At 39.8% G+C, this 57671-nt stretch carries 56 protein-coding genes (2 of these 56 cut by a window edge); 44 read left to right on the top strand and 12 right to left on the bottom strand.

Translation table 11 applies throughout. From position 1 onward, the window contains the following. The 6 genes from atpF to ACVC7S_RS04325 all read left to right on the top strand — a co-directional run. On the top strand, positions 1–77 hold the final stretch of the coding sequence (gene atpF, locus ACVC7S_RS04350; RefSeq protein ID WP_447266320.1) for a F0F1 ATP synthase subunit B. The gene continues 418 nt to the left of window position 1, outside the view; 77 of the gene's 495 nt are visible here — the last part of the coding sequence; the start codon falls outside the window, past its left edge; the stop codon is at positions 75–77. After that, positions 77–613 (top strand): F0F1 ATP synthase subunit delta, encoded by a 537-nt coding sequence (locus tag ACVC7S_RS04345; protein ID WP_447266319.1) that lies wholly within the window; start codon positions 77–79, stop codon positions 611–613. Before atpF ends, ACVC7S_RS04345 begins: the two co-directional genes overlap by 1 nt. Before the next feature lie 14 nt (positions 614–627). Next, a complete protein-coding gene (gene atpA, locus ACVC7S_RS04340; RefSeq protein WP_251464200.1) occupies positions 628–2133 on the top strand; it encodes a F0F1 ATP synthase subunit alpha in 1506 nt (501 codons plus the stop codon). A gap of 15 nt (positions 2134–2148) precedes the next feature. Then, complete coding sequence (locus ACVC7S_RS04335; protein WP_084849602.1) at positions 2149–3027, top strand: F0F1 ATP synthase subunit gamma; 879 nt, start codon at positions 2149–2151, stop codon at positions 3025–3027. 85 nt (positions 3028–3112) lie between these two features. Next, positions 3113–4519, top strand: coding sequence for a F0F1 ATP synthase subunit beta (gene atpD / locus ACVC7S_RS04330; RefSeq protein ID WP_000094372.1), 1407 nt, complete (start codon positions 3113–3115; stop codon positions 4517–4519). Between the two features lie 10 nt (positions 4520–4529). Next, positions 4530–4949, top strand: coding sequence for a F0F1 ATP synthase subunit epsilon (locus ACVC7S_RS04325; RefSeq protein ID WP_000068035.1), 420 nt, complete (start codon positions 4530–4532; stop codon positions 4947–4949). A gap of 35 nt (positions 4950–4984) precedes the next feature. Here ACVC7S_RS04325 and ACVC7S_RS04320 read toward each other — a convergent pair whose 3' ends face one another. Next, entirely contained in the window at positions 4985–5998 is a 1014-nt protein-coding gene (locus ACVC7S_RS04320) for a lactonase family protein (RefSeq protein ID WP_447266318.1), read from the bottom strand. A 144-nt stretch (positions 5999–6142) separates the two neighbouring features. On the opposite strand from ACVC7S_RS04320, the gene ACVC7S_RS04315 reads away from it, so the two are divergent. The 5 genes from ACVC7S_RS04315 to ACVC7S_RS04295 all read left to right on the top strand — a co-directional run bounded on the left by ACVC7S_RS04315 (position 6143) and on the right by ACVC7S_RS04295 (position 10815). Then, positions 6143–7309: an AI-2E family transporter gene (locus ACVC7S_RS04315; protein WP_447266317.1), complete on the top strand. Its 1167-nt coding sequence runs from the start codon at positions 6143–6145 to the stop codon at positions 7307–7309. Beyond that, positions 7299–8528 (top strand): tetratricopeptide repeat protein, encoded by a 1230-nt coding sequence (locus ACVC7S_RS04310; RefSeq protein ID WP_447266316.1) that lies wholly within the window; start codon positions 7299–7301, stop codon positions 8526–8528. Before ACVC7S_RS04315 ends, ACVC7S_RS04310 begins: the two co-directional genes overlap by 11 nt. 150 nt (positions 8529–8678) lie before the next feature. Further along, a complete protein-coding gene (locus ACVC7S_RS04305) occupies positions 8679–9320 on the top strand; it encodes an amino acid ABC transporter permease (protein ID WP_447266315.1) in 642 nt (213 codons plus the stop codon). Positions 9321–9330: 10 nt separating this feature from the next. Next, positions 9331–9960, top strand: a complete 630-nt coding sequence (locus tag ACVC7S_RS04300; RefSeq protein WP_447266314.1) for an amino acid ABC transporter ATP-binding protein — start codon at positions 9331–9333, stop codon at positions 9958–9960. A gap of 15 nt (positions 9961–9975) precedes the next feature. Beyond that, a complete protein-coding gene (locus ACVC7S_RS04295) occupies positions 9976–10815 on the top strand; it encodes an amino acid ABC transporter substrate-binding protein (protein ID WP_447266313.1) in 840 nt (279 codons plus the stop codon). Between the two features lie 73 nt (positions 10816–10888). Here the strand turns inward: ACVC7S_RS04295 and lysS are convergent, their stop codons facing one another. The 5 genes from lysS to ACVC7S_RS04270 all read right to left on the bottom strand — a co-directional run bounded on the left by lysS (position 10889) and on the right by ACVC7S_RS04270 (position 15372). Next, entirely contained in the window at positions 10889–12379 is a 1491-nt protein-coding gene (lysS, locus tag ACVC7S_RS04290; RefSeq protein ID WP_000102442.1) for a lysine--tRNA ligase, read from the bottom strand. A gap of 138 nt (positions 12380–12517) precedes the next feature. Next, positions 12518–13141, bottom strand: a complete 624-nt coding sequence (locus ACVC7S_RS04285) for a histidine phosphatase family protein (protein WP_447266312.1) — start codon at positions 13139–13141, stop codon at positions 12518–12520. Further along, a complete protein-coding gene (locus ACVC7S_RS04280; protein WP_447266311.1) occupies positions 13138–13623 on the bottom strand; it encodes an aminoacyl-tRNA deacylase in 486 nt (161 codons plus the stop codon). The genes ACVC7S_RS04285 and ACVC7S_RS04280 overlap by 4 nt, the downstream gene beginning before the upstream one ends. Continuing rightward, positions 13623–14465, bottom strand: coding sequence for a DUF368 domain-containing protein (locus ACVC7S_RS04275; protein WP_447266337.1), 843 nt, complete (start codon positions 14463–14465; stop codon positions 13623–13625). Before ACVC7S_RS04275 ends, ACVC7S_RS04280 begins: the two co-directional genes overlap by 1 nt. Before the next feature lie 106 nt (positions 14466–14571). After that, complete coding sequence (locus ACVC7S_RS04270; RefSeq protein ID WP_447266310.1) at positions 14572–15372, bottom strand: glycoside hydrolase family 25 protein; 801 nt, start codon at positions 15370–15372, stop codon at positions 14572–14574. A 155-nt stretch (positions 15373–15527) separates the two neighbouring features. Between ACVC7S_RS04270 and glmU the strand changes: the two genes are divergently transcribed. The 7 genes from glmU to ACVC7S_RS04235 all read left to right on the top strand — a co-directional run bounded on the left by glmU (position 15528) and on the right by ACVC7S_RS04235 (position 21507). Beyond that, on the top strand, positions 15528–16907 hold the full coding sequence (glmU, locus tag ACVC7S_RS04265; RefSeq protein WP_447266309.1) for a bifunctional UDP-N-acetylglucosamine diphosphorylase/glucosamine-1-phosphate N-acetyltransferase GlmU: 1380 nt from the start codon (positions 15528–15530) through the stop codon (positions 16905–16907). A 9-nt stretch (positions 16908–16916) separates the two neighbouring features. Beyond that, on the top strand, positions 16917–17462 hold the full coding sequence (locus ACVC7S_RS04260; RefSeq protein WP_061427246.1) for an NUDIX hydrolase: 546 nt from the start codon (positions 16917–16919) through the stop codon (positions 17460–17462). Between the two features lie 11 nt (positions 17463–17473). Beyond that, positions 17474–17785: a cell wall synthase accessory phosphoprotein MacP gene (macP, locus tag ACVC7S_RS04255; RefSeq protein ID WP_000517868.1), complete on the top strand. Its 312-nt coding sequence runs from the start codon at positions 17474–17476 to the stop codon at positions 17783–17785. 15 nt (positions 17786–17800) lie between these two features. After that, positions 17801–18493 (top strand): 5'-methylthioadenosine/adenosylhomocysteine nucleosidase, encoded by a 693-nt coding sequence (locus tag ACVC7S_RS04250; protein WP_447266308.1) that lies wholly within the window; start codon positions 17801–17803, stop codon positions 18491–18493. 76 nt (positions 18494–18569) lie between these two features. Then, positions 18570–19064, top strand: coding sequence for a chromosome segregation protein RocS (gene rocS, locus ACVC7S_RS04245; RefSeq protein WP_000021248.1), 495 nt, complete (start codon positions 18570–18572; stop codon positions 19062–19064). Positions 19065–19144: 80 nt separating this feature from the next. Next, the gene (locus tag ACVC7S_RS04240; RefSeq protein ID WP_447266307.1) at positions 19145–19735 is read left to right on the top strand and encodes a 3'-5' exonuclease; all 591 of its coding nucleotides are present in this window, start codon (positions 19145–19147) and stop codon (positions 19733–19735) included. An 8-nt stretch (positions 19736–19743) separates the two neighbouring features. Then, a complete protein-coding gene (locus tag ACVC7S_RS04235) occupies positions 19744–21507 on the top strand; it encodes a glycerophosphoryl diester phosphodiesterase membrane domain-containing protein (protein WP_447266306.1) in 1764 nt (587 codons plus the stop codon). A gap of 37 nt (positions 21508–21544) precedes the next feature. Here the strand turns inward: ACVC7S_RS04235 and ACVC7S_RS04230 are convergent, their stop codons facing one another. After that, positions 21545–21844: a YbaB/EbfC family nucleoid-associated protein gene (locus tag ACVC7S_RS04230; RefSeq protein WP_447266305.1), complete on the bottom strand. Its 300-nt coding sequence runs from the start codon at positions 21842–21844 to the stop codon at positions 21545–21547. A 185-nt stretch (positions 21845–22029) separates the two neighbouring features. Here ACVC7S_RS04230 and efeO point away from each other — a divergent pair, with 185 nt between their 5' ends. The 18 genes from efeO to lacD all read left to right on the top strand — a co-directional run bounded on the left by efeO (position 22030) and on the right by lacD (position 37952). After that, positions 22030–22902, top strand: coding sequence for an iron uptake system protein EfeO (gene efeO / locus ACVC7S_RS04225; RefSeq protein WP_447266304.1), 873 nt, complete (start codon positions 22030–22032; stop codon positions 22900–22902). 5 nt (positions 22903–22907) lie between these two features. After that, a complete protein-coding gene (gene efeB, locus ACVC7S_RS04220; protein ID WP_447266303.1) occupies positions 22908–24122 on the top strand; it encodes an iron uptake transporter deferrochelatase/peroxidase subunit in 1215 nt (404 codons plus the stop codon). Continuing rightward, the gene (locus tag ACVC7S_RS04215; protein ID WP_447266302.1) at positions 24097–25785 is read left to right on the top strand and encodes an FTR1 family protein; all 1689 of its coding nucleotides are present in this window, start codon (positions 24097–24099) and stop codon (positions 25783–25785) included. Before efeB ends, ACVC7S_RS04215 begins: the two co-directional genes overlap by 26 nt. Beyond that, positions 25786–26517 carry a twin-arginine translocase subunit TatC gene (gene tatC, locus ACVC7S_RS04210; RefSeq protein WP_447266301.1) on the top strand — a complete coding sequence of 244 codons (732 nt, stop codon included), beginning with the start codon at positions 25786–25788 and terminating at the stop codon, positions 26515–26517. Further along, positions 26501–26671, top strand: a complete 171-nt coding sequence (locus ACVC7S_RS04205; protein WP_000512108.1) for a twin-arginine translocase TatA/TatE family subunit — start codon at positions 26501–26503, stop codon at positions 26669–26671. The genes tatC and ACVC7S_RS04205 overlap by 17 nt, the downstream gene beginning before the upstream one ends. Before the next feature lie 364 nt (positions 26672–27035). Next, positions 27036–27743 (top strand): IspD/TarI family cytidylyltransferase, encoded by a 708-nt coding sequence (locus ACVC7S_RS04200; protein ID WP_447266300.1) that lies wholly within the window; start codon positions 27036–27038, stop codon positions 27741–27743. A gap of 4 nt (positions 27744–27747) precedes the next feature. Further along, the gene (locus ACVC7S_RS04195; protein WP_447266299.1) at positions 27748–28770 is read left to right on the top strand and encodes a ribitol-5-phosphate dehydrogenase; all 1023 of its coding nucleotides are present in this window, start codon (positions 27748–27750) and stop codon (positions 28768–28770) included. A 16-nt stretch (positions 28771–28786) separates the two neighbouring features. Continuing rightward, positions 28787–29644: a phosphotransferase gene (locus ACVC7S_RS04190; protein WP_447266298.1), complete on the top strand. Its 858-nt coding sequence runs from the start codon at positions 28787–28789 to the stop codon at positions 29642–29644. Between the two features lies 1 nt (position 29645). Continuing rightward, positions 29646–30524, top strand: a complete 879-nt coding sequence (locus tag ACVC7S_RS04185) for a DMT family transporter (protein WP_447266297.1) — start codon at positions 29646–29648, stop codon at positions 30522–30524. 11 nt (positions 30525–30535) lie between these two features. Next, positions 30536–31225: a sugar phosphate nucleotidyltransferase gene (locus ACVC7S_RS04180; RefSeq protein WP_061588148.1), complete on the top strand. Its 690-nt coding sequence runs from the start codon at positions 30536–30538 to the stop codon at positions 31223–31225. A gap of 192 nt (positions 31226–31417) precedes the next feature. After that, a complete protein-coding gene (locus ACVC7S_RS04175) occupies positions 31418–31894 on the top strand; it encodes a PTS sugar transporter subunit IIA (RefSeq protein WP_447266296.1) in 477 nt (158 codons plus the stop codon). Positions 31895–31931: 37 nt separating this feature from the next. Continuing rightward, a complete protein-coding gene (locus ACVC7S_RS04170) occupies positions 31932–32237 on the top strand; it encodes a PTS sugar transporter subunit IIB (RefSeq protein ID WP_000590577.1) in 306 nt (101 codons plus the stop codon). Between the two features lie 55 nt (positions 32238–32292). Next, positions 32293–33768: a PTS galactitol transporter subunit IIC gene (locus ACVC7S_RS04165; protein WP_000382522.1), complete on the top strand. Its 1476-nt coding sequence runs from the start codon at positions 32293–32295 to the stop codon at positions 33766–33768. Between the two features lie 107 nt (positions 33769–33875). After that, positions 33876–34772 (top strand): aldose 1-epimerase family protein, encoded by an 897-nt coding sequence (locus ACVC7S_RS04160; protein ID WP_447266295.1) that lies wholly within the window; start codon positions 33876–33878, stop codon positions 34770–34772. Positions 34773–35058: 286 nt separating this feature from the next. Further along, positions 35059–35484: a galactose-6-phosphate isomerase subunit LacA gene (gene lacA / locus ACVC7S_RS04155; RefSeq protein WP_000029277.1), complete on the top strand. Its 426-nt coding sequence runs from the start codon at positions 35059–35061 to the stop codon at positions 35482–35484. Positions 35485–35514: 30 nt separating this feature from the next. Beyond that, the gene (lacB, locus tag ACVC7S_RS04150) at positions 35515–36030 is read left to right on the top strand and encodes a galactose-6-phosphate isomerase subunit LacB (protein WP_045591451.1); all 516 of its coding nucleotides are present in this window, start codon (positions 35515–35517) and stop codon (positions 36028–36030) included. A 10-nt stretch (positions 36031–36040) separates the two neighbouring features. Beyond that, the gene (locus ACVC7S_RS04145) at positions 36041–36970 is read left to right on the top strand and encodes a tagatose-6-phosphate kinase (RefSeq protein WP_447266294.1); all 930 of its coding nucleotides are present in this window, start codon (positions 36041–36043) and stop codon (positions 36968–36970) included. 1 nt (position 36971) lies between these two features. Continuing rightward, positions 36972–37952, top strand: coding sequence for a tagatose-bisphosphate aldolase (gene lacD, locus ACVC7S_RS04140; protein WP_447266293.1), 981 nt, complete (start codon positions 36972–36974; stop codon positions 37950–37952). Positions 37953–38016: 64 nt separating this feature from the next. On the opposite strand, the gene ACVC7S_RS04135 is transcribed toward lacD, so the two are convergent. The 4 genes from ACVC7S_RS04135 to nrdH form a co-directional block, all read right to left on the bottom strand. Further along, a complete protein-coding gene (locus tag ACVC7S_RS04135) occupies positions 38017–38784 on the bottom strand; it encodes a DeoR/GlpR family DNA-binding transcription regulator (RefSeq protein WP_000917577.1) in 768 nt (255 codons plus the stop codon). A gap of 142 nt (positions 38785–38926) precedes the next feature. Continuing rightward, the gene (gene nrdF / locus ACVC7S_RS04130) at positions 38927–39889 is read right to left on the bottom strand and encodes a class 1b ribonucleoside-diphosphate reductase subunit beta (protein ID WP_447266292.1); all 963 of its coding nucleotides are present in this window, start codon (positions 39887–39889) and stop codon (positions 38927–38929) included. A 194-nt stretch (positions 39890–40083) separates the two neighbouring features. Further along, positions 40084–42243 (bottom strand): class 1b ribonucleoside-diphosphate reductase subunit alpha, encoded by a 2160-nt coding sequence (gene nrdE, locus ACVC7S_RS04125; protein ID WP_000523266.1) that lies wholly within the window; start codon positions 42241–42243, stop codon positions 40084–40086. Between the two features lie 80 nt (positions 42244–42323). After that, positions 42324–42542, bottom strand: a complete 219-nt coding sequence (gene nrdH, locus ACVC7S_RS04120) for a glutaredoxin-like protein NrdH (protein ID WP_000259239.1) — start codon at positions 42540–42542, stop codon at positions 42324–42326. Between the two features lie 362 nt (positions 42543–42904). On the opposite strand from nrdH, the gene ACVC7S_RS04115 reads away from it, so the two are divergent. The 5 genes from ACVC7S_RS04115 (at position 42905) to ACVC7S_RS04095 (ending at position 51861) form a co-directional block, all read left to right on the top strand. Beyond that, positions 42905–43168 (top strand): phosphocarrier protein HPr, encoded by a 264-nt coding sequence (locus ACVC7S_RS04115; RefSeq protein ID WP_000146948.1) that lies wholly within the window; start codon positions 42905–42907, stop codon positions 43166–43168. Between the two features lie 5 nt (positions 43169–43173). Then, positions 43174–44907 (top strand): phosphoenolpyruvate--protein phosphotransferase, encoded by a 1734-nt coding sequence (gene ptsP / locus ACVC7S_RS04110; protein ID WP_447266291.1) that lies wholly within the window; start codon positions 43174–43176, stop codon positions 44905–44907. A gap of 256 nt (positions 44908–45163) precedes the next feature. After that, entirely contained in the window at positions 45164–47686 is a 2523-nt protein-coding gene (locus tag ACVC7S_RS04105; RefSeq protein ID WP_447266290.1) for a pneumococcal-type histidine triad protein, read from the top strand. A gap of 196 nt (positions 47687–47882) precedes the next feature. Then, positions 47883–48800, top strand: coding sequence for a metal ABC transporter solute-binding protein, Zn/Mn family (locus tag ACVC7S_RS04100; protein ID WP_447266289.1), 918 nt, complete (start codon positions 47883–47885; stop codon positions 48798–48800). Between the two features lie 7 nt (positions 48801–48807). Next, the gene (locus ACVC7S_RS04095) at positions 48808–51861 is read left to right on the top strand and encodes a pneumococcal-type histidine triad protein (RefSeq protein ID WP_447266288.1); all 3054 of its coding nucleotides are present in this window, start codon (positions 48808–48810) and stop codon (positions 51859–51861) included. A gap of 36 nt (positions 51862–51897) precedes the next feature. On the opposite strand, the gene pepT is transcribed toward ACVC7S_RS04095, so the two are convergent. Then, positions 51898–53121: a peptidase T gene (gene pepT / locus ACVC7S_RS04090; RefSeq protein WP_447266287.1), complete on the bottom strand. Its 1224-nt coding sequence runs from the start codon at positions 53119–53121 to the stop codon at positions 51898–51900. A 357-nt stretch (positions 53122–53478) separates the two neighbouring features. On the opposite strand from pepT, the gene pitA reads away from it, so the two are divergent. The 3 genes in view from pitA to ACVC7S_RS04075 are tightly spaced (at most 44 nt apart) and all read left to right on the top strand, a layout consistent with a single transcriptional unit that may run on beyond the window. Further along, complete coding sequence (pitA, locus tag ACVC7S_RS04085; RefSeq protein ID WP_447266286.1) at positions 53479–56073, top strand: PI-2 pilus tip adhesin PitA; 2595 nt, start codon at positions 53479–53481, stop codon at positions 56071–56073. Then, on the top strand, positions 56073–56624 hold the full coding sequence (gene sipA, locus ACVC7S_RS04080) for a PI-2 pilus system signal peptidase SipA (RefSeq protein WP_139658604.1): 552 nt from the start codon (positions 56073–56075) through the stop codon (positions 56622–56624). Before pitA ends, sipA begins: the two co-directional genes overlap by 1 nt. Before the next feature lie 44 nt (positions 56625–56668). Next, positions 56669–57671, top strand: the 5' portion of a protein-coding gene (locus tag ACVC7S_RS04075) for a DUF7601 domain-containing protein (RefSeq protein WP_447266285.1). 224 nt of this gene lie beyond the right edge of the window; only the first 1003 of its 1227 coding nucleotides appear in the window; it begins with the start codon at positions 56669–56671; the stop codon falls past the right edge of the window.

Below are 57671 nucleotides of genomic sequence, written 5' to 3'. Positions count from 1 at the left end.
TCATCTCAAAAAACCTTGACAGTCATGCTCATAAGGAACTCATTGATCAGTATATCGATCAGCTAGGAGAAGCCTAATGGACAAGAAAACAGCAAAGGTAATTGAAAAGTACAGCATACCTTTTGTCCAATTAGTGATTGAAAAAGGAGAAGAAGATCGGATTTTTTCAGACTTGGATCAAATCAAGCAAGTCGCAGAAGAAACGGGCTTACCTTCTTTTTTAGCTCAGGTGGCAGTTGATGAGTCTGATAAGGAAAAAACAGTTGGTTTCTTTCAAGACTCTGTTTCACCTTTAATGCAAAACTTTATTCAGGTTCTGATTTACAATCACAGAGCAAATCTTTTTTATGGTATCATTGTTGATTGTTTGAATCGTCTTGAAAGAGAAACCAATCAATTTGTAGTCACGATTTCTTCAGCTCATCCTTTAACGGACGAACAGAAGGAACGTCTGCTCCCATTGATAGAGAAAAAAATGTCTCTGAAAGTACGGAGCATCAAAGAACAAATTGATGAAGGACTCATTGGTGGTTTTGTCATTTTTGCTAATCACAAGACAATTGATGTGAGTATAAAACAACAACTTCGAGTTGTTAAAGAAAATTTGAAATAGAAAGTGGTGTTCTTTTGGCAATTAACGCACAAGAAATCAGCGCTTTAATTAAGCAACAAATTGAAAATTTCAAACCCAATTTTGATGTGTCTGAAACGGGTGTTGTAACCTATATCGGGGATGGAATTGCGCGTGCTCACGGTCTTGAAAATGCCATGAGTGGAGAGTTGTTGATCTTTGAAAACGGCTCTTATGGGATGGCGCAAAACTTGGAATCAACAGACGTTGGGATTATCATTCTCGGTGACTTCACGGATATCCGTGAAGGAGACACTATCCGTCGTACGGGTAAAATCATGGAAGTTCCTGTCGGTGATAACTTGATTGGACGTGTTGTGGACCCACTTGGTCGTCCCGTTGATGGTCTCGGAGAAATCCATACTGACAAGACTCGTCCAGTAGAAGCACCAGCTCCTGGTGTTATGGAGCGTAAGTCTGTATCAGAACCATTGCAAACAGGTTTGAAAGCTATTGACGCCCTTGTACCGATTGGTCGTGGTCAGCGTGAGCTGATCATCGGTGACCGTCAGACAGGGAAAACAACCATTGCAATCGATACCATCTTGAACCAAAAAGGTCAAGATATGATTTGTATCTATGTAGCCATTGGTCAAAAAGAATCAACAGTTCGTACACAAGTAGAAACACTTCGTCAGTACGGTGCCTTGGATTACACCATCGTTGTGACAGCCTCAGCTTCACAACCTTCTCCATTACTCTTCCTAGCTCCTTATGCTGGTGTTGCTATGGCTGAAGAGTTTATGTACCAAGGGAAGCATGTTTTGATTGTATATGATGATCTTTCAAAACAAGCGGTAGCTTACCGTGAACTTTCTCTCTTGCTTCGTCGTCCACCAGGTCGTGAAGCCTTCCCAGGGGATGTTTTCTACCTCCACAGCCGTTTGCTTGAGCGCTCAGCTAAAGTTTCTGACGAGCTTGGTGGTGGATCAATCACAGCCCTACCATTTATTGAGACGCAAGCAGGAGATATCTCTGCCTATATCGCAACCAACGTGATTTCAATCACAGATGGACAAATCTTCCTTGGAGACGGTCTCTTTAATGCAGGTATTCGCCCAGCTATTGATGCGGGTTCATCTGTATCACGTGTAGGTGGTTCCGCTCAGATTAAAGCCATGAAGAAGGTTGCTGGTACTCTTCGTATCGACCTTGCTTCATATCGTGAGTTAGAAGCCTTCACTAAGTTTGGTTCTGACTTGGATGCGGCTACTCAAGCTAAGTTGAATCGTGGTCGTCGTACGGTAGAAGTATTGAAACAACCTGTTCACAAGCCTTTGCCTGTTGAGAAACAAGTGACGATCCTGTATGCTTTGACACACGGATTCTTGGATACAGTTCCAGTGAATGATATTGTTCGTTTTGAGGAAGAGTTCCATGCATTCTTTGATGCACAACATCCAGAGATTTTGGAAACCATTCGTGAAACAAAAGACTTGCCAGAAGAAGCAGTCTTGGATGCTGCGATTACCGAGTTTCTCAATCAATCCAGCTTCCAATAAGAATAGAGGTGTCAGATGGCAGTATCTCTAAATGATATTAAAACAAAAATCGCCTCAACCAAGAATACTAGTCAAATCACCAATGCCATGCAAATGGTATCAGCTGCTAAGTTAGGTCGCTCTGAAGAAGCAGCCCGAAACTTTCAAATATACTCTCAAAAGGTTCGTAAACTCTTGACAGATATCCTTCACGGAAATGGAGCTGGTGGTTCAAACAATCCTATGTTGATTAGTCGTCCAGTTAAAAAGACAGGCTATATTGTCATCACTTCGGATCGTGGTTTGGTTGGAGGTTACAATGCTTCCATCCTTAAAACTGTTATGGAGTTGAAAGAAGAATATCATCCAAATGGAGATGACTTTGAAGTCATTTGTATTGGTGGTATGGGAGCTGACTTTTTCAAGGCTCGTGGCATTCAACCAATCTATGAATTACGAGGCTTGGCTGACCAACCTAGCTTTGATGAAGTTCGTAAAATTATTTCAAAAACGATTGAAATGTATCAAAATGAACTTTTTGACGAACTCTATGTCTGCTACAATCACCACGTTAATACGCTCACCAGCCAAATGCGTGTGGAGCAAATGCTTCCGATTGTAGACCTCGATCCGAACGAAGCAGACGAGGAGTATAGCTTGACATTTGAGTTGGAAACAAGCCGAGAAGAAATTTTGGAGCAATTGTTGCCACAGTATGCTGAAAGTATGATTTACGGGGCTATTATCGATGCCAAGACAGCTGAAAATGCCGCAGGTATGACAGCTATGCAGACAGCGACTGATAATGCCAAGAAAGTTATCAATGATTTGACCATCCAGTATAACCGTGCCAGACAGGCGGCGATTACACAAGAAATTACAGAAATTGTAGCAGGTGCTAGCGCCTTAGAATAAGGCTTTACCCTGTAGGTATCAAAATGAACTTAGGACCTAGATAAACTAGGAACCGATAGTATCTTATATAGAATAGGAGAAGGAGATGAGTTCAGGTAAAATTGCTCAGGTTATCGGACCCGTTGTAGACGTCTTGTTTGCAGCAGGGGAAACACTTCCTGAGATTAACAATGCACTTGTCGTCTACAAAAATGACGAAAGAAAAACAAAAATCGTCCTTGAAGTAGCCTTGGAGTTGGGAGATGGTATGGTCCGTACGATCGCCATGGAATCAACTGATGGTTTGACTCGTGGAATGGAAGTTTTGGACACAGGTCGTCCAATCTCGGTTCCAGTAGGTAAAGAAACTTTGGGACGTGTCTTCAATGTTTTGGGAGATACCATTGACTTGGATGCTCCTTTTGCTGAAGACGCTGAGCGTCAGCCAATTCATAAAAAAGCTCCAACTTTTGATGAATTGTCTACCTCATCTGAAATCTTGGAAACAGGGATTAAGGTTATCGACCTTCTTGCCCCTTACCTTAAAGGGGGGAAAGTCGGACTCTTCGGTGGTGCCGGAGTTGGTAAAACCGTCTTAATCCAAGAATTGATTCACAACATTGCCCAAGAACATGGTGGTATTTCAGTATTTACCGGTGTTGGGGAACGTACTCGTGAAGGGAACGACCTCTACTGGGAAATGAAAGAATCAGGCGTTATCGAGAAAACAGCCATGGTATTTGGTCAGATGAATGAGCCACCAGGAGCCCGTATGCGTGTTGCCCTTACTGGTTTGACCATCGCCGAATACTTCCGTGATGTAGAAGGCCAAGATGTGCTTCTCTTTATTGACAATATTTTCCGTTTCACTCAGGCTGGTTCAGAAGTATCTGCCCTTTTGGGTCGGATGCCGTCAGCCGTTGGTTACCAACCAACACTTGCAACGGAGATGGGTCAATTGCAAGAGCGTATCACGTCAACTAAGAAGGGTTCTGTAACCTCAATCCAGGCTATCTACGTGCCTGCGGATGACTATACTGACCCTGCGCCAGCAACAGCCTTCGCTCACTTGGATTCAACGACTAACTTGGAACGTAAGTTGGTACAGTTGGGGATCTATCCAGCCGTTGACCCACTTGCTTCAAGCTCTCGTGCCTTGGCACCTGAGATTGTTGGTGAGGAGCACTATGCAGTTGCTGCTGAAGTCAAACGTGTCCTTCAACGTTACCATGAATTGCAAGATATCATTGCTATCCTTGGTATGGATGAACTTTCTGATGAAGAAAAGACCTTGGTTGCACGTGCCCGTCGTATCCAGTTCTTCTTGTCACAAAACTTCAACGTTGCAGAACAATTTACTGGTCAACCTGGTTCTTATGTGCCAGTAGCGGAAACAGTTCGTGGCTTTAAGGAAATCCTTGAAGGAAAACACGACCAGTTACCAGAAGATGCCTTCCGTGGTGTCGGTTCAATCGAAGACGTCATTGCTAAGGCAGAGAAAATGGGATTTTAAGAGGTGACCTATGGCTCAGTTAACTGTCCAGATCGTGACACCAGATGGCCTCGTCTATGATCACCATGCCAGCTTTGTATCGGTTCGAACTCTGGATGGTGAGATGGGGATCTTGCCACGACATGAAAATATGATTGCGGTTTTAGCGGTTGATGAAGTAAAGGTAAAGCGAATCGATGATGATACTCATGTAAACTGGATTGCAGTGAACGGAGGGATTATCGAGATTGCCAATGACATCATTACCATTGTAGCCGACTCAGCAGAGCGTGCTCGTGATATCGATATCAGTCGTGCGGAACGTGCCAAACTTCGCGCCGAACGAGAAATCGAAGAAGCCCATGAAAAGCACTTAATAGACCAAGAACGACGTGCTAAGATTGCTCTTCAACGTGCCATTAACCGTATTAATGTTAGAAATAAACTATAAAAAATGAACTTGAAACTCAAGTTCATTTTTTTATCTTAGTTAGAAAAACTGATGCAAACTCCTTCTGGGACATGGAAGTCGTTAGAAAGCTCTGCAAGACGACCAGTTTCAGGATTGCGCTTAAAGATCGTTGCATTATCAGAATCTTGGTGAACAGCAATCAAAAATTCCTGATCAGGTGTGATATCAAAATCACGTGGTGTTTTACCGTGACTTGGAACAATCTCTAATAATTCCAAACTACCATCAGCGAGGATTGTATAGACTGCAATGGAATCATGACCTCGGTTGGAAGCATAGAGGTATTTACCATCTTTTGAAAGACGTATAGCAGCAGTACCGTTAAAGCCCCTATACCCGTCCGGCAAGGTTGAAATAACTTGCATGCGTTCAAATTCACCAACACCATCATAAATCAAGACCTCAATAGTGCTATTCAGTTCGCAGATGAGATAGGCAATCTTATAGTGGTGGTGGAAAACGATGTGGCGTGCACCTGCTCCAGCTTGGCTGTGATAAGTATAGAGTTTATTTAGTTTTCCTTCTGGACTAACATCATAGGTTGTTACCTCATCTGTTCCTAGATCACAGGTGACGAGGTACTGGTCAGGTGTTAGGTCTGTATAGTGTACATGTGGGGAAGTTTGGTTTTCATGAGGACCTTGTCCGCTATGCTGATCTAGATCCGTTTGGATGAGCCTACCATCCGCTTGACGTTTATAAACTAGAACCTGACCTTTATGGTAGTTGGCACCGTACACGAGACTACGCTTTTCATCCACTGCCACATAACAATGAGGAGCGCCATCTTCAACTACATGGTTTAACAAAGTGCCATCGGTCTTGTAAGCAGCGATGCCACCTAAGCCATCCTGACTTCCTACGGTGTATAAGTGTTGTTTCTGGTCAAAGGCAAGGTAGGTCGGACTGGGTTCAGCAGCAAAAAGTTCAAGGTTTGTAAGCTGACCTGTTTCTGTATCAAAGTCTGCCTTGTATATCCCTTTAGATAAGCGACGAGTGTAAGTTCCAAAATAAACAGTTTCTTTCATGTCCATACCTCTTAATAATGATAAGTTCATTATACCACAAAATAACTGCCATGATGCATCAGTCTTCTTTATGTAAGCACTTTAAAAAAGAGTTATTTTAGATTAAAAATGGTATAATGAGAGAATGACAGAAAGGATGTATTTATGGAACATAAAGAGAAACATTTTAGCCTATCTTGGTTCTTCAAGTGGTTTTTAGATAACAAAGCTATCACCGTATTTTTAGTAACCTTGTTACTGGGGCTGAACATTTTCATTCTAAGTAAGATTAGTTTTATTTTTTTACCCGTTTTAGACTTTTTAGGGGTTGTCATGTTGCCAGTTATTTTATCTGGTTTACTTTATTACCTCCTCAATCCGATTGTTGACTGGATGGAGAATCACAAAATTAATCGTGTGCTTGCTATCAGTATTGTTTTTGTCATTATTGGAATTTTTATCATTTGGGGGCTGGCAGTCGCTATTCCAAATCTTCAACGCCAGGTCTTAAATTTTGCAAAGAATGTGCCTAGCTACCTCGAAGATGCTGACCGTGTTATCAATGATCTTGTAACCAAACGCTTGCCAGATGATTTTAGACCGCAGTTAGAGCAAGTACTTGCAAATGTTTCTAGTGAAGCAACCATGTGGGCCAGCAAAATCTCTTCTCAAGCTGTTAACTGGGTCAGTTCTTTTATCAGCGGAGCTTCTCAGGTTATTGTAGCGGTTATTATCGTACCCTTCATGCTCTTTTATCTCTTGCGCGATGGGAAAGGCTTGCGAGATTACCTGACTAAATTCATCCCAAACAAGTTAAAAGAACCTGTGGGTGAAGTCCTATCAGATGTCAATAAACAGCTGTCAAACTATGTTAGAGGACAGGTTACAGTAGCTATTATTGTAGCCATCATGTTTATTATCTTCTTTAAGATTATCGGTCTACGCTACGCTGTCACTCTAGGTGTAACGGCAGGTATTCTAAATCTAGTCCCTTATCTAGGTAGTTTTCTCGCCATGCTGCCTGCCCTTGTTTTAGGTTTAATAGCAGGACCTGTCATGCTATTGAAAGTTGTGATAGTCTTTATCGTAGAACAAACGATTGAAGGGCGCTTCGTTTCACCCCTTATTTTAGGGAGTCAGCTAAACATCCATCCCATCAATGTTCTCTTTGTTCTCCTAACTTCAGGTTCTATGTTTGGTATTTGGGGAGTCTTGCTGGGAATTCCTGTCTATGCTTCTGCCAAGGTAGTTATTTCTGCTGTCTTTAACTGGTACAAAAAGGTCAGCGGTTTGTATGAAGAAGAAGGGGAGGAAATCAAGAGTGAACAATAGTCAACGCATGCTCCAGGCTTTGGATGAACAGGATTTAACCAAGGCGGATCAGTATTTTCGTAAAGCACTTGAAACTGATTCGACCGAAGTTCTCTATGAATTAGCAAATTATCTTGAGGGAATTGGCTTTTATCCACAAGTCAAGGAAATCTATCTAAAAATTGTGACAGAATTTCCAGAAGTGAATCTGAACCTAGCAAGCATTGCTAGCGAGGATGGCAATGTTGAGGAAGCCTTTGCCTATCTGGAAGAAATCACACCAGATAGTGATTGGTATGTATCGGCTTTGGTATTGAAAGCAGACCTCTATCAGCTGGAAGGTTTGACGGATGTAGCACGCGAAAAGTTACTGGAAGCCTTAAATTACTCAGATGATGCCTTATTAGTTTTTGGTTTGGCTGAGTTGGATAGTGAGTTAGGAAACTATCAGGAAGCCATTCAAGGCTACGCTCAGTTGGACAACCGCTATATTTACGAACAAACGGGCGTATCAACCTACCAACGAATCGGCTTCGCATATGCTCAGTTAGGCAAGTTTGAAGCCGCTACAGAATTTTTAGAAAAGGCTCTAGAGTTAGAATACGATGATCAAACTGCTTTTGAACTGGCCAGTCTTTACTTTGACCAAGAAGAGTATCAAAAATCTGTTCTTTGCTTTAAGCAGATTGATACCATTTCACCTGATTTTGAAGGATATGAGTATGGTTATAGTCAAGCCTTGCATAAGGAACATCAGGTGGAGGAAGCCCTTCGTATCGTTAAACAGGGTTTGGAGAAAAATCCATTTGAAACTCGGCTCTTGTTAGCGGCTTCTCAGTTTTCTTATGAATTACATGATGCTAAGGCAGCGGAGGACTTTCTCCTTACTGCAAAAGAAGATGCAGAAGATCTTGAGGAGATTTTCCTTCGACTCGCAACCATTTATATGGAACAAGAGCGATTTGAGGATATTATTGCTCTTCAAAGTCAAGAACCTGAAAATCTCCTTACTAAGTGGATGATTGCCCGTTCTTACCAGGAAATCGAGGATTTAGATAAGGCTTATGAGTTCTATCAAGAATTGTCATCTGACCTCAAGGACAATCCAGAGTTTTTAGAGCAATATACTTATCTTTTGCGTGAATTGGGTTATTTCGAAGAAGCTAAGATGCAAGCAGAAGCATATTTAAAACTGATTCCAGATGATGTTCAGATGCAAGAACTCATAGAAACGCTTTAAAAATTCCCTATAATATAAAACTGTATCTCATCACTTTGGATAGATACAGTTTTATATTTTCTGAAAACAATAGAGTTTTTCATATATTTTCTCTTGCTAAATTGTTTATTTATGCTATAATAAGAATAATTATTTTTTAGGAGGTGTAGTATGTCTTATATATTCGAGATTTTACCAAGTTTATTGAACGGTGCAAGTATGACTCTTCAAGTCTTTGCTCTGGTCTTAATCTTTTCAATTCCTTTAGGGATTATCATCGCTTTTGCCTTGCAAATCCATTGGAAACCCCTCCATTATCTGATTAATATCTATATATGGGTGATGCGAGGCACTCCCTTGCTTTTGCAATTAATCTTTATTTACTATGTGCTCCCTAGTATTGGGATACGTTTAGATCGTTTGCCTGCTGCTGTGATTGCTTTTGTATTAAACTATGCAGCCTACTTTGCAGAAATCTTTCGTGGTGGGATCGAAACCATTCCAAAAGGGCAGTATGAAGCCGCAAAAGTGTTAAAATTTAGCCCCTTTGACACAGTTCACTACATCATCCTTCCTCAGGTTACAAAGATTGTCTTACCGAGTGTTTTTAATGAAATCATGAGTTTGGTCAAGGATACTTCATTGGTTTATGCCCTTGGGATTTCAGATTTGATTTTGGCTAGTCGGACAGCAGCTAATCGTGATGCTAGTCTTGTTCCTATGTTTTTAGCTGGAGCGATATATTTGATCATGATTGGTCTTGTGACCATCGTAGCGAAAAAACTTGAGAAGAAGTACAGTTATTACAGATAGGAGGATTGCTATGTTAGAATTACGAAACATCAACAAGGCCTTTGGTGGCAAACAAATCTTAACCAATTTCAGCCTATCAATTCCTGAAAAGCAAATCCTCGCAATCGTAGGTCCATCAGGAGGCGGAAAGACAACCCTATTACGTATGCTAGCTGGACTGGAAACCATCGATTCTGGGGAAATCTACTATAACGGCGAATCGCTAGCTATAGACGAACTAGAAAAGCGCAACCTACTAGGATTTGTCTTCCAAGATTTTCAACTTTTTCCGCATTTGTCAGTTCTATATAACTTAACTCTGTCGCCTATAAAAACAATGAATATGGAGAAGGAAGTTGCTGAGAAGAAGGCGCGTGGTTTGTTAGAACAACTTGGGTTAGATGGGCATGCAGATGCCTTCCCTTTCTCACTTTCAGGTGGGCAAAAACAGCGTGTTGCTTTAGCGCGTGCCATGATGATTGAACCTGAAATTATCGGATATGATGAGCCGACATCAGCTTTAGATCCTGAGCTACGATTAGAAGTGGAAAAACTTATCCTTCAAAATAAAGAGCGTGGCATGACCCAGATTGTTGTAACCCACGATCTTCAGTTTGCGGAAAACATTGCTGATCAGATCCTTAAGGTTGATCCAAAGTAGGACTAGGAGGTGCCTATGAAGAGAAAGAAAATTGCTCTTGTATTTGCTCTGTTCTTTAGCTTCTTCCTGGTTGCTTGTACGCAAAAGGTCAGTGATCCGAAGCAGGATAATTGGGCCAAATATCAAAAGCAGGGTAGCATTACTATTGGCTTTGACAATACCTTTGTTCCCATGGGATTTGAGGAAAAGAACGGCCAATATGCGGGCTTTGATATTGACCTAGCCCAAGCTGTTTCTGAGAAGCTAGGAATTCAGATTAAATTTCAACCCATCGACTGGGATATGAAAGAAACCGAACTACAAAACGGTACCATTGATGCCATCTGGAATGGTTATACAGCTACCGATGAACGGAAAGAGAAGGTTTCTTTTACCATCCCTTACATGGAAAATCAACAAGTTTTGGTCTCTAAAAAGTCTCAAAATGTCCACTCAATTCAGGATATGACTGACAAAACTTTAGGGGCCCAGGCAGGATCTTCTGGCTATTTAAATTTTGAACGACAACCAGAACTACTCAAGAATCGAGTGAAAGACCAGAAAGCCAATCAATACCAAAGTTTCAATGAAGCCTTGATTGATTTGAAAAATGATCGAACTGATGCCTTGTTGATTGACCGTGTCTATGCCAATTACTACCTTCAGTCTGAAGGGATATTAAATGACTACAATGTCTTTTCAGCTGGATTTGAAAGTGAGTCTTTTGCAGTTGGTGTTAGACCTGCTGATAAAACTTTACTAGCTGCATTGAACCAAGCCTTTATCTCACTATACCAAGAAGGAAAGTTCCAGGAAATTAGTAAAAAATGGTTTGGAGAAGATGTAGCCACCAGTCAAGTTAAAAATCAAGAATAAGAAAAGAGATTGAGTTTTTCCTCAGTCTCTTTTTACATCGAAAAATCCTCTGGCAAGTACCAGAGGATAGAGTTTATTTCATTGTTGGGAAAAGCAATACGTCACGGATAGTGGTTGTATCAGTGAGGAGCATGCAGAGACGGTCGATACCGATACCCAAACCACCTGTTGGTGGCATACCGTATTCAAGAGCCTCGATGTAGTCGTAGTCGATACCAGTTGCTTCATCGTCCCCAAGTTCTTTAGCTTTTGCTTGTGCTTCAAAACGGCTAAGCTGATCGATTGGGTCGTTCAACTCGGTAAAGGCATTCCCGTACTCCTTAGTCATGATGAAGAGCTCAAAACGGTCAGTAAAGCGTTCGTCTTCAGGATTTTTCTTCGCGAGTGGAGAGACAGCTACTGGATGTCCGTAGACAAAGGTTGGTTGAATCAAGGTTTCTTCAACAAATTCTTCAAAGAAAGCATTGATAATGTGACCAACCTCAGTGTAGTGTTTCTCAACTGGAACTTTCTTCTCAGCAGCGATAGCTTTTGCTTCCTCGAAAGTCATGTCTTGCCAGAAATCAACACCAGTAATTTCTTTGATAGCATCCACCATGTGAACACGTTTAAATGGTTCGTTGATTTTGATTTCAGTTCCTTGGTAGTTAACTGGACCATCACCCTTAACTGACTTAGCAGCGTGTTGGATAATACCTTCAGTCAAGTCCATGATATCTTGGAAGTCTGCATAAGCTTGGTAAACTTCGATAGAAGTGAATTCAGGGTTGTGAGTAGCGTCCATTCCTTCGTTACGGAAGATACGGCCAATTTCATAGACACGTTCCATACCACCAACGATAAGACGTTTCAAGTGAAGCTCGGTCGCGATACGAAGCACCATGTCAATGTTCTGTGCATTGTGGTGAGTGATAAATGGACGAGCAGCAGCACCACCGGCTTCATTATGAAGAACAGGTGTTTCCACTTCAAGGAAACCTTTTTGATCAAGATAACGACGGATTTCAGAGATGATTTTTGAACGAGTGACAAAGCGTTCAAAACTTTCACGGTTAGAAATCAAGTCCAGGTAACGTTTACGATAAATTGTTTCAACGTCTGTCAAACCGTGGAATTTCTCAGGAAGAGGGCGAAGTGCTTTAGACAAGTGAGTGATGTGAGTTGCCTTGATAGAAAGTTCTCCCATATCTGTACGCATGACTTCACCTTCGACACCAAGGAAGTCACCGAGGTCAGCCTTTTTGAAGATTTCGTAGTTTTCTTCACCAACTTCATCTTTACGAACGTAGATCTGGATTTGACCTTCCCGGTCTTGAAGATGGGCAAAGCCAACTTTTCCTTTTCCACGTTTGGTTACCAAGCGCCCTGCGATAGTGGCAGTTTCATTTAATTCATGTAATTGTTCTTTATCAAGTTCTGCAAATTTGTCTTTTAGTTCTTGAGAGTTAGCAGTACGTTCAAAACGTTTTCCGAAGGGATCGATTCCTTGTTCACGGAGCGCAGCCATTTTTTCACGGCGAACGATCTGCTGGTCATTTAGTTCTTCCATATGTTCTGTAGACATGGGTTCCTCCTAATTTTACTCAAAATTTGATACGATGAGTCATTTTTTGCGATACTCCCATTTTATCATAAATAGCAGAGAAATTCACGGATATTCTTTGAAAACTAAAAAGAACTTGACCATTGGGACCAAGTTCGATTATTTTCCTTGATAGGAAGTGTCATTCCATCTTTCTAGAGTGAAGGATTCAAAATCCTCAGTGTCCAAAATTGTCAAACTAGCATTGGCCAAGCCCCCATCTTTGCGGAGGTGAGCCTCTTTATAACCTAGAAGTGTTCGTAGGCTAGCAGTGAGATTTGCGCCATGACCCACAATCAGGATTCTTTCAGCCTTGCTCTCTTTCAGAGATTTGATAAAATGAATAGTCCGCTTGGTAGTACTGTAAAGGGACTCTGCTTCAAACATCTTCGTATCAAACTGAGCCAGATTGGAGCGAAAGGCCTGGATTTGTTGTGGGTAGATGGCATTGAGCGTAGCGATTTTTAATCCCTCTAGTTTGCCCAGTTGCCATTCACGCAGGTCTGGAATACTTTTTAAAGGGCAGGGGGTCTGGAGTTGACTTTGGATAATTTCAGCAGATTTAACTGCTCTGGGTAAATCACTAGAATAAATCGTATCAAAAGGAACTTCCTTGAGATACTGGCCCAGTTGTTGTAGGACGTCAATGGATTCCGGAAGAAGGGGCGAGTCGCCACTAGCGCCTTGAAAACGTCCTTCCAGATTCCAGAGGGTACGACCATGACGAACAAAATAGAGTTTCATGACTTACTTTCCTCCAAGATATCAGCAAAATCCGCTTTTACAAAGCTGGCCAAGTCTCGAGGGTGTATGATGATACTATGCCCGACTTCCCCAGCGGAGACAATCATTTTATCTAAATCCAAGGCTTTTTGATCAATAAAAATAGGATAATTATGTTTTTGGCGAATGCCGACGGGGTTATTTGCGCCATGAATGTAGCCTGTGGTTTTTTCTAAGTCTTTCTGTGGAATCATGCCCACTTTTTTATTGCCAGAAACTTTTGCTAGTTTTTTCTCGGCGAGATGTTCTGTTATGGGAACAATTCCAATAATCGGTCCTGTTTTATCTCCCAAAAGAGCCAAGGTTTTAAAGATATGAGTTCGATCATATTCCGAAGGAAGTTCACCCTCAAGCGCGTTGATCTGAATACCAGTATGGTCAATACCCGCCTTGGTCAAGATTTGCTCGACCAAGGTTTTTTTAATCTTGACTTTTTTTGCCATTATTTATACTTATCCTCCAATTGACTCATCCAGATACCAAGCCAAATGCCAAGTGCAAAGAAGAAGGCGATGAGAACATAACTCACGATAGAAAGTCCAGTGTATTGGATACTTTCAGCACTTCCAGCATTTGGAATCAAAATCAAGAGGGTGCTTGATAGCACAATTCCAATAATAAAGTGATAAACACGGGAGTGGTAGTTGTTTAAGGCATGGTCCATTAATTTTGAAAAGATAATAAGAGTTGCTCCTGCACCAATCCCAATAGGAAGGAAGGTTCCGAATAAATCAAAGGTCTTAAAACCAGTTAGCATTGGAGCGTACAGTCCTAAAATCAAGAGTAGATTTGACGGACTTAAACCAGGCACCAAGACACCTAAAGCTAAAAGAGCACCCGCTAAGATGAAACTAGCGAAACTAGCACTGAGAGAACCAACAACAAAGTTTAGTGCATAAAGCCCGCCACCTGAAAGGATAAAGGTGGTCCAGAACCAGACTAGGTCGATCTTATCACGATCAGATTCCCGAGTAGATTCTTTAAGGAGGCTAGGAACCGTACCGATAATAGCTCCAGCAAAACTCCATAAAACATAGACCTGGTAATTTTCTAGCAGATACTCGATTGGATAAGAAAACAAACCAATGCCTAGCAACATCCCGATTGCTACTGGGATAAAGTATAGGACATTCGCTTTAAAATCCTTAAAAGGATGAGCCAGAAAGCTAATCATTCGCTCGTAGATCCCCAAAATAGCTGCCAAAACACCGCCTGAAATTCCTGGTAAGATAAATCCTAAGGCGATGACGATTCCTTTAATAACTCTTGCAATCCATGAAAACATCATAAAATCCTCAATTTCATAAAATTCTTTCTCTATTCTATCAATTATAACACAGACGAGAAAAAAATGAAAAAACAAGTGAAAAAGAGAGCAATTTTCACTTGTTTTATGGTCTTAAAAATAGTTTTCTAAAGGTTTCTTCTTTTTCCTTCAAGGTAGAAATGAGATTAATATCTAAATGGTGTTCAAATCCAGCAATTCTTCCTTTTGAAGTATACTGATGGAGGTCATAGTCTAAATCAGTATTAGGCGTGGTTTCAAAGTAACCTGAATCCGTTCCATAAGATGGAATCCAGACAGCAGAGAACTTCTCTGTATTGATACTATGCTCTTGCATGAAATAAACACCAATATAGATGCCGATGTTTTTAGCACCTAAAGATTCCAGTTTAGCACGAAAGGCTTCAACCCCTTCGTTCATATCAGACATTGTTTTTTCTTCCACGTCCAACCAATAGTAACTAGGGTTGTAAGGAGAAGCAGCATTATAGAAAACTTCAGCGGCTTTTTCCATTTCTTCCTTGCTGGGGCTAGCTAGATAGGCATAGACTCCAACTGGGACATTACGCTTTTGAAATTCTGTAACATGACTTTTATAGGCTTTATCAATACCATTGGCATAAGCCGCATCATTTTTTTCAGTATGTTGAGCCCCATTGTGGACGCGAACAATAACACCTGAAATATTTTGAGACAAGGTATCGTAGTTGATTTCCTCAGGTCTTTGCCAACCAGAGACATCAATAATAGGTTTGTCAAGATTATGCAAGGCCTGATTTTCAACCTGGACAGCATTTGGTTTTGACTTGACGGGATGGTCTTCATAAGTTGGTTTATTGAGGATCAAAATAGCTATAAATATAGTAAATAAAGTAAAAATAATAGCTGGATTAATCTTTTTTCTCATATTTAATTAGTTTAACGTAAATAAATAAAAAAATCAAAGAAAACGTCGAAAAAAGTGAATATAACAGTTCCTTATCCCTATTTCCTTGTTTGTTTACTCCTTAGAAAATAAATTATGGTATAATATAAGGGAATTTCTAGAGAAAAGAGAAGATTATGTCAAATTATGCCATTATTTTAGCAGCGGGTAAAGGTACTCGCATGAAATCAGATCTTCCAAAGGTACTTCACAAAGTAGCTGGAATTTCGATGTTGGAACATGTTTTTCGTAGTGTTGGTGCTATTCAACCTGAAAAAACAGTTACTGTAGTTGGTCACAAGGCTGAGCTAGTTGAGCAAGTATTAGCTGGTCAGACAGACTTTGTTATCCAATCAGAACAACTAGGAACTGGGCACGCTGTCATGATGGCGGAGCCTATTCTCCAAAATCGTACTGGCCACACCTTGGTTATCGCTGGGGATACTCCTCTGATTACAGGTGAAAGTTTGAAAAACCTCTTGGATTTCCATATCAACCACAAAAATGTGGCGACTATTTTAACAGCTGAAGCGGCAAATCCTTTTGGATACGGTCGAATTGTCCGTAACGATAATGCAGAAGTTCTTCGTATTGTTGAGCAAAAAGATGCCTCAGACTTTGAAAAACAAATCAAGGAAATCAATACAGGAACTTACGTTTTTGATAACCAACGTCTTTTTGAAGCCCTTAAAAATATCAACACCAACAACGCTCAAGGAGAGTACTATATTACCGATGTGATTGGTATTTTCCGTGAGGCTGGTGAGAAGGTTGGTGCCTATACTCTGAAAGACTTTGATGAAAGTCTTGGGGTAAATGACCGTGTAGCTCTTGCGACTGCAGAAGCAGTGATGCGACGCCGTATCAATCAAAAGCACATGGTTAACGGCGTCAGCTTTGTCAATCCAGAAGCAACCTACATCGACATTGATGTTGAGATTGCTCCTGAGGTCCAAATCGAAGCTAATGTTACCTTAAAAGGTCAAACGAAGATTGGGGCAGAGACTATTTTAACAAATGGAACTTATATTGTGGATAGTAATATTGGAGCTGGGGCTGTGATTACGAATTCCATGATAGAGGAAAGTACAGTTTCAGATGGCGTGACTGTAGGTCCTTATGCCCATATCCGACCAGGTTCAAGCCTAGCTTCTCAGGTTCATATTGGAAACTTCGTAGAAGTCAAAGGTTCTTCAATCGGTGAAAATACCAAGGCAGGTCATTTAACCTATATCGGAAACAGTGAAGTAGGCAGCCATGTTAACTTTGGTGCTGGTACGATTACAGTAAACTATGACGGTAAAAACAAATATAAGACCGTGATTGGCAACAATGTCTTTGTTGGTTCAAATTCAACCATCATCGCTCCTGTAGAACTTGGAGATAATTCTCTGGTTGGAGCTGGTTCAACCATTACCAAGAATGTACCTGCGGATGCTATCGCAGTTGGACGTGGACGACAAGTTAACAAGGATGAGTACGCAAGGCGCTTGCCTCATCATCCTAAGAACCAGTAGGAGTCGATTATGGAATTTGAAGAAAAAACGCTTAGTCGAAAAGAAATCTATCAAGGCCCTATCTTTAAACTGGTGCAAGATCAGGTAGAACTGCCAGAAGGCAAAGGTACTGCCCAACGTGATTTAATTTTTCACAATGGAGCCGTTTGTGTTCTAGCTGTGACAGCTGAGGATAAAATTGTACTCGTTAAGCAATATAGAAAGGCCATTGAGGCTGTTTCTTATGAGATTCCCGCAGGAAAACTGGAAACTGGTGAAAATGCAGATCCAATGGCAGCTGCACTTCGTGAATTGGAAGAAGAAGTTGCCTACACGGCTAAGTTAGAACTGTTGTATGATTTCTATTCTGCGATTGGTTTTTGTAATGAAAAATTGAAACTCTACCTAGCAAGTGATTTGACTAAGGTAGATAATCCTCGTCCGCAAGACGATGATGAAACCTTGGAGGTTCTAGAAGTGAGTCTAGAGGAGGCCAAGAACCTGATCCAGTCAGGTCATATCTGTGATGCTAAGACTATCATGGCAATCCAGTACTGGGAACTACAAAAGAAATAGAGGAGCAACCCATGGGAAAACCTTTATTAACAGATGAAATGATTGAACGTGCCAATCGTGGTGAGAAAATCTCAGGACCACCTCTTCAAGATGATGAGGAAACCAAAATCCTGCCTACTGCATCACAACATTTTGGTTATTCACGTTCTAGAGACCACGGTTTTAGTCAAGATACACTTACAATCGAAGTAGAACCAACGATTCATAAGAGCCGTCGTATTGAGAACACGAAGAGAAATGTTTTTAATTCGAAACTCAATCGCATCTTATTTGCAGTCATCCTACTCTTGATTTTATTAATTTTGGCGATGAAACTCTTGTAATTGAAAGGACATGAAATGAAAATTGGAATCATTGCTGCCATGCCGGAGGAGCTCGTATATCTGACTCAGAATTTGGACAAAACTCAAGAAGTCCAAGTCTTAGGAAATACCTACTATACTGGCGCTATTGGCAAGACAGAAGTTGTCCTAGTTCAGAGTGGGATTGGGAAGGTCATGTCGGCTATGAGTGTAGCTGTTCTTGCTGACCATTTTCAAGTAGAAGCCATCATCAATACTGGATCAGCGGGTGCTCTTGCAGAAGGGATTGCTGTTGGTGATGTCGTGATTGCGGATAAACTTGTCTATCATGATGTGGATGTGACTGCTTTTGGCTATGCTTATGGTCAGATGGCTGGTCAACCCCTCTATTTTGAATCCGATAAGAACTTTATCACTAGGATTCAAACAATTTTATCTCAATTAGAGCAGACATGGCACCTAGGCTTGATTGCTACAGGAGACAGTTTTATAGCTGGAGATGATAAGATTGCTAGTATCAAATCCCACTTTCCAGATGTTCTAGCTGTTGAGATGGAGGGTGCAGCCATTGCTCAGGCAGCTCAGGCTCTTGGCTTACCTTTCCTAGTCATTCGAGCTATGAGTGACAATGCCAATCACGAGGCCTCTATCTCATTTGATGAGTTTATCATTGAAGCTGGACGTCGTTCTGCCCAAGTCTTACTAGCCTTTTTAAAGGCTTTGGATTAAGCGGAAATTTGACAGTTTATCTAGCTTATGATAAGATTTAAATAAAGAAAAGCTAGAAAACGTTTCAGAGGATATTATGAGTATTGAAATGACCGTCAGTGAGATTGCAGAGGTCTTAGGTCTATCTCGTCAAGCAATCAACAATCGTGTCAAAGAACTTCCAGAAGAGGACACGAAAAAAAATGACAAAGGTGTAACTGTAGTTACTCGAAGTGGCTTAATCAAGCTAGAAGAAATCTACAAAAAAACGATTTTTGAAGATGAACCAGTAAGTGATGATGTTAAACAACGCGAACTGATGGAAATCTTGGTCGATGAGAAGAATGCTGAAATTCTTCGATTGTACGAGCAACTCAAGGCCAAGGACCAGCAGTTGGCAGAAAAAGATGAGCAGATGCGCATCAAAGACCGTCAGATTGCAGAGAAGGACAAACAGTTGGATCAACAGCAACAGTTAACTCTTCAAGCCATGAAGGATCAAGAAACCTTGAAACTAGAGTTGGACCAAGCAAAAGAAGAAGTCCAAGCAACTAAAAAAGGCTTTTTTGCTCGCCTGTTTGGAGGAAAATAAAGAAGCTGTTTGGGTTATTCGCTAACCTAATGGCTTCTTTTATTATTTATAGTTAAAATGAGTCGAAATTGAGGTAAAAGATGGAAAAATTAAGAGACTATATTGCCTTTGATTTAGAGTTCAATCAACACGATGGGGTTACCCATTTAATTCAAGTATCAGCAGTCCGCTTTCAAGATGGACAAGAAAGTGCTGCTTTTGATTCTTATGTTTATACTACAGCCCCATTGAAGAGTTTTATCAATGGTTTGACTGGGATCACAGCTGAAACCTTGAAAGATGCGCCGAAAGTAGAGCAAGTTTTAAAAGATTTTCAGGCCTTTGTTGGCAAATCACCAATCGTTGGCTACAATGCAGCTAAGAGTGATTTACCTATTCTCTTGGAGCACGGCATTGATTATCGTGGCCAGTATAAGGTCGACCTATATGATGAGGCTTTTGAACGCCGTAGTTCTGACCTACACGGCATAGCCAATCTCAAATTGCAAACTGTGGCGATTTTTTTAGGGTTTAAAGGACAATCGCATAATAGTTTAGAAGATGCCCGTATGACAGCGCGTGTTTATGAAGCCTTTTTAGAATCGGATGAAGGAAAACTATTATTGAAAGAACAGAGTAGTCTATCTATGAATCCCTTTGGCGGTTTAGATTTATCTCAATTTTTAGACTAGGAGTGCTTATGAAACCTGAAAAACCTAAAAAGCTAGCTTTTAGGAAGATATACTATAACCTAGATAAGATTTTATTTCTATTTTTCTTGATATTTATGATGGTAGAGTTTGTCTGGTTGCCATTGAATTCTTGGATTGCAGGGATGTTGCTCAAACAAACAGGTTATTTGTTTATCTCCTACAATAACTTTTGGGCGATTATACAAGGCTCGCCTTTTATCAGTTTAGCCTTTCTCATCTTAATTGCAATCAATCTCCTGGTCGCCTATTTCCAGATTTGTCTTTTATTTATCGGGGCTCGCCACCTTCTCTATCATGAAAAGAGAACTTTAATTGAGTACAGTAGAAAAGTATTTCACCAGAGCTTTCTATTCGTTAAGCGATTGAGCTTTTGTAAGATGGCCTTTGTCTTTTTTTACATTGCTTTGCTTTTCCCGTTCATCCGTAAGATTTTAAAAATCTACTACCTTAATAAGATTATTATTCCAGATTTTATCGTTACCTACCTTGAAGATAAGTATTGGCTAGTTGGTCTGCTGATTCTGTCCTCTGCTTGGATTTTACTCTATATTTCAGTTCGTTTCATGTTTGCGCTTCCCAAGATTCTCTTTGAAAAGAAAACAGTGAGAGAGGGAGTGAAATATAGTCTGCAAAAGACGAAAAAACACGTTATCTTCTATGCTTGGAACTTGCTCCTCATTATCATTAAAACCTACCTCTTTTTCTTTCTACTCTTAATTCCCATATTGTTTGCTCAAGTTGTAATGGATGAATTAACTCATAAAGAATCCCTAGTCCTAGGGATAATCAATTATGTCTTGATTAAGAACTTCCATTATATGACCTTGACTTATTTTCTCGTTAAATTTGTTTCATTTTTAACTGGTGAAGAACTTGAAATCATGCCAAGAAGAAAGAAAGACCATTTGATGAGATGGGGAGTAATGGGCTGCGCTAGTATCGTTTTTGCTTTAGAGGGTTATATCTATCTTGAGTCTCCTGACACGAGTACCCCTTTGGTTATTTCTCACAGAGGAGTTTCCAATAAAAATGGAGTTCAGAATACAGTCGAGTCGTTAGAGAAAACAGCTCAACTAAAACCAGATTTGATTGAAATGGATATCCAGGAAACCAAGGATGGTCAGTTTGTAATGATGCACGATGCCAATCTCAAAAATTTAACAGGTATTAATGCTACGCCGCAAGATTTGACTCTAGATGAATTAACAAATACAGATATTTACGAGAATGGTTATCAGACAAAGATTTCCAGTTTCGACGCTTATCTGGAACGCGCCAATGCATTAAACCAAAAATTGCTGATTGAGATTAAAACCAGTAGAAAAGATAGCCCGCAAATGATGGAACATTTCCTTGAAAAATATGGGAAGACCATCAAAAAATATGGGCACCAGATTCAATCTCTTGATTACCAAGTGATTGATAAGGTTTTGAATTATGATTCTGAGATTCCATCCTACTTTATTATGCCTTATAACAGTATCTTCCCAAGAACCAAGGCAACTGGTTATACCATGGAATATTCAACCTTGGATGAGTACTTTGTTAATAAACTTTGGACAACGGATCAAAGGCTATATGTTTGGACTGTTAATGGTTCTGACGCTTTCGATAAAGCTATTCGTCTAGGAGCCAACGGTATGATAACAGATGACCTAGAAATGGTACAGTCACAGGTATTGATGGCTCAGGATGACCCTGAATATACTGATTTGATTCTAAAGAAAGCCATGGGATTTTTTGACTTCTAAGAAAAAAGAGAAACATTTGTTTCTCTTTTCTTATGGATTAGAAAGGCAATTTTCCAGCGAAAGCACCAAGTTTCTTCTTAGTCGTTTCGTCGATTTGGTCTATCGCAGCATTGATAGCTTGAACGGTCATGTCAGATAGAGTTTCGAGGTCTTCTGGGTCAACAACGGCTGGGTTAAAGTTGATGTTTACAACTTTCTTATCACCAGTTAAGGTTACTTGGACAAGGTCTTGAGCAGATTTTCCAATAAACTCCATAGCAGCAAGTTCTGCTTGACTTTGTTCCATTTGTTTTTGAAGTTTTTGTGCTTGACGCATCATGTTTTGCATATTCATCATAGCGGTTTACAGTTTCCTTTTTCTATTATTTTCCTTTTTATTTTAACAATTTTAGGATTAAAAGTCTAATAATAGTTAATTTGTGAATTATTAAATTTTCTGACAATTTATTGAAAAATGAGAGAAGACATGATATAATGAAACGTAAAATAAATTCAGGATCCCTGAAATGATAGGAGTAAATAATGAAAAAACTAGGTTTCGTTCTTTTATCTTCAGCCTTGCTATTGACTGCTTGTGCTAATAATCAATCTAAGCCAAGCAACACAAGTGATTCCTCTAAGGTAACAGCCTTGTCTGAAGACAAGCAAAAAATGCTTGATAAGGCTACTGCTGACTATAAGACTTTTGTACAAGAGCAAATTGATAAACTTTTGACAGATACGGAAGGCTTTGTCAAACTGTTGAAAGAAGGCAAATTAGAAGAGGCTAAGAAGGTTTATCCACTGATTCGTATGTCTTATGAGCGTTCAGAACCGATTGCCGAAAGTTTTGGTGAGTCAGATGTCAAGATTGACTTCCGTTTAGCAGACTATATGGACGAAAACAAGACAGAGGAAGGTTGGTCAGGTTTCCACCGTATCGAGCGTATCCTTTGGGAAGAAAATACAACTAAAGGAACTGAAAGTTATGGCGATCAATTAGTCAATGATATCAAAGAATTGAAGGCTAAGATTGCAACTGTGGATGTGGACTACAAGGTTATGTTGACTGGAGCAGTTGACTTGCTCAATGAAGTAGCGACAAGCAAGATTACAGGTGAAGAAGAAATTTATTCTCACACAGACTTGTATGACTTCCGTGCCAATATTGAAGGTGCTGAGAAGATTTTCCAACTCTTTAAACCTTTACTAGAAAAATCAGATGCGAATCTGGTCAAAGAATTGGAAGCAGATTTCAAATCTGTTAATAGCTTGTTGGACAAACATATGACAGACAAGGAGCACTACAAACTTTATACAGACTTAACAAAAGAAGACACCAAAGAATTGGCTGAAGCCGTGACAAAACTTGGTGAACCTCTATCACAAATGGGCAAGTTTCTTGATGGAGAATAAGCAGTATGACTAAGAAAGACGAAAATTTTTTTGAGAAAAAAATGGACCGTCGAGAATTTCTAAAAAAAGCGGGTATTGGAGGTGCTGGACTAGCACTAGGTCTCTCCGGTGCCTCCGCTTTTTTAGCACCTAGGTTAGACAAGCAAGAAAAAATCTCGTACGGAAATGAAAAAATTGCTTTTTATGGAAAGCATCAAGCTGGTATTAGTACGCCCATGCAAAAAAATATCTATTTTGTCGTTTTGGACTTGCATACGACGGATAAGGATAAGATTATCCAGTTGTTCAAGGATTGGACGGATTATAGTGCCAAGTTGGTCGAGGGGGAATTGGTTAAAAAAGATGGTCAGAATGCTCTCTTGCCACCTAGTGACACTGGAGAAACCGTGGGGCTAAATCCTCATCGATTAACGCTGACTTTTGGTGTGTCTGCTAGTTTCCTGAAAAAGATGAAATTAGAGCAAAAACGTCCTCAACTTTTTAAGGATTTACCTCCCTTCCCAAAAGAGCAACTACGTGAAAAATATACTGGGGGAGATATTGTTATCCAAGCCTGTGCAGATGACGAGCAAGTTGCTTTTCATGCTATTCGCAATCTTATCCGTAAAGGGAGAAATGCGGTGATTCTCCGTTGGAGCCAATCTGGATTTGCTGCTATTGGAGATCGTCTTGAGACACCACGTAACCTTTTTGGTTTCAAGGATGGAACAGCTAATGTGACCAAAGAGAAGGATTTTGATCGTGTTGTCTGGGCTGACAGCAAGGATTGGATGGAAAATGGATCCTATATGGCTGTTCGCCGCATCCAGATGTTTCTCGATACTTGGGATCGAACCAATCTTGAGGAGCAAGAAAATACCTTCGGTCGCTACAAGGAAAGTGGTGCTCCCTTTGGTAAAAAGAATGAGTTTGATGAAGTGGATTTAAGTCTTTTACCAGATGATTCGCATGTTCGATTAGCCAAAGAGGTAGAGAAACCGCTCTTACGACGATCTTATTCATACTCGGATGGCATTGATGAAAAGACTGGACAATTTGACACGGGTTTGCTCTTTATTTCTTTCCAAAAGGATCCAGATCATTTTGTCAAGGTTCAAACCAACCTCGGAGCTACAGACAAGATGAATGAGTATGTAACCCACATCGGTAGTGGTCTTTTTGCCTGCTTTGGTGGAGTAGAGAAAGGAGGCTATATTGGTCAGAAATTATTGGAAGACTAGTATTTGTTTCTTGACTTTGTCTTTTCTCTTGTTAGCTATCTTTCCTGTTAGTGCTAAGGAAAGTCTGAGTCCTTATTTTGTAAAGATTACGGATGCCTCTCAGGCTGTAAAAAATGGAAATCAGTCACATGCTAAGGCTCTAGTTAGAGAAATGGCGACGGATTTTGAAACAGTAGAACATGCTGATTCAGAAGCTGGAAAGGTTGTCAAGGAGAAACTTGGTCTGTCAGGAGAGATTAGTGAAGAAAATCTGACACAAATCTCTTCTGCCCTCCTAGCTTTTGAAAAAGAACAAAATCCAATAGATCTGAATGCGGAGAAAGAAAAACTTGTCAGTCGACTAAAACCACATTTTGAGACTTTGGATAAGGCAATTTCTTCCAAAGACATAGAGCAAATTCGAGAAGCCTATAAAAAGATGAATTCCACTTGGACCATCAATGAAAGTGTGGTTCGTGACAATAGTACGGCCCATTATGGACGTGTTGAAACAGCTATCTCCTTCTTGCGTAGTAGCATAGAAACTGAGCCTACTGATTTTAACTCCGTCCAGACTTCCTTTGAGGACTTAAAAAAGGCTATTGATGATTTTGTAACTGGAAAAGAAGTCGCAGAAGCATCTTCTGATTTAAGTCTCAAAGACGGTATTGCCCTTTTGAAGAAGGCATTGGAACAATTCCAAGCTGGCGACCAAGCATCAGGAGCAGCTAGTATGAAGGAATTCATCACTATCTGGCCAACGATTGAGGGTTCTGTTAGCACGACCAATCCTTCCCTCTATACACGAGTTGAAAGTGAAAGTCCTGTGATTATGGTCAAGGGAAGTGAGAAGGAATATCAAGAAAAATTAGAAAAATTGATTGCAGATTTATCACAAATTGATACCAATGCAAGCTACAATGCCTTTGATGCTATGCTCATTCTCCTGAGAGAAGGGGTAGAGGCTCTCTTAATCGTCATGGCCTTGGTCACAACTCTAAAAGCAGCCAAGATGCGCAAAGGACTCAAGTGGGTATATGGTGGAGCACTATCAGGAATAGCTGCGAGTCTAGTGATTGCATTTATACTCCAAATTGCCTTTCCTGCTGTAACATCGGGGGCTAATCGTGAAATCATCGAAGGAGTTGTTGGGATTTTTGCGGTAGTGATGATGATTTTGATCGGAATCTGGCTTCACAGTAAATCCTCGGTCAAAAAATGGAATGACTTTATGGATTCCCAGATGAAAACGGTGACCAGGACAGGTTCATTCATTTCCATGTTTGCTCTTAGTTTTCTAGCTGTTTTTCGTGAAGGGGCAGAGACCATTCTTTTTTACGTAGGAATTTTACCGAGAATATCTCGTTTTGAGTTTATCCTAGGAATTTCTCTAGCTTTGTTAGTCTTGCTGATTATTGCATTTCTGATGAACAAGGCCAGTCAATTCTTCCTACCTCATAAGGTCTTCTTCCTACTGACGTGGATGATTTATGCTCTTGCCTTCAAGATGCTAGGTGTTAGCCTACATGCTCTCCAGCTGACCAATATGGCACCTAACCACTTATTGCCAGGTTTCCCTACTATCGACCTATTGGGTATCTATCCAAGTTGGGAAGGTTTAGGAAGTCAGCTAGTCTTTTTGATGATTGTTTTGGTTGTCACATTGAGACAGGGTGAAAAGTAGATGGATACAAAAGAATTGACAATTATTGAACATTTGGTAGAATTTAGAAAGAGATTCATTGTTGTTATAGCCTGCTTTTTTATAGTCTTCTGTGGAGCTTTATTGTTTGTAGATCAGCTTTACTACTATCTAACTCAGTCCTTTAATCAAAAGTTGATTGTATTAGGTCCAAATGATATTTTGTGGATTTATTTTCGCTTAGCGAGCCTAATGTCCTTTACTATTACGCTTCCTTTTACAGTTTATCAGATATGGAGTTTTGTCAAACCAGGGTTGAAAATCGAAGAAGCAAGAGCAATCTTTGCCTATATTCCAGCTAGTTTTATTTGCTTTCTACTTGGACTAGCCTTTGGATTCTACTTTGTAACGCCTGCCTTACTTCAAGTGCTTTTAGGACTTGGGGAAGGATTATTTGAAACTCAATTAACAGCGCAGAACTACTTAGACTTTGTCTTCCAAACAACTATTCCTTTGGCTTTCATCTTTGAATTGCCAGTCATCATCGCTTTTTTAACGTCGATCGGCTTGATTGGACCAGGGCTCTTAATTACCTATAGACGTTATGCCTACTTTATTTTATTGGTACTAGCTGTTATTTTGACACCAGCTGATTTTATTAGCGATCTAGCCATGACAATTCCTTTAATCTCGCTCTATGAGCTTAGTATTGTAATTAGCAAGAGGATAATAAAGAAAAAAATGAAAGGAGAAAAGAATGGGAATCTTACGTGATATCGGTGCTCCAGGATTGATTATCATCGTTCTAGGTGCACTCTTAATCTTTGGACCAAAACGTTTACCAGAACTGGGTGAATCAATTGGTAAAATGCTGTCTGAGTTTAAAAAGGCAGTTAAAGGAGCTGGTGACCAAGATCAGGAAAAGTAAACTACTCCGTCATCATATATAAAAACGAGAAAGTTAGGAACTGTAGCTATCTAGACAAATTGAAACAGTTTCCTAGCTTATTTTTGTACTCTAAAAAATGTGTTTAAGTTTTCTTTAAGGTTTATATTATATTCTAAAGAACTCTATGTTAACCGAACGTTAAGCGGAGGATATAGAGGATAATCTATTTTTCTTTCTTAATTTGTTTTGATCTTTTCAGATTTAGTTACAAATTGTTCACTTTTTGGTCAAAATAGTGAGTTGGCTCGGCTAAATGACGCTCTATCTTTTCTTCATGATAAAGATAGATTGTGATATAATAGATAGTAATGAGTTTTTTTAGAATAAACAAAGGAGAATATAAATGATCTATGCAGGAATCCTAGCCGGAGGAACCGGCACACGCATGGGAATCAGTAATTTACCAAAACAATTCTTGGAGTTGGGTGATCGACCTATTTTGATCCACACAATTGAAAAATTCGTCTTAGAACCAAGTATTGAAAAAATTGTAGTTGGAGTTCATGGAGACTGGGTGTCACACGCTGAGGACTTGGTTGACAAGTATCTTTCTCTCCACAAGGATCGCATCATCATTACCAAGGGTGGGGCTGATCGCAATACCAGTATCGAGAAGATAATCGAAGCCATTAATGCCTACCGTCCAATCACTCCAGAAGATATCGTGATTACGCATGACTCTGTTCGTCCTTTTATCACACTTCGCATGATCCAGGACAATATCAAACTGGCCCAAAATCATGATGCAGTTGACACAGTAGTAGAAGCAGTTGATACCATTGTTGAAAGTACCAATGGTCAGTTTATCACGGATATTCCAAATCGTGCTCACCTTTATCAAGGTCAAACACCTCAAACCTTCCACTGCAAGGATTTCATGGATTTGTATGGTTCCCTATCTGATCAAGAAAAGGAAATCCTGACGGATGCATGTAAGATTTTTGTTATAAAAGGGAAAGACGTTGCCCTAGCTAAAGGGGAATATTCAAACCTTAAAATCACAACGGTAACAGACTTGAAAATCGCGAAAAGCATGATTGAGAAAGACTAAGGCTATGATTAATCAAATTTATCAACTGACCAAACCAAAATTTATCAATGTAAAATACCAAGAAGAGGACATTGATCAGGAGAATCATATCCTGATTCGTCCAAATTATATGGCGGTTTGTCATGCGGATCAACGTTACTATCAAGGGAAGCGCGATCCAAAGATATTGGCTAAAAAACTTCCTATGGCTATGATTCACGAGTCTTGTGGAACTGTTATTTCAGATCCAACTGGTACTTATGAAGTCGGTCAAAAAGTAGTTATGATTCCAAATCAACCGCCTATGCAGAGTGACAAAGAGTTCTACGAAAACTACATGACTGGAACCTACTTCCTATCTAGTGGTTATGATGGCTTTATGAGAGAATTTGTTTCTCTTCCGAAAGATCGTGTTGTGTCTTATAATGACATCGAGGACACAGTTGCCGCCATTACCGAGTTTGTGAGTGTCGGTATGCATGCTATGGATCGATTCCTGCATCTTGCTCATAGCAAGCGAGAGCGCATTGCTGTTATCGGAGATGGTAGTTTGGCCTTTGTGGTTGCAAATATTATCAATTATACCTTGCCAGAAGCAGAGATTATCGTGATTGGTCGCCATTGGGAAAAACTGGAACTCTTCTCTTTTGCAAAAGAGTGCTACATTACTGATAATATTCCAGAAGATTTGATCTTTGATCATGGATTTGAGTGTTGTGGTGGTGATGGTACAGGCCCAGCTATCAATGATTTGATTCGTTACATTCGACCTCAGGGAACGATTCTCATGATGGGAGTGAGCGAGTACAAGGTTAATATCAATACGCGAGACTCTTTAGAAAAAGGTTTATTATTGGTCGGTTCGTCTCGATCAGGACGGATTGATTTTGAAAATGCAATACAGATGATGGAAGTTAAAAAGTTTGCAAATCGTCTGAAAAATATCCTTTATGTTGAAGAACCCGTGAGAGAAATCAAGGACATTCATCGTGTCTTTGCTACAGACCTAAATACTGCTTTCAAAACAGTGTTTAAGTGGGAAGTGTAAGAGATGGAGGCTAATTGTGGAGAAAATCATCAAAGAAAAAATTTCTTCTTTACTATCTGAAGAAGAGGAAGTCCTCAGCGTTGAACAACTGGGAGGCATGACCAACCAAAACTATTTGGTTAAAACAACCAACAAACAGTATATTGTGAAATTTTTTGGTAAGGGAACCGAAAAACTCATCAATCGTCAAAATGAAAAGTACAATCTTGAACTTTTAGAGAATTTAGATTTAGATGTCAAAAATTATCTTTTTGATATTGAGTCTGGAATCAAGGTGAATGAGTACATTGATTCTGCAACAACGCTTGATTCCACTTCAATTAAGACCAATTTTGAAAAGATTGCACCGATTCTACAAACCATTCATGCATCAGGTAAAGAACTGAGAGGCGAATTTGCACCTTTTGAAGAAATCAAAAAATACGAATCCTTGATTGAGGGAAATATTCCTTACGCCAATTATGAAGCTGTAAGAAAAGAAGTATTCTTGCTAGAGAAAAGATTGGCTGATTTGGGTGTTGACAGAAAGTCTTGCCATATTGACTTGGTGCCAGAAAACTTTATCGAGTCACCTCAAGGTCGCTTGTATTTGATTGACTGGGAATACTCTTCCATGAATGATCCGATGTGGGATTTGGCAGCTCTTTTCTTAGAATCTGAATTTACAAATCAGGAAGAAGAAGATTTCCTTTCCTACTATGAAAGTGACAAAACGCCAGTATCTCGTGAGAAGATTCGTATCTATAAAATCTTGCAAGATACCATCTGGAGTTTGTGGACAGTGTACAAAGAAGCTCAAGGTGCCGACTTTGGAGATTATGGTGTCAATCGTTACCAAAGAGCTGTCGAAGGTTTGACTTATTATGGAGGTTAGTATGAAGAATAAAAATGGTGTTTCTTTTGGTCTGCTCTCTGGTATTTTCTGGGGATTAGGTCTAACGATTAGTGCTTATATCTTTTCAATTTTTACCAATCTTTCCCCTTTTGTGGTGGCTGCTGCTCATGATTTCTTGAGTATCTTTATCTTGTTAGCTTTTCTTTTAGTAAAAGAAGGAAAAGTTCGCCTTTCTATTTTCTTAAATATTCGAAATGTCAGTGTTATTATTGGAGCCTTGCTAGCTGGACCTATAGGAATGCAAGCTAATCTTTACGCGGTTAAGTATATCGGTAGCTCTCTAGCTTCATCCGTGTCTGCTATTTACCCAGCAGTTTCAGTTTTACTCGCCTTCTTCATTTTGAAACATAAGGTTTCAAAGAATACAGTATTTGGTGTTTTCTTGATTATTGCAGCTATTATTGCTCAAACTTACAAGGTTGAACAAGTTAACTCGTTTTACATTGGGATTCTTTGTGCCCTTGTTTGTGCCATTGCCTGGGGGAGTGAAAGTGTTCTCAGTTCCTATGCTATGGAAAGTGACTTAAGTGAGATTGAAGCCTTGCTAATTCGACAAGTAACTTCATTCTTGTCTTATCTTGTGATTGTACTCTTTTCTCATCATTCATTTGCAGAAGTAGCAGACGGACAATTACTAGGGCTCTTGATTGTTTTTGCGGCCTTTAATATGATTTCCTACTTAGCTTATTATATCGCTATTAATCGTTTGCAACCTGCGAAAGCAACAGGTTTGAATGTGAGCTATGTAGTTTGGACTGTCTTATTTGCGGCTGTTTTCCTAGGTACACCGCTAGATATGCTGACAATCATTACTTCACTTATTGTCATGGCTGGTGTTTATATTATTATTAAAGAATAAAGGAGATTCGTGTGAAAGCGATTATTTTAGCAGCGGGATTAGGAACTCGCCTGCGCCCTATGACTGAAAATACCCCAAAAGCCTTGGTTAAGGTCAACCAAAAACCCTTGGTAGAATACCAAATCGAGTTTTTGAAAGAGAGAGGAATTGATGAGATTATTATCGTTGTTGGTTACCTCAAGGAGCAATTTGACTACCTAAAAGAAAAATATGGTGTTCGTTTAGTCTTTAACGACAAGTATGCTGATTACAATAACTTTTACTCACTTTATCTAGTAAAAGAAGATTTGGCTAACAGCTACGTCATCGATGCAGATAACTATCTTTTCAAAAATATGTTTCGAAACGATCTTAAACGTTCTACCTATTTCAGTGTTTATCGTGAAGACTGTACGAACGAGTGGTTCCTAGTTTATGGTGATGACTATAAGGTTCAAGATATCATTGTTGACAGTAAGGCAGGCCGTATTTTGAGCGGAGTTTCATTCTGGGATGCTCCAACTGCAGAGAAGATTGTTGGCTTTATTGATAAAGCTTACGAGAGTGGTGAATTTGTTGATCTCTACTGGGATAATATGGTTAAAGATAATATTAAAGAACTAGATGTATATGTAGAAGAATTAGAAGGAAATAGCATCTATGAAATCGATAGTGTCAAAGACTATCAAAAACTAGAAGAGATTTTATCATCAATTAAATAACCAATCCAAAATTAGAAGGCTCAGCCTTCTTTTTTTGTAGTTGAAACGAAGGAGTGTTTGATATTGATTGTATTTATCAAACAAAACACAATTTATAAAAAAATGAACAAAATAAAACAAAAATCATTGACAACGATTTCATATAGTGTTATACTTATAGCATAAAAGTTAATTGAAAGAAGGGAAAATGTTATGGGATTAGATCATTTCTTTGACAAAGACCTCGTGTTTTGCTTAGAAGCGGATAATCAAGAACAACTCTTTGATCAGGTAGCAACCCTGTTGGAAGAACGAGAAATAGTGACTCCAACTTATCGTGAAGCCTTGATTACGCGTGAAAAGTCATTTCCAACTGGCTTAGATATGGAATTTCTGGGAAAGGACTTGCCAAATGTAGCGATTCCTCATACAGATATTGTTCATAATCTTGCTGAGAAAGTAGTGGTTGTTCGATTAGAAAAACCAGTAACTTTTCACAATATGATTGCTCCTGATAAGGAAGTCGAAGTATCTCTACTCTTCTTTATCATAAACAACTCAAGTTCGAGTCAAACCAATATTCTTGCTCAGTTGATGGACTTCTTTACTGGAAATGGTCACTTAGAAGATCTGGCAAAAATTTCTGAACCAGAAGCTCTCTACACTTACATTTCTGAAGCAACTGCTTAAATCGTACATTAAAATTATTAAATCGGAGGAAATCCTAATGATTAAAATTCTTGCTGCCTGCGGTGCAGGTGTTAACTCAAGTCACCAAATTAAAAGTGCTCTAGAAGAAGAACTTTCAAGCCGTGGGTATGACGTTCACTGTGATGCAGTCATGGTTAAAGATGTGAACGAAGACCTTATGAAAGGTTACGATATCTTTACTCCAATCGCTGCAACAGATCTTGGTTTTGAACCAGGTATTCCAGTAATCGAAGCTGGACCAATCTTGTTCCGTATTCCTGCAATGAGCGCTCCAGTATTTGACAATATTGAAGCAGCTATCAAAGAACACGGATTAAGCTAATTTATTCTTTATCTTGTTAACATTCATATAACTTAGAAAAACGGGAGGAACTATTATGGATGTCATTATCAATCTGGCCAACGATATCTTTAAACCTATCTTGGCTATGGGTGGCCCTATCATCATGCTGATCATTTTGACAGTATTGGCTCTACTTTTTGGAGTGAAATTCTCCAAAGCGCTCGAAGGTGGTATCAAGCTTGCCATCGCCCTTACTGGTATCGGTGCTATCATCGGTATGCTCAACGGTGCTTTCTCAGCTTCACTTGCGAAATTCGTTGAAAACACTGGTATTCAATTGAACATCACTGACGTTGGTTGGGCACCACTTGCAACCATTACTTGGGGGTCTGCATGGACACTTTACTTCTTGCTTGTCATGTTGATTGTCAACGTTGTGATGCTTGCAATGAAGAAAACAGACACACTTGACGTTGATATCTTCGATATCTGGCACTTGTCAATCACTGGTCTTTTGATCAAATGGTACGCTGACAACAACGGTGTAAGCCAAGGAGTTTCACTCTTCATCGCGACAGCAGCAGTTGTACTTGTAGGTATTTTGAAGATCATCAACTCTGACTTGATGAAACCAACATTCGACGACCTTCTTAACGCACCAAGTTCATCGCCGATGACTTCAACTCACATGAACTACATGATGAACCCAGTTATCATGGTTTTGGATAAGATCTTTGATAAAGTATTACCAGGTCTTGATAAATATGACTTCGACGCTGCGAAATTGAACAAAAAAATCGGTTTCTGGGGATCTAAATTCTTCATCGGTTTCATTCTTGGTATCGTTATTGGTTTGATGGGAACTCCACATCCAGTTGCTGGAGTAGAAGATGCATCTTCATGGGAACTTGTTATTAAAGGTTGGTTGAGCCTTGGTTTGACTGCCGGTGTCTGCTTGGAGCTCTTCTCACTCATCGGATCTTGGTTCATCGCAGCCGTAGAACCACTTTCACAAGGTATCACAAACGTTGCTACTAAACGTCTTCAAGGACGTAAATTCAACATCGGTCTTGACTGGCCTTTCATCGCTGGTCGTGCTGAAATCTGGGCTTGTGCCAACGTACTTGCACCAATCATGTTGATTGAAGCAGTGCTTCTTTCAAACGTCGGAAATGGTATCTTGCCACTTGCAGGTATCATCGCCATGGGTGTGACTCCAGCTCTCTTGGTTGTTACTCGTGGTAAATTGCTTCGTATGATCATCTTTGGTACACTCTTGTTGCCACTCTTCCTTCTTTCAGGTACTCTTATCGCTCCATTTGCAACTGAACTTGCTAAAGGCGTAGGTGCCTTCCCAGAAGGTGTGAGCCAAACTCAATTGATCACTCACTCAACTCTTGAAGGACCAATCGAAAAACTATTTGGTTGGGCAATTGGTAATGCTACAACAGGTGATATCAAAGCAATCCTTGGTGCAGCAGCCTTCCTTGTATTCTATGTAGGTATCTTTGCTTGGTATAGAAAACAAATGATCAAACGTAACGAAGAATACGCTGCAAATGCTAAATAATTCGCTCCTATAAAATGTAAATTGTGAAAACTAGGTTGTCAATTTCCGACATTGGGAGTGACAACCTAGTTTTTTATATAAAAATCTAAGAATAGTTGGAGAATATAATGGTAATTGAAGTAAAATCAGACCAGTTAACGGTCCAATTTAAAACCTTAGGTGGTGCCCTGTCATCAATCAAGGACCGAGAAGGCATTGAGTATTTGTGGCAAGGAGATGCCACTTACTGGAGTGGACAAGCTCCAGTACTTTTTCCAATCTGTGGTTCTTTGAGAGAGGATACAGCCTTCTACAGTCATGCAGATGGAACGGAGACGAAAGGAAAGATTCCTCGTCACGGTTTGGTCCGTAAAAAAGAATTTGAATTAGTTGATCAAACAGAAAACAGTGTAACCTTTGCTATCGAAGATGATGAGAATACTTATCAAAACTATCCTTATCATTTCCGCCTTGAAATCACTTATCTAGTGACTGGCAAGACTGTTCGTACTCAATACAAAGTCTTCAATAAAGAAACTAGCAAGGTCATGCCTTACTTTATTGGTGGTCATCCAGGATTTAACTGTCCTCTGCTAGATGGCGAAACTTATGAAGATTACTATTTAGAGTTTGAGAAAGAAGAGACTTGCTCTGTTCCACGTCCTTTCCCAGAAACAGGAATGTTAGACTTCCAAGATAGAAGTCCATGGTTGGATGGGCAAAAAGAATTAGACCTTAGCTATGATTTGTTTAGCACAGATGCAGTGACTTTGGATGAGTTGCAATCCAGAACAATTGCCCTTCGTTCTCGTAAGCATGAGAAGGGATTAAAAGTACACTTCCAGGAGTTCTCAAATCTCATTATCTGGTCAACTTTGAATAAGGGACCTTTCATTGCCTTTGAACCATGGTCTGGCTTATCAACTTCACTTGAAGAAGGAGATCATCTAGAAGATAAGAAGAATGTTAGTCTCTTGGAAGCTGGTCAAGTAGATCAGATTGGCTTTGATATTGAAATATTTTAGATAAAAAACCACAAAAACAAACATTTTCTGTTGACTTTTTATGAAAATAGGAGTATATTATGTTTGTAAGCGACAAATGATGTTTGTAACAAACAAATAATCACTTGTTATATTCTCTTTCGAGGAGAAAGTTTGTTTCTAGGAACTTGATTTCCTGGACTTGGATAAGGTGATATTCATCTCATTCAATCAAATTTATCACTAAACTGCTAGAAAGTCTTTTGTAGGTAAACTGCTAACTATAAAAGTCTTTACTAGCCTAGAAAAATAAAAAGGAGTATACAATATGTCTATTGTTATCGGTGCAGATGCTGCAGGTTTGAGATTGAAAGAAGTTGTGAAAGACTTCTTGGAAAAAGAAAACTTCCACGTTGTGGATGTTACAGCTGAAGGTCAAGACTTTGTCGATGTGACTCTTGCTGTTGCTGCAGAAGTAAACAAAGAAGAACAAAACCTTGGTATCGTGATTGACGCTTATGGTGCTGGTCCTTTCATGGTCGCAACTAAAATCAAAGGAATGGTTGCTGCAGAAGTTTCAGATGAACGTTCAGCCTATATGACTCGTGGACACAACAACTCACGTATGATCACTATGGGTGCACAACTTGTTGGTGACGAATTGGCCAAAAATATTGCTAAAGGTTTTGTTAATGGTAAATACGACGGTGGACGTCACCAGATTCGTGTCGACATGTTGAACAAAATGTGTTAATTAGATTACAGTAAGAAAGGTAAGTTAAAAATGAGAATTGCAATCGGATGTGACCACATCGTAACAAATGAAAAAATGGCAGTTTCTGAATTCTTGAAATCAAAAGGACATGAAGTCATTGACTTTGGTACTTACGATCATGCGCGAACACACTACCCAATTTTTGGTAAAAAAGTAGGGGAAGCAGTTGTTAGCGGACAAGCTGATCTTGGGGTATGTATCTGTGGTACAGGTGTTGGTATCAATAACGCTGTTAACAAAGTTCCAGGTGTACGCTCTGCCTTGGTTCGTGATATGACAACAGCACTTTATGCAAAAGAACAATTGAATGCCAACGTTATTGGTTTCGGTGGTAAGATTACTGGTGAATTGCTCATGTGTGATATCATTGAAGCTTTCATCAATGCTGAATACAAGCCATCTGAAGAAAACAAAAAATTGATCGCTAAAATTGAGCATGTTGAAACTCACAATGCTCATCAAGCAGATGCAAACTTCTTTACAGAATTCCTTGAAAAATGGGATCGCGGTGAATACCACGACTAAGAGGTGACGCATGATTTTAACAGTCACAATGAATCCATCCATTGATATTTCTTATCCTTTGGATGAATTGAAAATTGACACTGTCAACCGTGTGGTGGACGTGACCAAGACAGCTGGTGGTAAAGGGCTCAATGTTACACGAGTTCTTTCAGAATTTGGTGATTCTGTTGTTGCTACTGGTTTGGTCGGTGGTAAACTTGGTGAGTTTTTAGTAGAGCATATCGATGATAAAGTAACGAAACGTTTCTTCTCCATTCAAGGAGAGACTCGTAACTGTATCGCTATTCTACACGGAGACAATCAAACAGAAATCCTTGAAAAAGGGCCTGAAGTTCTGGAACAAGAAGGGCAAGATTTCTTGGCTCATTTTGAAAATCTTCTTGACACTGTGGAAGTAGTTGCTATCTCTGGTAGTCTTCCAGCTGGTCTTCCAGTTGACTACTATGCAAACTTAGTAGAACTTGCTAATCGCGCAGGAAAACCTGTAGTCTTGGACTGCTCAGGTGCAGCTCTTCAGGCGGTTCTTGAATCACCCCACAAACCAACAGTAATTAAACCAAATAACGAAGAATTGTCTCAGCTTCTTGGAAAAGAAGTTTCAGAAGATTTGGATGAATTAAAAGAAGTTCTTCAAGAGCCTCTATTTGCAGGGATTGAGTGGATTATCGTTTCACTTGGTGCAAATGGTGCTTTTGCAAAACATAGTGATACTTTCTACAAGGTAGATATTCCGAGAATTCAAGTAGTTAATCCAGTTGGATCTGGAGATTCTACTGTGGCAGGTATTTCATCAGGTCTTCTTCATAAAGAATCTGATCAAGAACTCCTCATCAAGGCCAATGTCCTTGGTATGCTCAATGCCCAAGAAAAGATGACAGGTCATGTCAATATGGCCAACTATCAAGCTTTATATGATCAATTAATAGTAAAAGAGGTATAAAATGGTTTTAACAGAAAACAAACGTGCTTGCTTGCAAAAACTCTCTGACGAGAACGGCATTATCTCAGCTCTTGCCTTTGACCAACGTGGCGCTTTGAAACGCCTCATGGCTCAATACCAAACGGAAGAGCCAACAGTCGCTCAAATGGAAGAACTTAAAGTATTGGTTGCAGATGAATTGACAAAATACGCATCATCAATGCTCCTTGACCCTGAGTACGGACTTCCAGCTACAAAAGCGCTTGATGCCAATGCTGGTCTTCTCCTTGCTTATGAGAAAACAGGATACGATACAACAAGTACAAAACGCTTGCCAGACTGCTTGGACGTTTGGTCTGCAAAACGTATCAAGGAACAAGGTGCAGATGCTGTTAAGTTCTTGCTTTACTATGACGTAGACAGCGCTGACGAACTCAACCAAGAAAAACAAGCCTACATCGAGCGTATCGGTTCTGAGTGTGTGGCGGAAGACATTCCATTCTTCCTTGAAATCTTGGCTTACGATGAAAAAATCGCTGACGCAGGTTCTGCCGAATACGCTAAAGTAAAACCACGCAAGGTAATCGGTGCTATGAAGGTCTTCTCAGACCCACGCTTTAACATCGATGTCTTGAAAGTGGAAGTTCCAGTTAACGTGAAATACGTTGAAGGCTTTGGTGATGGAGAAATCGTTCATACTCGCGAAGAAGCAGCAGCCTTCTTCAAAGCACAAGATGAGGCAACTAACTTGCCATACATCTACTTGAGTGCAGGAGTGTCAGCAAAACTCTTCCAAGAAACCCTTGTCTTTGCCAACGAATCAGGCGCAAACTTCAACGGAGTTCTTTGCGGCCGTGCTACATGGGCTGGATCAGTTGAATCCTACATCAAAGATGGTGAAGCAGCAGCTCGTGAATGGCTACGTACAACAGGATTTGAGAACATTGACGAACTCAACAAGGTTCTTCAAACAACAGCGACTTCATGGAAAGAACGCGTGTAATAAAACCATTAAAGACTGAAATTTTAATACTTACAAAAATCCCCACCAATCGGTGGGGATAGTTTTATGGTTTAGAAAGAATGATTTTTGTTTGTTTCGAAAGTTGGTCGAAGGTTTCTTTGTTCAGTTTGGAATCTGAAACGATAGTATCAATCTCTGAGATATTGTAGAAGGTGTAAAAATCAAACTTATTAAACTTACTGTGATCTGCCAGTAGATATTTTTTATTGGCATTATTCAAGGCAATTCGTTGTACCTCGCCCTCTTCTTCACTGAAAGTAGCAATTGCCTTATCCTTAATACCATTACAGCTAACAAATGCCTTAGAAAACTGAAGGTTTGTCAAATCCTGTAAGGTAAGTGTCCCTACAAAAGCACCAGTGATAGAGCGATAATTTCCACCAATCAAAATCAAATCTGTTAGTTTTCGTTCGTTTAGGATGAGAAAAACTGGAAGACTGTTTGTTACAACACGAATATTATCGATAGGGAGCTCACGAGCAAAACACTCCAAGGTTGTTCCTGGACCGATAAAAATGGTTTCTCCTTCGTCAATCAAACGACCTGCAAAACGACTAATTTCTTGTTTTTCAGCAATCTGTAAGCCTTGTTTTTCAACGTTTGACCGTTCGTTGTTTAAGAGAGAACCTGTACGAAGTTTTTCAGCACCACCATGCACACGGACCAGTAAATCTTTATCTGCCAATTCTTGTAAGTAGCGACGAGCTGTCATATCTGATACATCCAGACGCGTCATGATTTCTTTTACAGTAATAGTTCCCTTTGTATTTACCGTTTCTAGAATATTATCTAGTTTCTCTTGCTTTAGCATCCTTATCACCTCGATTTCTACTATTATTATCTTACCATAAAACGCTCAATATATCAAATAGAAAAAAAAACAAAATAAAACAAAAAACAAAAATATCATGGTTGTTTTAAACAAACCATGATATTTTGAATGATTGGCCAAATTAGTCTAAACCGTAGTTGTAATCATCATCTTGCATGGCTTCAACTTCACCAAGGAGGTAACCATTTCCGACTTGAGAGAAGAAGTCGTGGTTGGAAGTTCCTGTTGAAATACCGTTCATGACGATTGGGTTGACATCATCTGCTGAGTCTGGGAAGAGTGGATCTTGTCCTAGGTTCATAAGGGCCTTATTGGCATTGTAACGAAGGAAGGTTTTGACTTCCTCAGTCCAACCAACACCGTCATAGAGACTTTCTGTATAGCCCTCTTCGTTTTCGTAGAGAGTGTAGAGCAGGTCGTACATCCATTCTTTGAGTTTTTCTTGCTCTTCTTCAGGCAATTCGTTGAAACCAAGTTGGAATTTGTAACCGATGTAGGTTCCGTGAACAGACTCATCACGGATGATTAGTTTAATGATTTCCGCAACGTTGGCTAGTTTGTTGTTACCGAGATAGTAGAGCGGTGTAAAGAAACCAGAGTAGAAGAGGAAGGTTTCAAGAAAAACGCTGGCAACTTTCTTTTCAAGTGGACTACCATTGAGATAGATTTCATTGATAATTTCAGCTTTTTTTTGTAGGTAAGGGTTGGTGTTGGTCCATTCAAAGATTTCTTCAATCTCAGCCTTGGTATTCAAGGTTGAAAAGATAGAAGAGTAAGATTTTGCGTGGACTGATTCCATAAACTGGATGTTGTTGAAAACAGCTTCCTCATGCGGTGTACGGATGTCTGAACGAAGAGCCTGAACCCCTGTTTCAGATTGCATGGTATCAAGAAGCGTTAAACCACCAAAGACTTTTCCTACCAAGTCTTTTTCCTTGTTTGATAGTTTTCTCCAGTCGTCAAGGTCATTTGACAAGGGGATACGAGTGTCGAGCCAGAATTGCTCCGTCAGCTTTTCCCAAGTTGATTTGTCGATGACATCTTCGATGGCATTCCAGTTAATGGCTTTGTAGTAAGTTTCCATTTGAAATCTCTTTCTGTATGTAATAATGCGATTATGGAATCTTCTCTATTTTATCATAGTCTGAGAAGAGTATCGCACAAAAAGTCGGAAGACCGACTTTTCATTTTTCCTAGTATTTTAGATACTTGTCAAGTTTTTTTCTGGTGGGTAACTTAATCAGTAGTCTGAGAAAATGTGGTTTCCTCAGATAAAAATTAAATCACACAGCTTTCACATTGGTTAGCACCAACTTCCCCACCGTCGTCTGTAAAGGTACGGACGTAGTAGATAGACTTGATACCCTTGTTAAAGGCATAGTTACGAAGAATAGATAGGTCACGTGTCGTTTGTTTGTTTTCTTTCTTCCATTCGTAAAGACCTTTTGGAATGTCGCTACGCATGAAGAGGGTGAGTGAAAGTCCTTGATCCACGTGCTCTGTCGCAGCAGCGTAAACATCAATCACCTTACGCATATCCATGTCGTAAGCAGAAGTGTAGTAAGGGATAGTATCTGTTGACAAACCTGCAGCAGGGTAGTAGATCTTACCAATTTTCTTTTCCTGACGTTCTTCGATGCGTTGTGTAATCGGGTGGATAGAAGCAGAAACGTCGTTGATGTAGCTGATAGAACCATTTGGAGCAACAGCTAGACGGTTTTGGTGATAAAGACCATCTGCTTGAACCTTTTCGCGAAGTTCAGCCCAATCAGCAGCACTTGGGATAAAGACGTCTTTGAAGAGCTCTTTGACACGGTCTGATTTTGGAACAAATTCGCCTGTCACATACTTGTCGAAGTAGCTTCCGTTAGCATAGTCTGATTTTTCAAAGTTGTGGAAGGTGATACCACGTTCACGCGCGATGTTATTAGATTCTACCAAGGTCCAGTAGTTCATAAGCATAAAGTAGATGCTTGTAAATTCAACTGACTCAGGTGATCCATATTCGATCAGTTGTTGCGCTAGGTAGCTGTGAAGTCCCATAGCACCAAGACCAAAGGTGTGAGCCAAACTGTTTCCGTGGTCGATAGTAGGGACAGCTACGATGTGTGAACTATCTGTAACGAAAGTCAAAGCACGAACCATAGCACGGATAGAACGACCAAAGTCAGGTGAGGTCATCATGTTGACCACGTTGGTTGAACCAAGGTTACATGAGACGTCTGTTCCCATTTGAAGGAATTCTTGAGCATCGTTGATCAAACTTGGTTCTTGAACTTGAAGAATCTCAGAACACAAGTTGCTCATGATAATCTTTCCATCAACAGGATTTGCACGGTTAGCCGTATCGATGTTGACTACATATGGATAGCCAGATTCTTGTTGCAATTTAGAGATTTCCGTTTCCAAATCACGCGCCTTGATTTTTGTCTTGCGGATATTTGGATTTGCTACTAATTCATCATATTTTTCAGTGATGTCGATATAGTTGAATGGCACGCCATACTCAAGCTCTACAGAGTAAGGGCTGAAGAGGTACATTTCTTCATTTTTACGAGCCAATTCGTAGAATTTATCTGGTACCACAACTCCAAGTGAGAGGGTCTTCACACGAACTTTTTCATCGGCATTTTCTTTCTTAGTAGAAAGGAAGGCGATGATATCTGGGTGAAAGACATTGAGATACACTACACCAGCCCCTTGACGTTGCCCCAATTGGTTGGAGTAAGAGAAGCTGTCTTCGAAAAGTTTCATAACTGGTACGACACCAGAAGCAGCACCTTCATAGCCTTTGATAGGTGCACCAGCTTCACGAAGGTTGCTGAGGGAAATTCCCACACCACCACCGATACGTGAAAGTTGGAGAGCTGAGTTGATGGAACGTCCGATAGAGTTCATGTCATCAGTTACTTGAATCAAGAAACAAGATACCAACTCCCCACGACGAGCACGACCTGCGTTCAAAAAGGAAGGAGTAGCTGGTTGGTAGCGTTGGTGGATGATTTCATTGGCAATATCAGTCGCAATCGCTTCATCCCCGTCAGCAAAATAAAGTGCATTAAAGAAGACACGGTCTTCCATACTTTCAAGGTAATATTCACCGTCGTTAGTCTTCAAGGCATATTGATTGTAAAACTTATAGGCAGCCATGAAAGACTTGAATTGGAAGTTTTGATCTTTAATAAATTGAGACAATTCTTCCAAGAATTCTGGGCGGTATTTCTTGATAAATGCTGTTTCAATGTAGTTGTGTTCAATGAGGTAGTTGATTTTATCAGTGATTGAATCAAAAACCATAGTGTTTGGAACTACATTTTCTTTAAAGAAGGCATCCAAGGCTTCTTTATCTTTATGAAGCATGATTTGTCCATTAACAGGACGGTTGATTTCGTTATTGAGACGGAAGTAGGTCACGTCCTCAAGATGTTTTAATCCCATAAAATTTCCCTTATCTAATTACAAAAGAAAGGCTTCTAAGTTAGCCCTAGAAGCAGTTTCTTCTGGATGATGTACTAAGATTATGCTAACTGTTTTAGTTTTCCTGGTTGGAAACCTGAAAAAACTTCAGTTGGTGTTTGGATAATAGGAGCTGCGCTGAAACCGAGCTCTTTAACTTGATCGATGTACTCAGGTTGCTCGTCAAGATTAATCTCACGATAAGCGACATTGTTGCTGTCCAAGAAACGCTTGGTCATCTTACATTGGACACAGTTGTTTTTAGAATAAACGGTTACCATTTTCGTAACTCCTCTTTCAAAATTGATTACTTTCTTAGTATATCAGAAAAAAAAACTTTGTCAAACTTTTTAAACTAAATCTTGTGCTAAAAAGTTACAGTTTCAAAAACAAAGCACAAGATATAGTGTTTTGTCAGAGTGTAAAATTGGGTTTTCATTGAACTATCAAAGTTTATCAAAACAAAAAAACTATATACTGTATATTGGTAAGACAAATAGAAGATTTTCAGCAAGTTATCAGAAAGGAAATAGAAGAAAGTCCATAAAACACTTGAAAAATTATCTAGAAGGTGATATAATACAGTCTTGTAAGGGTTATCACATATAACTCAAAAAAGAAATAACTAAAGGAGAGTCAAACTATGGCTTCTAAAGATTTCCACGTAGTGGCAGAAACAGGTATTCACGCACGTCCAGCAACATTGTTGGTTCAAACAGCTAGCAAATTTGCTTCAGATATCACTCTTGAATACAAAGGTAAATCAGTAAACCTTAAATCTATCATGGGTGTTATGAGTCTTGGTGTTGGCCAAGGTGCTGACGTTACAATTTCAGCTGAAGGTGCAGATGCTGACGACGCAATCGCTGCTATCACTGAAACTATGGAAAAAGAAGGATTGGCATAAGGAAAATGACAGAAATGCTTAAAGGAATCGCAGCATCAGACGGTGTTGCAGTTGCAAAAGCATATCTACTCGTTCAACCGGATTTGTCATTTGAGACTGTTACAGTCGAAGATACAAACGCAGAAGAAGCTCGCCTTGATGCTGCTCTAAAAGCATCACAAGACGAGCTTTCTGTTATTCGTGAGAAAGCAGTAGGTACGCTCGGTGAAGAAGCTGCTCAAGTATTTGACGCTCACTTAATGGTCCTTGCTGACCCAGAAATGATCAGCCAAATCAAGGAAACAATCCGTGCTAAGAAAGTGAATGCAGAAGCAGGTCTGAAAGAAGTTACAGACATGTTTATCACTATCTTTGAAGGTATGGAAGACAACCCATACATGCAAGAACGTGCGGCGGATATCCGCGACGTGACAAAACGTGTATTGGCAAACCTTCTTGGTAAAAAATTGCCAAACCCAGCTTCTATCAATGAAGAAGTGATTGTCATTGCACATGACTTGACTCCTTCTGATACAGCTCAATTGGACAAAAACTTTGTAAAAGCTTTTGTAACCAACATTGGTGGACGTACAAGCCACTCAGCTATCATGGCACGTACACTTGAAATTGCTGCTGTATTGGGTACAAACAACATCACTGAAATCGTAAAAGACGGTGACATCCTTGCCGTTAACGGTATCACAGGTGAAGTTATCATCAACCCAACTGATGAACAAGCTACAGAATTTAAAGCAGCTGGTGAAGCTTATGCTCAACAGAAAGCTGAATGGGCACTCTTAAAAGATGCTAAAACAGTGACTGCTGATGGCAAACATTTCGAATTGGCTGCCAACATCGGTACTCCAAAAGACGTTGAAGGTGTCAATGACAACGGTGCTGAAGCTGTTGGTCTTTACCGCACAGAGTTCTTGTACATGGATTCTCAAGACTTCCCAACAGAAGATGAGCAGTACGAAGCTTACAAGGCTGTACTTGAAGGAATGAACGGTAAACCAGTTGTCGTTCGTACAATGGATATCGGTGGAGATAAGGAACTTCCTTACTTCGATATGCCTCACGAAATGAATCCATTCCTTGGATTCCGTGCCCTTCGTATCTCTATCTCTGAGACTGGAGATGCTATGTTCCGCACACAAATCCGTGCTCTTCTTCGTGCGTCTGTTCACGGTCAATTGCGTATCATGTTCCCAATGGTTGCACTCTTGAAAGAATTCCGTGCAGCGAAAGCAGTCTTTGACGAAGAAAAAGCAAATCTTCTTGCTGAAGGTGTTGCAGTTGCGGATGATATCCAAGTTGGTATCATGATCGAGATTCCTGCAGCGGCTATGCTTGCAGACCAATTTGCTAAAGAAGTTGACTTCTTCTCAATTGGTACAAACGACTTGATCCAATACACAATGGCAGCAGACCGTATGAACGAACAAGTTTCATACCTTTACCAACCATACAACCCATCAATCCTTCGTTTGATTAACAACGTTATCAAAGCAGCTCATGCTGAAGGTAAATGGGCTGGTATGTGTGGTGAGATGGCTGGTGACCAACAAGCTGTTCCACTTCTTGTCGGAATGGGCTTGGATGAGTTCTCTATGTCAGCAACATCTGTACTTCGTACACGTAGCTTGATGAAGAAATTGGACACAGCTAAGATGGAAGAGTACGCAAACCGTGCCCTTACAGAATGCTCAACAATGGAAGAAGTTCTTGAACTTCAAAAAGAATACGTTAATTTTGATTAATCGAAAAATCCCTGCAACGCAGTTGCAGGGACTTTTTTTATATTTTTTAAAGCAATATTAAGAAAAACTGCTTTATATGAAGCCTTTCGAAGACAAGGTAGTAGGGCAGAATAAAAAATTACTTAACTGGTTCATAAAATCCTTGACAAGGTGAAAATTTAGGAGTAAACTATTAACCAGTTAAGTAATAGAGAGGAGTTTCTGCAATTTAGAAATGAATTGCAAATAGAAATATCAAAAAAGAAAGTGAGTTTCGATGAAAATTAATAAAAAATATCTTGCTGGTTCTGCGGCAGCCTTGATTTTAAGTGTTTGTTCTTACGAGTTGGGACTGTATCAAGCCAGAACGGTTAAGGAAAATAATCGTGTTTCCTATATAGATGGAAAACAAGCGACGCAAAAAACGGAGAATTTGACTCCTGATGAGGTTAGCAAGCGTGAAGGAATCAATGCGGAGCAAATCGTCATCAAGATAACAGACCAAGGCTATGTCACTTCACATGGCGACCACTATCATTATTACAATGGTAAGGTTCCTTATGACGCAATTTTTAGTGAAGAATTACTCATGAAAGATCCAAACTATAAGCTAAAAGATGAGGATATTGTCAATGAAGTCAAGGGTGGATATGTTATCAAGGTAGATGGAAAATACTATGTTTACCTTAAGGATGCTGCCCATGCGGATAATGTTCGTACGAAAGCAGAAATCAATCGACAAAAACAAGAGCATAGTCAACATCGTGAAGGTGGGACTCCAAGAAACGATGGTGCTGTAGCTCTGGCACGTTCGCAAGGACGTTATACCACAGATGATGGTTACATCTTTAATGCATCTGATATTATAGAGGATACTGGTGATGCTTATATCGTTCCTCATGGCGATCATTACCATTACATTCCTAAGAATGAGTTATCAGCTAGCGAGTTGGCTGCTGCAGAAGCCTTCCTATCTGGTCGGGGCAATCTGTCAAGTTCAAGAACCTATCGCCGACAAAATAGCGATAACACTCCAAGAGCAAACTGGGCACCTTCTGTAAGCAATCCAGGAACTACCAATACTAACACAAGCAACAACAGCAATACTAACAGTCAAGCAAGTCAAAGTGATGACATTGATAGTCTTTTGAAACAGCTTTATGCCTTGCCACACAGCCAACGACACGTAGAATCTGATGGCCTTGTTTTCGACCCGGCGCAAATCACAAGTCGAACCGCCAGAGGTGTAGCTGTCCCTCATGGTAACCATTACCACTTTATCCCTTATGAACAAATGTCTGAATTGGAAGAACGAATCGCTCGCATCATCCCGCTTCGCTATCGTTCGAACCACTGGGTGCCGGATTCAAGACCAGAACAACCAAGTCCACAACCGACTCCGGAACCTAGTCCAAGCCCGCAACCTGCACCAAATCCTCAACCAGCTCCAAGCAATCCAATTGACGAAAAATTGGTTAAACAGGCGATTCGAAAAGTAGCTGATGGCTATGTATTTGAGGAGAATGGAATCTCACGTTATACTCCTGCCATGAAGCTTTCAGCAGAAACAGCAGCAGCCATTGATAGTAAACTAGCCCAGCAAGAAAGTTTGTCTCATAAACTCAGAGCTAAGAAAACCAACCTCCCATCTGGTGATCGAGGATTTTACAATAAGGCTTATGATTTACTAGCAAGAGTTCTTCAAGACTTACTTGATAATAAAGGGCGCCAAGCTGATTTTGAGGCTTTGGATAAACTCTTGGAACGACTCAATGATGCTTCAAGTGATAAAGTCAAGTTAGTGGATGATATTCTTGCTTTCTTAGCACCGATTCGCCATCCAGAACGTTTAGGAAAACCGAATGCGCAAATTGCTTATACTGATGATGAGATTCAAGTAGCCAAGTTGGCAGGTAAGTATACAACAGAAGACGGTTATATCTTTGATCCTCGTGATATCACAAGTGATGAGGGGGATGCTTATGTAACTCCTCATATGACCCATAGCCATTGGATTAAAAAAGATAGTTTGTCTGAAGCCGAAAGAGCGGCAGCCCAGGCTTATGCTAAAGAGAAAGGTTTAACTCCTCCTTCAACAGACCATCAGAATTCAGGAAATACGGAGGCTAAAGGAGCAGAAGCTATCTACAACCGCGTGAAAGCAGCCAAGAAGGTGCCGCTTGATCGTATGCCTTACAATCTCCAACATACTGTGGAAGTCAAAAACGGAAGCTTGATTATTCCTCATTATGACCATTACCATAACATCAAATTTGAGTGGTTTGACGAAGGCCTTTATGAGGCTCCTAAGGGTTATACTTTAGAGGATCTCTTTGAGACTGTGAAGTACTATGTCGAACATCCAAACGAACGTCCGCATTCAGATAGTGGTTGGGGAAATGCAAGTGACCATGTTCAAAGAAACCAAAATGGTCAAGCTGATAACAATCATACGGAAAAACCATCAGTAGAGAAACCTCGGACAGAAAAACCTGAGGAAGAAAAACCTCGCGAAGAGAAGCCGAAGAGTGAGAAACCAGAGTCTCCAAAACCAACTGAGGAGCCAGAAGAAGAATCGCCAGAGGAATCAGAAGAACCTAAGGTTGAAACTGAAAAGGTTGAAGAAAAACTGAGAGAGGCTGAAGATATACTTGGAAAAATCCAAGACCCCATTATCAAGTCTAATGCCAAAGAAACTCTCACGGGATTAAAGAATAACTTGCTATTTGGCGCCCAAGACAACAATACTATTATGGCAGAAGCTGAAAAATTATTGGCTTTGTTAAGGGAGAGTAAGTAGTTGTAGCAACATTTTCTAACTCCTAAAAACAGGATAGGAGAGCTAGAAAAGATAAAATCGAAAAATGAGAGCAGAATATGAGTTCTAGTTCTCATTTTTTTCATGAAAATGTGCAAAATATCTTGACATATAGTGTAAATAAAGATAAACTATTTACTAGTTAATTAAATGGTTAAATACTAGTTAAGGAGTAATGATGAAAAAAAGAACGATCCTATTATTGATGGCCAGTTTGTTGGCTCTTGTCTTAGGAGCATGTAGTCAAAAAGAAAAACAAGAAGCAAAAGGGATGAAGATTGTCACAAGTTTTTACCCAGTCTATGCCATGGTCAAAGAGGTATCAGGTAACCTGAATGATGTTCGGATGATTCAGTCAAGTAGTGGAATTCACTCATATGAACCTTCAGCGAATGACATTGCTGCTATTTATGATGCGGATGTTTTTGTCTACCACTCGCATACACTGGAGTCTTGGGCGGGAAGTCTGGATCCAAATTTGAAAAAATCAAAAGTTAAAGTTTTAGAAGCCTCTGAAGGGATGACCTTGGAGCGTGTACCAGGTTTGGAAGATGTTGAAGCTAGTGACGGTATTGATGAAAAAACACTCTACGACCCTCACACTTGGTTAGATCCAGAAAAAGCTGGCGAAGAAGCGCAGATTATTGCGGATAAACTTTCGGAGCTTGATAGTGCCAATAAAGAGACTTATCAAAAGAATGCTAAAGACTTTATCGCTAAAGCTCAAGAATTAAGCAAGAAATACCAGCCTATTTTTGAAAAAGCAAGTCAAAAGACTTTTGTTACGCAACACACAGCCTTTTCTTACCTGGCTAAACGCTTTGGTTTGAAACAACTTGGTATAGCAGGGATTTCTCCTGAACAAGAACCAAGTCCGAGACAGTTGACAGAAATCCAAGAATTTGTAAAAACCTATAAGGTTAAAACCATCTTTACTGAGAGCAATGCTTCTTCTAAAGTCGCTGAGACCTTGGTCAAATCAACAGGAGTTAGCCTGAAAACACTGAATCCTTTGGAAGCAGACCCCGAAAATGACAAAACTTACTTAGAAAATTTAGAAGAAAATATGAATGTTCTTGCAGAAGAATTAAAATGAGGAGATTATGAAAATTAAGAAAAAGTATCTTGCGGCGGGATCGGCTTTAGTCCTTTCCCTAAGCCTTTGCATCTATGCATTGAACCAACACCAGGTAGAAGGAAACAAAGATAATAACCGTGTGTCTTATGTCGATGGGAAGCAAGATTCTCAAAAAACAGAGACCCAAACACCAGACCAAGTTAGCAAAAAGGAAGATATTCAGGCAGAACAAATTGTCGTGAAAATTACCGATCAAGGTTATGTGACATCACACGGTGATCATTTCCATTATTACAATGGTAAAGTTCCTTTTGACGCGATTTTCAGTGAAGAACTGTTGATGAAAGATGCCAATTATCAACTGAAAGACGCTGACATTGTCAACGAAATCAAAGGTGGCTACATTATCAAGGTTGATGGCAAGTATTATGTTTACCTTAAGGATGCGGCGCATGCAGATAACGTTCGTACGAAGGACGAAATTGAACGCCAAAAACAAGGTCATACTCACGATGCACCAACTTCTAACAGTGCAGTGACCCTTGCACGATCACAAGGACGCTATACTACCGATGATGGCTACATCTTTAATCCATCTGATATTATAGAGGATACTGGCGATGCTTACATCGTTCCTCACGGAGGACATTACCACTATATTCCTAAGAGTTCTTTGTCTGCTAGCGAATTGGCAGCTGCCCAAGCCTATCTCTCTGGAACTAGAAAACAACCGAGTGTGACTAACTATCGTCCAAGTCAAAATGGAACCAGTCAAACCACTAATCCTAGTCAACAAACCGAAACACCAAGCAAACCAGAAGAGAGCCTTCAGAGTCTATTGCAGCAACTCTATGCTCTTCCAAGTAATCAACGTTATGCAGAATCAGATGGCTTGATTTTTGACCCTGCTAAGATTTCAAGCAGAACACCAAGTGGCGTAGCGATTCCTCATGGAAATCACTATCATTTTATTCCATATACAAAGCTTTCTACCTTGGAAGAAAAGATTGCGCGTATGATTCCTCTTGCTAGCGACAGTGGAAAACCAGCACCTTTGGAAAAACCAAGCAAACCCGTAGAACATCCTGGGCAGCAAGACCATCATCATGACCAAGACGGTGAACACGGAAGTCAGGGGACCAACCATGGAGATCATGACCATGATGGAGAGAACCATGACCATCATCATGATGAAGAACATGATCATGGTTTTGCAGCTGACCGTGTCATCAGTGAGGATGAGCAAGGATTTGTAGTTTCTCACGGAGATCACGCTCATTATTTCTTTAAGAAGGACTTGACTGCAGCTCAAATCAAAGCTGCCCAAAATCACTTGAAAGAAAATCATCAGTCTGAGCCTGTTCAACCACTTGCCAAGACTGTGGAAAGTTTCTCAAGAGATGCGAGCGATGAAGAAAAAATCAAGTATATCTCACAGACCTATGGAGTACCGCTCGAAGCGATTCGTATTTCAAATGGATTCTTTGTCTTTGGAAACCCGGATCAAGCCTATGATCCTACTCATATTCACCCGTATGCTGTTCGTAAGGAGCGTGTTCGTATTCCACTGCAGACAGGTGACCCTGAACTTGATTTCTTAAATGAACTTTTTACAACTGCTTTACGTGACAATGTATCTCCTTATAGTTTGCAAGTTGAAAATGGTAGCTTTGTGATTCCTCACGGAGACCACAATCACTACATTAAGGTTCAGACAAAGGGCTATGAAGTAGCTTTGAAAAACAAGATTCCTACCTTACAATCAAGCTATCAGCCTGGTGCATTTGACGAGCAGAGTGTTCTTTCTAAAGTTGATCAACTGTTAGCAGATAGCAGAAATCTCTACAAAGACCAACCTATCATGCAGAGACGGGTTGAACTTGCTTTGGGGCAATTTACTGAAAACATGAAAAAACTGGCGACCAACTCAACCGCTGGTTACCTAGCGGCCTTGGATCTCTTTGATAAGCAATATATCCATGTGGATCAAAGTGTGGCACCGGTTGAAACTTCACCTTTAGATAAGAAGTACCAAGTCCTTGTAGATAAGATCAATACACTGGATACGGACACTTATGGCTTGCCTAAGAAAGATCTTTTGGTACATTTGCAGGATGCGAAGTTAGCACAAGATGAGACAGAGTTGGCTGCGATTGAAGCGAAACTTCAAGCCTTGCAAGATTTCCGTGATCGTACAGGAGTCACAACTGTAGAGTACATCAAGTACTTCTACGAACATGTATCCGATGGCCGTCTTAGAGAAGAACTTCGTAACCGTGTTGCCAAGCTGACTTGGGAACTTTACCAGTCGCAATCTTTCCTCAAAGCAACCGACTTAAACAAGTTATTCCCAACCATCTACCAAACTAAACTTGAGGTGGAAGAAGCTCTCAAAGAAGAACCCGTTTCTACAAAAGCTGGTAAGACTATTCTAGATACGGAAAAAGTAGATAGTCAAACCGCTAAGACAGCCATCTATGAATTCCTAAAAGAACTCTACGGTGATTTTATGCCAGAAGAGCGGGTTAGCCGGGTCAAGAAGGAAGAAGTGGATGCTCTCCTATCCAAAGTTGTTCAACTTCTAGCGCGTGTCAAAGAAGACGGTGTCAAACAATCCCTAGCTGAAGAAGCAGCCAATATCAAAGCAGCCGCAGAAAAAGAAAATGCAGACCTTGACGAAGCTAAAACACAACTTGAGGATCTTTTAAATCGTATTGCCGCGACTATCCAACGAGAGGAAAAAGAAGCAGAACAAGATCCACAAACGGTGATCATCTACCAAAAACTCTATAATGTCTTGCTCTCTCTTCACAAGTACTTAGAGGATAACAAAGGATCTGATGCTGACTTTGAACGTGTTGATGGCCTATTTGATCAACTCGCAGCTAAAAGTAGTGATAAGGAAGGTCTCCTCACTCTAGCTAAAGAGATTATTAGCTTGAACCAAGAACTTCGTTCAAAAGCAAGTGAAACTGACAGCCAATCTAAGTCTGAGAAAGGCAGTGAAACAACTGCTTCTCAATCAAATGAAAAACAAGCACAAAGTGAGTCTGAGCCAAGTGCTCAACCAAACGAATAAAAAGAAAGACGAAGTAGCTGAGCTACCTCGTCTTTTTTAGTCATTATAAGATACAATACCAATGATGGTATCTACTGCGCGCTCCATAGTTTGAAGACTGACGTATTCAAAACGTCCATGCATGTTTTCACCACCAGCAAAGATATTCGGAGTTGGAATACCCATAAAGGAAATTTTAGAGCCATCTGTCCCACCGCGAATTGGCTCGATAATTGGCGTGATTTCTAGATCTTCCATAACGGCTTTGGCAATGGTAACGGGCGTCATATCTTTCTCAATGACTTCCTTCATATTGTAGTACTGGTCTGTCAGAGTCAAGGTCACGCGATCATTCCCAAGTTCTTGATTCATCTTATCAGCGATGTCCTGCATGGCTTCCTTACGAGCTTCAAAGGCATCTTTTTCAAAGTCACGAATGATATAGCTTGCACGTGCTTCCTCGACACTACCTGACACATCCATAAGATGATAGAAACCTTGGTAACCATCTGTCAGTTCAGGACGATCATTCCCAGGAAGTTGATTATGAAAATCAATCGCTAGCTGAAGGGCATTGACCATCTGACCTTTAGCAGTACCAGGGTGAACATTGCGCCCTTGGAAATGGAGTTCAGCAGCAGCTGCTGAGAAAGTTTCGTACTGAAGTTCACCTAGTGGGCCACCATCAACGGTATAGGCAAAGTCAACGTCAAAGTCTTCTGCATCAAACTTATTGGCACCGACACCGATTTCTTCGTCAGGTCCAAAACCAACACGAATCTCACAGTGTTTGATTTCGGGATGAGCAGTCAGATATTCAATAGCAGTCATAATCTCAGCAATCCCTGACTTGTCATCAGCACCCAACAAGGTCCTGCCATCAGTTGTGATAAGCGTTTGGCCATGATATTTTTCAAGACTCTTGAAGTCAGAGGGATCTAGTTTAAATCCAGAATCACCCAAGTCGATAGCTCCCCCATCGTAATTTTCGATGACTTGCGGATTAACTCCCTCAGCATTAAAATCAGCAGTATCCATATGGGAGATGAAGCCAATTTTGCGAGTGAGCTTTGGATCATTAGCTGGTAAGGTACCAATAGCAAAACCATTTGGAAGGTAGTAGACGTTTTGCAAACCAACACGTTTCATTTCAGGAATAAGAACATTGGTCGCAAAATCTACCTGGCTTTGCGTACTTGGAGTAGTAGTAGAGTGTTCGTCAGATCGCGTATTGACCTTAACGTAGGTTAAGAAACGATCTAAAAGGTTCGGATAAGTCATAAAAACTCCTTTAACAATCATAAAATAGAATGCAAACTTCGGAAAAATCCTCATTCTGAAAATTTCACGAATTTTGAAAAAATATAATAATTCAAATTCAATAGACTTTTAAATGAAATTTTGGATATTCTAGAATAAAATATATGCATTGATATTTTATGAGATTTTTTTATTCTTTTTTCATTTTACCATAGAATAGTTTGAAAGACAAAGAAGAATCATACTCTTTTATTAATTAACATAATATAAAATTAATCATATTAATTGACACTACGTGAAGTTTATTGTACAATAATCTTGCAAATGGCTAGATTGATATAACAATAGGTCTAAAGTATCTTACTTAAGGAGAATAAAATGAACATTCGCTTCGATTTTAAGAAAGTTCAAATTATTGCGCGCCGTTTAGTTACACTGTTAGCTATTCTCTTTTTGTGTGCTCCGATGAGTCTGTTAAATGCTGATTCTACTACAGAACCTCAGACAACCCTTCACAAGACAATCACTCCGATATCAGGACAGGATGACAAGTATGAGTTGTCCTTGGATATTACTTCCAAGCTTGGAACGGAGACCCAGTCAGAACCCCTAGATGTTGTTTTGGTAGCCGACCTCTCAGGAAGTATGAATAAAAGAGATGTTCCTTCTTCTACTGGCCGAACAATTACAAGATTGGATGCTTTAAAAAATACCCTTAAAGGAACTCGAGATCGTCAGGGCTTAATTGATACCATTTTATCCAATTCAAATAATCGATTGTCCATGGTAGGTTTTGGTGGAAAAATTGATAATAAGTTTGCGGAACAAGCATGGAATGCCAACTACAGAAAATGGGAGTGGGGGTATCGGTATTGGCCGTATGAAGAGAGAACAGCATTTTATGATGGTGTGTCCCCATGGGATGATGCAGATACAATTTTAAATTGGAATAACGATGCTAGTGGTTCAAAGACTGCAGTCAGTAATATGAGAATTGCTGGTGGTCAATCAATAGGGACTGAATCAGGAATCGGTACAGGAACCAATATTAGCGCGGGTATTCGTATTGCCAATCAATTAATAGATAGTGCAAGACCAAATGCTAAGAAGGTTGTTATTGTTCTATCAGATGGTTTTGCCAATATGTATTACAACGACAGTGGTTATACTGTTTATAACTATAATAATCAAGATGGATCAGAAACGGCACCAGATTGGTTCTGGAATAATTTAGATGTATCTATCAATAATCTCGCCTATAGTCTCGCTCCAAAACTAGCTGGCTTTTACTCTATTAAGTTTCGTTATTCAAACAATGTCGACAGTATTACTAGTCTGCAGTATTATATCAGGTACCACAATTCTTCCATTCCTAATGAAATCCTATCCGCAAACAATGAAGACCAGTTAAGAGACAGTTTTAAAGATATCACAGATAAGATTCTGCCTCTGGGGGTTCACCATGTGACCATCAAGGATGTTCTTTCTAAGTATGTTCAGTTATTACCTAATGGATCTTCAGATTTTCGTGTCGTTAAAGAGAAAGATGGTAGCAGTGAAACATTAACTGAGAATCAAGTAACTTTTGAAACCAAGACAAGCTCAGAAGGTTTAGTGGAGGTTACGGCTAATTTTTCTCCTAATTATTCCTTGGAAGATGGCGCTAGATATGTACTAAAATTTAAAGTTGCATCTAGTCAAGAAGCCTTAGATGCTATTGCTGGTGATAAGAAGATAGAGGCTGGTGATGCTGAAGGTTCTGATGTTAATAAACTCTACTCCAATAAAGGAGCCAGTGTCACCTATTCTTATGGAATAGGCACCTCTCAAACCAAGACCAAAGATTACTCTGACAAACCTACCTTCAAGCCTTCGGATCCATTAACGGTTCCAGTGGAAGTTGAATGGCAGGGTGTGACGGGTGCGAGAACAGTTATAACAGCTAATCAACCAAGTAATGTTGAACTGAAACTGGTTCAAAAGAACAAGAACGGAGGTTCTGATAATCAAGACTATCGAAAGACTAATGTAAATGTTAGAACAAATATCTTTAATGAAACGAGGAACTTTGAAAAAGTTGCTAAAGGATATCAATACGATTTAATAGCACCTGATGTTCCCGCATTTACTAAAGAAATTAAAAATGTTGGTACAGAATCTAAACCATCCTTTAAGGTCATCTATAAGCAATTACCAAGTCTGACCATCAAGAAAGTGTTGAAATCTGAAAATAACTTGAACAAAGAGTTTAGGATTAAGGTAAAACTAACCTCACCGGATTCTAAACCATTGAATGGAACTTTCGGCGAGATAACTGTTGTGAATGGAGAAGCGGAGATCCGTGTCAGTAAACGGAAACGTTGGAAAGGTGTTCTAAGTTATCTTCCTCGAGGAACACATTACAAGGTTGAAGAAGAAGCGGCATCAACGAATGGTTACCACGTTACATATGAGAATCAAGAAGGAGATTTGAATATAGATGAAACCAGCACTGTGACGAATCACAAGCTTCCGAGTTTATCAGTCACTAAGAAAGTAACGGGAGCCTTTGCCAATCTATTAAAATCCTTTCAAATCACCATTAACTTAAAGGATGCTCAGAACAGACCATTGAATGGGTCCTATAGCGCAACAGTAGATAATCAAAGAACAACCCTACAATTTACTAATGGTAAATCGTCTGTTGATCTCAAGAAAGACCACACAATCAAAATTGATGGACTTCCACTCGGTAGCCATTTCAGCATCGAAGAAGAAGCTAGCTCTTCTCGAGGTTATCAGGTTTCCTATGAAAACAAAGAGGGAACTCTTGATTCAGATAAGGCTGCAACAGTCACTAACAATAAAAATAGTGTACCTGAGACTGGGATTGACCTTTTGACTAGTAGGCTGGTGCTAGGAGTGGTACTTCCTTTGGGACTGATCTTCTTTACAATTTTACTTGGACACCTTGTGGTGAATAGGAGGAAGTAATGCTACTTAAAAAGAAACATAAGAAAACAGTAACACAAGTCAATTGGGATAAGTCTCCGCCGAGTGTATGGGGAGATATCCTCTACTTAGTCAGTAAGCTTCTGATGGTTGGGTTTGTACTGGCCACCCTTTACTTTTTTGTCTTTGGACTATTGAGATACAATGACGATGGCATGAAGCCAGCCTTAAAAGATGGCGACTTGGTTGTCTACTATAGGTTGGATAAACGTTATTCGATTGGTGATCTGCTCGTCTATAGTTATAAGGGCAAGGAAAGAGTGGCGCGTGTCATAGCAACCGAAGGAAGTACGATCGATATAAACGAAAATGGTCTCATCATCAATGGTTCTCCTCAACAAGAGCAGGATATCTACAAAGAAACGCTGCTCTATAAGGAAGGGGCTACCTTCCCAATGAAAGTTCCAGCAGGACAACTCTTTGTCCTCGGAGACAATCGAACAACGGCTGTAGATAGTCGTGCTTTTGGAACCATTCCTATACAGGATACCCATGGCAAGGTGGTAACAGTCCTAAGGCGACGGGGCTTTTGATGATAATTTATGAAAAAAGAAATTTAAAAATAAAAGGAATAATCATGAAAAAAACATTTTTGAAAAAATTAGTTACTGCAAGTATTGCAGCTGTAACCGTCTTGTCGGTCTTTAGAGGAGTGCCAACATTTGCGGATGAAAACTCTGATGCAACCGCAATATCAAATACAGAAACAGATGTACAAGTGTCCATTAACAAGGTGTTGAATATTGCGGAAGGAATCACTACACCTTATGCTCACTTTACCTTTACTTTCAAACCCAAAACTGGTAACTCGAATAACGGAGTGCCATATGAAACAGTCAATGCCACAAATGGTCAAATAGCAGATAAAACAGTAGATTATTCAGGAAAAGATGTTTTAGTAAATGGTGAAAAAAGTATTAAGAAAAATACTGGAAATATTTTTGCAAATGTGACCTACACACATGCTGGAGAATATGTTTACACTGTTGCTGAAAAACAAAATGAAGGTTGGAGAGCAATGCAAAAAGATGGTGTTGCAATTGACTCAATGACATTTGATAATCGTAGCTACGAAATGCATGTTATTGTAAAAAATAAAGTAATTAGTGGTAGTGGTGTGTACATATCTTCTGTATACTTTAAACAAGATACAACAGAGGCTACAGCTAAAGTGAAGCCATCTGAAAAAGGGATTATGTTTAAATATGATTTGTTTACAAATATCTATCGTAAAAATGCTGGTAAGATAACAGATCCTAACAATTCCTACCCTAACGATCCTCACCTTGGACATTATGATCCTAATGCTAAATCATTAGTAATTAAAAAAGTTTTGTCAGGTGCTACTGCAGATAAATCAAAAGATTTCACTTTCAAGCTTACTTTCACTAAAGCATCTACAGAAGATAAAACTTCTATTGAAGGAAAGATTGGGAATGTTTCTAAAACTTTCGAATACGGAAAAGAAACAATAATTACACTACACCATGATCAATCCTTAGTATTTGATACAATCCCAGCAGGTACTCGTTATAAATTGGTTGAAACAGGATCTCAGGGATATACAGCTTCAGCTGCTT

It is taken from the genome of Streptococcus sp. Z556 (genome assembly GCF_053010225.1).
The sequence above is the reverse complement of the archived record's forward strand: the minus strand, read 5'-3'. Positions and strand labels throughout refer to the sequence as shown.

Bases quoted from the DNA above. Each gene is read 5' to 3' on its own strand.
- glmU (WP_447266309.1), top strand. From the start codon at position 15,528: ATGTCAAATTATGCCATTATTTTAGCAGCGGGTAAAGGTACTCGCATG.
- efeB (WP_447266303.1), top strand. From the start codon at position 22,908: ATGACTAAGAAAGACGAAAATTTTTTTGAGAAAAAAATGGACCGTCGA.
- ACVC7S_RS04235 (WP_447266306.1), top strand. From the start codon at position 19,744: ATGAAACCTGAAAAACCTAAAAAGCTAGCTTTTAGGAAGATATACTAT.
- lacD (WP_447266293.1), top strand. From the start codon at position 36,972: ATGGTTTTAACAGAAAACAAACGTGCTTGCTTGCAAAAACTCTCTGAC.
- ACVC7S_RS04160 (WP_447266295.1), top strand. From the start codon at position 33,876: ATGGTAATTGAAGTAAAATCAGACCAGTTAACGGTCCAATTTAAAACC.
- ACVC7S_RS04095 (WP_447266288.1), top strand. From the start codon at position 48,808: ATGAAAATTAAGAAAAAGTATCTTGCGGCGGGATCGGCTTTAGTCCTT.
- ACVC7S_RS04295 (WP_447266313.1), top strand. From the start codon at position 9,976: ATGAAGAGAAAGAAAATTGCTCTTGTATTTGCTCTGTTCTTTAGCTTC.
- ACVC7S_RS04280 (WP_447266311.1), bottom strand. From the start codon at position 13,623: ATGGCAAAAAAAGTCAAGATTAAAAAAACCTTGGTCGAGCAAATCTTG.
- ACVC7S_RS04250 (WP_447266308.1), top strand. From the start codon at position 17,801: ATGAAAATTGGAATCATTGCTGCCATGCCGGAGGAGCTCGTATATCTG.
- ACVC7S_RS04230 (WP_447266305.1), bottom strand. From the start codon at position 21,844: ATGATGAATATGCAAAACATGATGCGTCAAGCACAAAAACTTCAAAAA.
- efeO (WP_447266304.1), top strand. From the start codon at position 22,030: ATGAAAAAACTAGGTTTCGTTCTTTTATCTTCAGCCTTGCTATTGACT.
- lacB (WP_045591451.1), top strand. From the start codon at position 35,515: ATGAGAATTGCAATCGGATGTGACCACATCGTAACAAATGAAAAAATG.
- lysS (WP_000102442.1), bottom strand. From the start codon at position 12,379: ATGTCTACAGAACATATGGAAGAACTAAATGACCAGCAGATCGTTCGC.
- ACVC7S_RS04345 (WP_447266319.1), top strand. From the start codon at position 77: ATGGACAAGAAAACAGCAAAGGTAATTGAAAAGTACAGCATACCTTTT.
- ACVC7S_RS04165 (WP_000382522.1), top strand. From the start codon at position 32,293: ATGGATGTCATTATCAATCTGGCCAACGATATCTTTAAACCTATCTTG.
- nrdE (WP_000523266.1), bottom strand. From the start codon at position 42,243: ATGGGATTAAAACATCTTGAGGACGTGACCTACTTCCGTCTCAATAAC.
- ACVC7S_RS04200 (WP_447266300.1), top strand. From the start codon at position 27,036: ATGATCTATGCAGGAATCCTAGCCGGAGGAACCGGCACACGCATGGGA.
- ACVC7S_RS04185 (WP_447266297.1), top strand. From the start codon at position 29,646: ATGAAGAATAAAAATGGTGTTTCTTTTGGTCTGCTCTCTGGTATTTTC.
- ACVC7S_RS04325 (WP_000068035.1), top strand. From the start codon at position 4,530: ATGGCTCAGTTAACTGTCCAGATCGTGACACCAGATGGCCTCGTCTAT.
- ACVC7S_RS04100 (WP_447266289.1), top strand. From the start codon at position 47,883: ATGAAAAAAAGAACGATCCTATTATTGATGGCCAGTTTGTTGGCTCTT.
- ACVC7S_RS04305 (WP_447266315.1), top strand. From the start codon at position 8,679: ATGTCTTATATATTCGAGATTTTACCAAGTTTATTGAACGGTGCAAGT.
- pitA (WP_447266286.1), top strand. From the start codon at position 53,479: ATGAACATTCGCTTCGATTTTAAGAAAGTTCAAATTATTGCGCGCCGT.
- ACVC7S_RS04285 (WP_447266312.1), bottom strand. From the start codon at position 13,141: ATGAAACTCTATTTTGTTCGTCATGGTCGTACCCTCTGGAATCTGGAA.
- ACVC7S_RS04145 (WP_447266294.1), top strand. From the start codon at position 36,041: ATGATTTTAACAGTCACAATGAATCCATCCATTGATATTTCTTATCCT.
- ACVC7S_RS04320 (WP_447266318.1), bottom strand. From the start codon at position 5,998: ATGAAAGAAACTGTTTATTTTGGAACTTACACTCGTCGCTTATCTAAA.
- ACVC7S_RS04175 (WP_447266296.1), top strand. From the start codon at position 31,418: ATGGGATTAGATCATTTCTTTGACAAAGACCTCGTGTTTTGCTTAGAA.
- ACVC7S_RS04315 (WP_447266317.1), top strand. From the start codon at position 6,143: ATGGAACATAAAGAGAAACATTTTAGCCTATCTTGGTTCTTCAAGTGG.
- ACVC7S_RS04240 (WP_447266307.1), top strand. From the start codon at position 19,145: ATGGAAAAATTAAGAGACTATATTGCCTTTGATTTAGAGTTCAATCAA.
- ACVC7S_RS04115 (WP_000146948.1), top strand. From the start codon at position 42,905: ATGGCTTCTAAAGATTTCCACGTAGTGGCAGAAACAGGTATTCACGCA.
- ACVC7S_RS04195 (WP_447266299.1), top strand. From the start codon at position 27,748: ATGATTAATCAAATTTATCAACTGACCAAACCAAAATTTATCAATGTA.
- ACVC7S_RS04270 (WP_447266310.1), bottom strand. From the start codon at position 15,372: ATGAGAAAAAAGATTAATCCAGCTATTATTTTTACTTTATTTACTATA.
- ACVC7S_RS04205 (WP_000512108.1), top strand. From the start codon at position 26,501: ATGGGAATCTTACGTGATATCGGTGCTCCAGGATTGATTATCATCGTT.
- macP (WP_000517868.1), top strand. From the start codon at position 17,474: ATGGGAAAACCTTTATTAACAGATGAAATGATTGAACGTGCCAATCGT.
- pepT (WP_447266287.1), bottom strand. From the start codon at position 53,121: ATGACTTATCCGAACCTTTTAGATCGTTTCTTAACCTACGTTAAGGTC.
- rocS (WP_000021248.1), top strand. From the start codon at position 18,570: ATGAGTATTGAAATGACCGTCAGTGAGATTGCAGAGGTCTTAGGTCTA.
- ACVC7S_RS04260 (WP_061427246.1), top strand. From the start codon at position 16,917: ATGGAATTTGAAGAAAAAACGCTTAGTCGAAAAGAAATCTATCAAGGC.
- atpD (WP_000094372.1), top strand. From the start codon at position 3,113: ATGAGTTCAGGTAAAATTGCTCAGGTTATCGGACCCGTTGTAGACGTC.
- ACVC7S_RS04335 (WP_084849602.1), top strand. From the start codon at position 2,149: ATGGCAGTATCTCTAAATGATATTAAAACAAAAATCGCCTCAACCAAG.
- ACVC7S_RS04275 (WP_447266337.1), bottom strand. From the start codon at position 14,465: ATGTTTTCATGGATTGCAAGAGTTATTAAAGGAATCGTCATCGCCTTA.
- ACVC7S_RS04170 (WP_000590577.1), top strand. From the start codon at position 31,932: ATGATTAAAATTCTTGCTGCCTGCGGTGCAGGTGTTAACTCAAGTCAC.
- lacA (WP_000029277.1), top strand. From the start codon at position 35,059: ATGTCTATTGTTATCGGTGCAGATGCTGCAGGTTTGAGATTGAAAGAA.
- nrdH (WP_000259239.1), bottom strand. From the start codon at position 42,542: ATGGTAACCGTTTATTCTAAAAACAACTGTGTCCAATGTAAGATGACC.
- ACVC7S_RS04135 (WP_000917577.1), bottom strand. From the start codon at position 38,784: ATGCTAAAGCAAGAGAAACTAGATAATATTCTAGAAACGGTAAATACA.
- sipA (WP_139658604.1), top strand. From the start codon at position 56,073: ATGCTACTTAAAAAGAAACATAAGAAAACAGTAACACAAGTCAATTGG.
- ACVC7S_RS04300 (WP_447266314.1), top strand. From the start codon at position 9,331: ATGTTAGAATTACGAAACATCAACAAGGCCTTTGGTGGCAAACAAATC.
- ptsP (WP_447266291.1), top strand. From the start codon at position 43,174: ATGACAGAAATGCTTAAAGGAATCGCAGCATCAGACGGTGTTGCAGTT.
- nrdF (WP_447266292.1), bottom strand. From the start codon at position 39,889: ATGGAAACTTACTACAAAGCCATTAACTGGAATGCCATCGAAGATGTC.
- tatC (WP_447266301.1), top strand. From the start codon at position 25,786: ATGGATACAAAAGAATTGACAATTATTGAACATTTGGTAGAATTTAGA.
- ACVC7S_RS04105 (WP_447266290.1), top strand. From the start codon at position 45,164: ATGAAAATTAATAAAAAATATCTTGCTGGTTCTGCGGCAGCCTTGATT.